Below are 54,632 nucleotides of genomic sequence, written 5' to 3'. Positions count from 1 at the left end.
TCCCCGTGAATCGACAAGGCCGACTCACTTTAACCGATTGCTACAGCCCCGCTGTTACCGTACGGCAGATAACCTCAGAAAAACAAGCCCTTGCAAACGCTTATAAGCAACTCGACTGGCGTTGGTTATAAAGCACCGAAGTGGGCCACACAGCACAACTGCGCACCGAAGTGGCACTTGCGCCCAGTGAAGTTGCCCCTGCTATTGCCTGAGAATAGTGCAGCCAAGACACATGTAAACTTTCCTACGAAATATTCAGAAGTTTCACGTCTAGAAACTTCCTATCGATATGAGCGAAAAAGCACGCTTCCGATAGATAGCGGTCAATGATCATGAAATTTCCCCTCAGCACCCTCGCCCGCGTGCTGCCAGCCGCACTGGCAGCCTGGGCGCCCCCTGCAATTGCCGCAAGCGATGACTTCTGGCTGTTGCAAGGCAGCGTGCTGACCCGCCACTTCGCCAGCAACGGCCAGTACAACAACCATCAGGACCTGGTCGGCCTGGAGCGCAACCTGGCGTCCGGCTGGCTGGCGGGCGGCGCTACCTTCCGCAACTCCTTCAGCCAGCGGTCGTTCTACGCCTACGCAGGCAAGCGCTTCGACGTGCCGGACTCCGCGCTGTACTACAAGCTCAGCGCAGGGGTGATCCATGGCTACAAGGGAAATTACCGGGACAAGCTGCCCTTGAACCGCTTCGGCGTCGCGCCGGCGGTGATCCCCGGCATCGGCGCCCACTGGGGGCCGGTGACCGGGGAAGTGGTGTTGCTGGGGTTGGCCGCGACCATGGTCAACGTCGGCGTGCGTTTTTGACCTTGCGCTCAGGGACGGGGCGCGTAGGCGAACACGTCGGCACGCATCTGGTGCGCATCCATGCCTGCCGCCACCAGGGCGTCCAGGGTGGCGTAGATCATGGCCGGCGAGCCGCTGGCGTAGACGTGCACGCCAGCCAGGTCGGTAATGTCTTCACAGACCGCCTCGTGCAGCATGCCGCAACGGCCTTCCCAGCCGCAGAGGTCGCTGACCACCTGGTGCAGGAACAGGTTGGGCAGCGCCTTCCACTCTTCCCAATGCTCAAGCTGATAGAAGTCTTCAGGCCGGCGCACGCCCCAGTACAGGTGCACCGGGTGCTTGAAGCCCTTGGCGCGGCAATGCTCGATCAGGCTGTGCATCTGCGCCATGCCGGTGCCAGCGGCGATCAGCACCAGCGGGCCGTCCGGCAACTCGGCCAGGTGGGTGTCGCCGAACGGCAGTTCCACGCGGGCCATGCGGTTGCGCTGCAGCTGCTCGACCAGGCTCTGGGCGCTGGCTTCGCGCACCAGCACGTGCAGTTCCAGGTCGCGGCCGCTGTGGGGCGCCGAGGCCAGGGAAAACGCCGATTTGTCGCCGTTCTCGCGCTCGATCATCAGGTACTGTCCGGCATGGTAGCGCGGCGGCTTGCCGGCCGGCGCGCGCAGGCGCACGCGCCAGACGTCGCCACCCACAGGGGTACAGTCGCTGAGCTGGCAGGCGAGGCTGCGCACCGGCAGCTCGCCCAGGGCCAGCACGCCGTCCCACAGCACTACGCAATCTTCCAGGGGCTCGGCGATGCAGGTGTAGATTTCACCGTGGTCGCGCTCTTCCCCGTCCTGGCGCACACGGCCTTCCACCAGCAACGCCGAGCACACGTGGCAATTGCCATTGCGGCAGCTTTGCGGGCACTCGTGGCCCAGGCGCTGGGCGGCTTCCAGGATTCGTTCGCCGGGTAGCGTGTCCAGCACCGCGCCCGATGGCTGCAAGGTTACGCGCATCAATCTATTCCTAGCTGGTTCCACAGTTCATCGATGCGTTTGGTAACGGCGTCGTCCTTGACGATCACGCGCCCCCACTCACGGGTGGTTTCGCCGGGCCACTTGTGGGTGGCGTCCAGGCCCATCTTCGAGCCCAGGCCCGATACCGGCGAGGCGAAGTCCAGGTAGTCGATCGGGGTGTTGTCGATCATCACCGTGTCGCGCTTGGGGTCCATGCGCGTGGTGATAGCCCAGATCACGTCGTTCCAGTCCCGCGCGTTGATGTCGTCGTCGGTGACGATAACAAACTTGGTGTACATGAACTGTCGTAGGAACGACCACACGCCCAGCATCACCCGCTTGGCGTGGCCGGGGTACTGCTTCTTCATGGTCACCACCGCCATGCGGTAGGAACAGCCTTCGGGCGGCAGGTAGAAGTCGGTGATCTCCGGGAACTGCTTCTGCAGGATCGGCACGAACACCTCGTTCAGCGCCACGCCCAGGATCGCCGGCTCATCCGGCGGCCGGCCGGTGTAGGTGCTGTGGTAGATCGGCTTGATACGGTGGGTGATGCGCTCCACGGTAAACACCGGGAAGCTGTCGACCTCGTTGTAGTAGCCGGTATGGTCGCCATAGGGACCTTCGTCGGCCATCTCGCCAGGGTGAATGACCCCTTCCAGGACGATCTCAGCGCTGGCCGGCACCTGCAGGTCGTTGCCACGGCACTTCACCAACTCGGTGCGGTTGTCGCGCAGCAGGCCGGCGAAGGCGTATTCCGACAGGCTGTCGGGCACCGGGGTCACGGCGCCAAGGATGGTCGCCGGGTCGGCGCCCAGGGCCACCGAGACCGGGAACGGCTGGCCCGGGTGCTTCTCGCACCATTCGCGGTAGTCCAGTGCGCCGCCACGGTGGCTCAGCCAGCGCATGATGACCTTGTTGCGGCCAATGACCTGCTGGCGGTAGATGCCCAGGTTCTGGCGATCCTTGTTCGGCCCACGGGTAACGGTCAGGCCCCAGGTGATCAGCGGCGCGACGTCGCCCGGCCAGCAGGTCTGCACCGGCAGCATGCCCAGGTCGACGTCATCGCCCTCGATGACCACTTCCTGGCACGCGGCGTCCTTGACCACCTTGGGGGCCATGGCAATGATCTTCTTGAAGATCGGCAGCTTGGACCAAGCGTCCTTCAGCCCCTTGGGCGGCTCGGGCTCCTTGAGGAACGCCAGCAGCTTGCCGATTTCACGCAGCTCGCTGACGTCTTCGGCGCCCATGCCCAGGGCCACGCGGCCGGGGGTGCCAAACAGGTTGCCCAGCACCGGAATGTCGTAGCCGGTGGGCTTTTCGAACAGCAGCGCCGGGCCCTTGCTGCGCAGGGTGCGATCGCAGACTTCAGTCATTTCCAGCACCGGCGAAATCGGCACCTGGATGCGTTTCAACTCTCCGCGCTGCTCAAGCTGCTGCACGAAATCCCGAAGATCCTTGAATTTCATTGACCATGCCACTCGTAAAATAGGCGTACATCGTACCTGCTCCGGCGACGGCTGGCAGCCGCCGAACCGTCAATCTGCAGAATTGGCCTGGATTTGCGCGTTGGCATGGGCCGCCGCTGCCCCCGTGAACAGCGGCGCCAGCAGCGGTTGCAGGTAGGTGGCCGCCGCATCGCCGTAATGATTGGTATCCATATAGAGCGATTGGCCATTGCTTTCGACCCGGCAGATGCCGCCCCGGGCGCAGAACAGCGCCGTGGGATCGATCACCCGCACACCAGCGTCCCGGGCCGCAAGGCCCCCAAACAGCTGGTGAATGAATGCCTGGCGCGCCAAATGCTCGGCCACGGGCCGGCCGTCATCGGCCGCCGACCGGCCGAGCATGGCCAGCCGTGTCAGGCGCCAGGGCACCGGTTGCTTCTGCAGCGGCACCTCGGCCACCAGCCACACCCGGTGGCCATGCTGGCGCAGCAGCGTCACCAGCGTGCCCAACCGCTGCGCCAACTGCTGTTCGGCGTACGCGCGGTCAGCCTTGCCAGAATGAGGGTCGTGCAGCATGTAGGTGGTGTCGCCGTCCTCTTCCCCGTAAAGGTACAGGCTCCAGCGCGCCGCCAGCACCACATCGCTCACCCCCGGGGTGTCGGTCAAGGCCAGCATGCGCTGGTTGAACGCCTGGCAGCCGGGCTTGGTTTCAAGGCCCGGTACTGGAATGCACCCCGACTTGGCGGCCAGCGACACCGGCGTGGCGTGCTGCTCGGCGGCTATTTTCAGCGCGGGGCCCATGCCGGCCGCATGGCTGTCCCCCCATATCAGCGTCGCCGGCACGCCCTGCCCTTGCGGGCCCAGCCGGCAGACTGGCTTGGAGTCCTCGAAACCGGACAGGCAGTCACGTTCACCGCCCTCCCATTCCTTCGCCTGGGCATACCTGAGCGCCTGTTCAGGCAGGCGCGAGGGAATTCCGTCGGTCCAGCGCAGGGCCTGGCCCGCCAGGCTCATCGTCACCAGCACCACCAGCGCGCCCGCCAGCACCTGCCGCGGCGTGGCGGTGGGCCTGGCCTGGCGCAGCGGCTGCTCAACCCAGCGCCAGCTGGCATAGGCCAGCACCAGGCTGAGCGCCAGCAACCCGGCCACCTGCCAGCCACCCAGGCCATCCACCGCCGCGTAGCTGGCGAACACGTGGACCGGCCAGTGCCACAGGTACCAGGAATAGGAGAGCAGCCCGATACCCACCAGCAGCCGCGTGCCCAGCAGGCGGGCAACCCAGGTAGCGTGGGCGCCATTGGCCCAGATCAGCAACACGGTGCCCAGCACCGGCAACAGTGCCGCCGGGCCAGGGAACGGCGTGGCAGCATCGAACAGCAGGGTGGCCGCCAGCAGCATGGCCAGCCCAACCAGGCTGGCCGCCTGGTAAAGCCATGGCGCGCGGCGGCTCTGCGCCACCGGCGCCACGGCCAGCAGGGCGCCCGCCAGCAGCTCCCAGGCACGCAGGGGCAGCAGGAAGAACGCCGCCGAAGGGTCGTGCTTCACCGCCCAGGTGCTCATGCCCAGGGACAGCAGCGCAAGCCCCAGCAACCACAAGCGCCAGCGCGGGGCCCAGCGCATCAGCAGCCCCAGCAGCAACGGAAAGACGATGTAGAACTGCTCTTCCACCGACAGCGACCAGGTGTGCAGCAGCGGCTTGAGGTCCGAAGCCGTGTCGAAGTAGCCATCCTCGCGGCGGAACAGGATGTTGGAAGCGAACATGGCCTGGTAGCGCACGGTGCGGCCCAGGTCGCTGTAGTCATGCGGCGCCAGCAGGAACCAGCCGGCGACCAGGCTCGCCAGCATGACCACGCACAGCGCCGGCAGGATGCGCCGTGCCCGCCGGGTCCAGAAGTCGAGGAAGCTGAACTGCCCCGCCTGGCGTTGCCGCCAGATGATCGAGGTGATCAGGAAACCGGAAATGACGAAAAACACGTCCACGCCGACGAACCCACCGGAAAACCCGGTGATGCCGAAGTGAAAGAGCACGACCACCAGGACAGCCAGCGCGCGCAGGCCGTCGATGTCGCGACGGTATGACAGTACAGCCATGACAGTCCCTTGTTTTCTTGTGTTCCCCGGTATCGGGGGCATCGCATCATAGAAGGGCTGGCTGTGTATCAGTTCCGAAAAAATGTAAAAAAAAATGGCGCCCCGGTGGGCGCCATTTTTTCAAGCAGGCTGAAAAGCGTGCTTACTTGCGTTTCATCGACAGGAAGAACTCGTCGTTGGTCTTGGTCTGCTTCAGCTTGTCGACCAGGAACTCGATGGCGGCGACTTCGTCCATCGGGTGCAGCAGCTTGCGCAGGATCCACATGCGCTGCAGTTCGTCGTCGGCAGTCAGCAACTCTTCGCGGCGGGTGCCGGAACGGTTGATGTTGATGGCCGGGAAGACGCGCTTCTCAGCAATCTTGCGGTCCAGGGGCAGTTCCATGTTGCCGGTACCCTTGAACTCTTCGTAGATCACTTCGTCCATCTTCGAGCCGGTCTCGACCAGCGCGGTGGCGATGATGGTCAGCGAACCGCCTTCCTCGATGTTACGCGCGGCGCCGAAGAAACGCTTCGGCTTCTCCAGGGCGTGGGCGTCGACACCACCGGTCAGTACCTTGCCGGAGCTCGGGATGACGGTGTTGTAGGCACGGGCCAGACGGGTGATGGAGTCCAGCAGGATGACCACGTCCTTCTTGTGCTCGACCAGGCGCTTGGCCTTCTCGATCACCATTTCGGCAACCTGCACGTGGCGGGTTGGCGGCTCGTCGAAGGTGGAGGCAACCACTTCGCCGCGCACGGTGCGCTGCATTTCGGTCACTTCTTCCGGACGTTCGTCGATCAGCAGCACGATCAGGTGAACTTCAGGGTTGTTACGCGTGATGTTCGACGCGATGTTCTGCAGCATGATGGTCTTGCCCGCCTTCGGCGGAGCAACGATCAGGCCACGCTGGCCCTTGCCGATCGGCGCGCACAGGTCGATGACACGACCGGTGAGGTCTTCGGTGGAACCGTTGCCGGCTTCCATCTTCATGCGCACGGTCGGGAACAGCGGCGTCAGGTTTTCGAACAGAATCTTGTTCTTGGCGTTTTCCGGGCGGTCGAAGTTGATGGTGTCAACTTTCAACAGGGCGAAGTAACGCTCGCCTTCCTTTGGAGGGCGGATCTTGCCGACGATGGTGTCGCCGGTGCGCAGGTTGAAGCGACGGATCTGGCTTGGGGAGACGTAGATGTCATCCGGGCCCGCGAGGTACGAAGCGTCAGCCGAACGCAGGAAGCCGAAGCCGTCCTGGAGAATCTCCAGCACGCCATCACCGGAGATTTCCTCGCCGCTTTTGGCATGTTTCTTCAACAGGGAGAAAATCACATCCTGCTTGCGCGAACGGGCCATATTTTCTATGCCCATCTGTTCGGCCATTTCGAGCAGATCGGTAATCGGCTTTTGCTTGAGTTCAGTCAGGTTCATAAGGGAATGACGTAATCATGTATGGAGGGAGAAATTAAGCTTTGGGCTTAATGAGGCCGCGCCGCAGAGAAGGCGACAGGATCGCGTACTAATTCGAGTAGGAGTGCGTCGGCGACGGCTTGCAGGGGGCGCTAGAGATACTAGTGCGAGGCCGAATGTAACACCTGAATTTCTGGGCGTCTAGTCGTTCGCCCAAGAAAAAGCCCCGCAAGGTGCGGGGCTATTACCACTGGATATTTCAGCGCTATTACAGGCTGGCATCCAGGAAAGCGGCCAATTGCGACTTGGACAGGGCGCCGACCTTGGTCGCTGCCACTTCACCGTCCTTGAACAGCATCAGCGTAGGAATGCCACGCACGCCGTGCTTGGCTGGGGTTTCCTGGTTGTCGTCGATGTTCAGCTTGGCGATGGTCACTTTACCTTCGTAGGTACCGGCGATCTCGTCCAGCACGGGTGCGATCATCTTGCATGGGCCACACCACTCAGCCCAATAGTCAACGAGGACAGGGCCCTTGGCCTTGAGTACTTGCTCCTCAAAGGTTGCATCAGTGACGTGCACGATTTTGTCGCTGCTCATAACGGGCTCCGCGGTCGAATTCTGGAAAAACGTCGCCCATCATAACGGCACAGGCGCCCTACAGGAAGCCGATGATGATTGTCTCTAACTATAGTGATTCCAGATTTAACCAATCGCTATCAGGGCGCGACGAAGGCAATGCCCGTGCGCAGGGCCGCCGCGCGGATGTGTTCCTGCATGGCGCGGGAGGCCGGTGCGGCGGCGTGACGCGCCAGGGCACGAAGGATCTTGCGGTGCTCTTGCCAGGTCTCCATGGCCCGCTCGGCGCGGATGAACGGTAGCTTCTGGCTTTCCAGGAAGATATCGGCGCTGGCGACCAGGATGCTGGCCATGGCCTGGTTGCCGCTGGCCACCAGGATGCGCCGGTGGAAGTCGAAGTCCAGGCGCGCGGCGGCCTCGAAGTCGCCACCACGCAGCTCGGCGCGCATGGCCTCGACGTTATCCTGCAGGCCGTCCAGTTCGTCGGCGCTCAGGCGCACGGCCGCCAGGCCCGCGGCGAAGCTTTCCAGGGCGTAGCGCAGCTGGAAAATGTCCTCGGGCGTGGCCTGGGCCGCGAACGGCCAGGCCAGCCCGGCGGGTGCAGCCTGCCCCGCCCCCGGCGCTTGCACGAACACGCCCTTGCCCGGCTGGATACTGACCACCCCCAAGGCGCTGAGGGTCGACAACGCCTCGCGCAGCGACGCGCGGCTCACCCCCAATTGCTCCGCCAGGTCGCGCTGCGAGGGCAGCGCGGCGCCGGCTTCGAAGCCGTGCTGGCTGATCAGTTGGCGAATGCCCTGGATGGCGAGATCAGGTACCGCTCGGTTCATTGAATTCATCATGGGCGCAGGGCGTTTCGGGCGTATGGAATAACTGTTGTAACGCCATTTTTTCCGCCTGGCAAATCACGCCCTTTAACGGTTCACCCCCGTATTTATTGCTCGAAACCGGTGCAGCTGTTCAGACCAGTATGACCAACCAAAAGCCCGTGGCCAGGGGCTTCGGCGTTCCTGGCATGGGCTGTGCACTGGGCTTGGCACTCACTTTCGGAGACCGTGCCATGATCCAGCGCTGTACCGCCCTGCTCACCGCTCTGTTCGCCAGCCTGATGCTTTGCCAGGCCCCCGCCCACGCCGACGGCCTGGAGGACGTGGTCAAGCGCGGCACCCTGAAAGTCGCTGTGCCCCAGGACTTCCCGCCCTTCGGCTCGATTGGCCCGGACATGAAGCCGCGCGGCCTGGACATCGACACCGCGCAGCTGATTGCCGACCGCCTCAAGGTCAAGCTGGAACTGACCCCGGTCAACAGCACCAACCGCATCCCCTACCTCACCACCGGCAAGGTCGACCTGGTGATCTCCAGCCTGGGCAAGAACCCCGACCGCGAGAAGGTCATCGACTTCTCCAGCGCCTACGCGCCCTTCTACCTCGCGGTGTTCGGCCCGCCCGACGCGCCCATCGCCAGCCTCGACGACCTCAAGGGCAAGACCATCAGCGTCACCCGCGGCGCCATCGAAGACATCGAGCTGACCAAGGTCGCCCCCGAGGGTGTGACCATCAAGCGCTTCGAGGACAACAACTCGACCATCGCCGCCTACCTGGCCAACCAGGTGGACCTGATCGCCAGCGGCAACGTGGTGATGGTGGCCATCAGCGAGCGCAACCCCAAGCGCATCCCGGCGCTGAAGGTGAAGCTCAAGGATTCGCCGGTGTACGTGGGCCTGAACAAGGACGAGCCGCAGCTGCTGGCCAAGGTCAACGAGATCATTGCCGCGGCGAAACAGGACGGCGCCCTGGAAAAGAATTCGCAGACCTGGCTGAAGCAGCCACTGCCCGCCGACCTCTGAGGTAGCAGACCTTATATGGCTTACCACTTCGACTTTGCACCCGTGCTGGCCAACACCGACCTGCTGCTCAAGGGCGCGCTGTTCACCCTGGAACTGACGGCCATCGGCGCCCTGCTGGGCGTCAGCCTGGGGATCGTGGGCGGGGTGGTGCGGGCCTGGAAGATCCAGCCGTTCGCCCGCCTGTTCGGCGTGTACGTGGAACTGATCCGCAACACGCCGTTCCTGGTGCAATTGTTCTTCATCTTCTTCGGCCTGCCGTCCCTGGGCGTGCAGATCAGCGAATGGCAGGCGGCGGTGCTGGCCATGGTGGTGAACCTGGGCGCCTACAGCACGGAAATCATCCGCGCCGGCATCCAGGCCATTCCCCGCGGCCAACTGGAGGCCGCCGCCGCGCTGGCCATGAGCCGCGCCGAGGCGTTTCGCCACGTGGTGCTGGTGCCGGCGCTGGGCAAGGTGTGGCCGGCCCTGAGCAGCCAGATCATCATCGTCATGCTGGGTTCGGCGGTGTGCTCGCAGATCGCCACCCAGGAGCTGAGCTTCTACGCCAACTTCATTCAGTCGCGCAATTTCCGCGCCTTCGAGACCTACCTGCTGACCACCCTGGTGTACCTGGCCATGGCCATGCTGATCCGCGCCCTGCTCAATTGGCTGGGCCGCCGTTACCTTGCAAGGAGTCGCTGATGGATTTCACCTTATGGGACATCGTGCGCAACCTGCTCACCGGCCTGCAGTGGACCCTGGCCCTGAGCCTGGTGGCGTTCATCGGTGGCGGGCTGATCGGGCTGCTGGTGATGACGATGCGCATCAGCGACAAGGCCCTGCCTCGCGGGCTTGCGCGCGGCTATATCGAACTGTTCCAGGGCACGCCGCTGCTGATGCAACTGTTCCTGGTGTTCTTCGGCGTGGCGCTGCTGGGCATCGATATTTCGCCCTGGGTGGCCGCCGCCCTGGCCCTGACACTGTTCACCAGCGCCTACCTGGCCGAGATCTGGCGTGGCTGCGTGGAATCCATCGGCAACGGCCAGTGGGAGGCCTCCGCCAGCCTGGCCATGACGCCTTATGAACAGCTGCGCCATGTGATCCTGCCGCAGGCCCTGCGCATTGCCGTGGCGCCCACCGTGGGCTTCTCGGTGCAGGTGGTGAAAGGCACCGCCGTCACCTCGATCATCGGCTTCACCGAATTGACCAAGACCGGCGGCATGCTCGCCAACGCCACCTTCGAACCCTTCACCGTCTACGGCCTGGTTGCGCTGGGCTATTTCGCCCTGTGCTACCCGCTGTCGCTCAGCGCCCGCTACCTGGAAAGGAGACTGCATGCCACTGCTTAGAATTTCCGCCCTGCACAAATACTACGGCGACCACCACGTGCTCAAGGGCATCGACCTGACCGTGGAAGAAGGCCAGGTAGTGGCCATCATCGGCCGCAGCGGCTCGGGCAAGAGCACCCTGCTGCGCACCCTCAACGGCCTGGAGTCGATCAACGACGGCGTCATCGAGGTGGACGGCGAATACCTGGACGCCGCCCGCGCCGATTTGCGCAGCCTGCGCCAGAAGGTCGGCATGGTGTTCCAGCAGTTCAACCTGTTCCCGCACCTGAGCGTGGGCGAGAACGTGATGCTGGCGCCGCAGGTGGTGCAGAAGGTGCCCAAGGCCAAGGCCGCGGCGCTGGCCCGGCAGATGCTCGAACGGGTGGGCCTGGGCGACAAGTTCGACGCCTTCCCCGACCGCCTGTCGGGCGGCCAGCAGCAGCGCGTGGCCATCGCCCGCGCCCTGGCCATGTCGCCCAAGGTGCTGCTGTGCGACGAGATCACTTCGGCGCTGGACCCCGAACTGGTCAACGAGGTGCTCAGCGTGGTGCGCCAACTGGCCCAGGACGGCATGACGCTGATCATGGTCACCCACGAAATGCGCTTCGCCCGCGAAGTGGGCGACAAGCTGGTGTTCATGCACCAGGGCAAGGTGCACGAGGTGGGCCACCCCAAGCAGCTGTTCGCCGAACCGCAGACCCCGGAACTGGCCAACTTCATCGGCATGCAGCACGCCTGACCCGACACCCCCCCCGCGGCCGCTGCTACATCCTGTGGGAGCTGGCTTGCCAGCGAGCTGTTGGGGCCATAAAAGCTCGCTGGCAAGCCAGCTCCCACAATACAGTTGCAGCTACGTATCGGCGGGCATCCTCTGCAAACGCGTTGGCGGCAGGGTTGGTTCGTGGCACGATGGCAGGGTTATCGACCGGGATTCTCAGACCATGCCGCAAGCCACCCCCAAGAACCTTTCCCTGATCGCCGCCATCGATCTGGGCTCGAACAGCTTTCACATGGTAGTGGCCAAGGCCCACCATAATGAAATCCGCATTCTCGAGCGCCTGGGGGAGAAGGTTCAGCTGGCAGCCGGCATCGACGAACAGCGCAACCTCGACGAAGAGTCCATGCAGCGCGGCCTCGACTGCCTCAAGCGCTTTTCCCAGCTGATCAACGGCCTGCCCCTGGGCGCCGTGCGGATCGTGGGCACCAACGCCCTGCGCGAGGCGCGCAACCGCGGCGAATTCATCCGCCGCGCCGAGGAAATCCTTGGCCACCCGGTGGAAGTCATCTCCGGCCGTGAAGAAGCCCGCCTGATCTACCTGGGCGTCTCGCATACCCTGGCCGATACCCCCGGCAAGCGCCTGGTAGCCGACATCGGCGGCGGCAGCACCGAGTTCATCATTGGCCAGCGCTTCGAGCCGCTGCTGCGCGAAAGCCTGCAGATGGGCTGCGTGAGCTTCACCCAGCGCTACTTCAAGGACGGCAAGATCACCCCGGCGCGCTACGCCCAGGCCTACACCGCCGCGCGGCTGGAAATCATGAGCATCGAGAATGCCCTGCACCGCCTGACCTGGGACGAGGCCATCGGCTCCTCGGGCACCATTCGCGCCATCGGCGTGGCCCTGAAGGCGGGCGGCCATGGCACCGGCGAGGTCAATGCCGAGGGCCTGAGCTGGCTCAAGCGCAAGCTGTTCAAGCTGGGCGACGTCGACAAGATCGACTTCGACGGCATCAAGCCCGACCGCCGTTCGATCTTCCCGGCGGGCCTGGCGATCCTGGAGGCTATCTTCGACGCCCTGGAACTGCAACGCATGGACCACTGCGAAGGCGCCCTGCGCGAAGGCGTGCTGTACGACCTGCTGGGCCGTCACCACCATGAAGACGTGCGCGAGCGCACCCTGGGCTCGCTGATGGAACGCTACCACGTCGACCTGGACCAGGCCGAACGAGTGGAACGCAAGGCGCTGCACGCCTTCGACCAGGTGGCCGAGGACTGGGGCCTGGAAGATGGCGTATGGCGTGAACTGCTGGGTTGGGCGGCGAAAGTGCACGAAGTGGGCCTGGACATCGCCCACTATCACTACCACAAGCACGGCGCCTACCTGATCGAGCACTCGGACCTGGCCGGCTTCTCCCGCGAAGACCAGCAAATGCTGGCCCTGCTGGTGCGTGGCCACCGGCGCAATATTCCCAAGGACAAGTTCGCCGAGTTCGGCGACGACGGCATCAAGCTGATTCGCCTGTGCGTGCTGCTGCGCTTCGCGATCCTGTTCCACCACATCCGTGGTACCCAGGAAATGCCGACCGTGAAGCTATATGCCGGCCAGGACAGCCTGGAAGTGGAATTCCCGGCTGGCTGGCTGGAAGAGAACCAGCTGACCCAGGCCGACTTCGCGCTGGAAGCGGAGTGGCTGACCCGGGTCGGCGTGATTCTTACCGTACGGTAAGAATCGGGATGCTCAGGCGCTCGAGCAGAGTGTCCTGGGCGCTGCGCGGGTTCTGGTTGCCGGTTGGCGAGCTACGCACGTAGCGGCCGTCCGGCTGCAGGATCCACGAGTGGGTGTTGTCGGTCAGGTAGCTTTCCAGCTCCTTCTTCACCCGCAGGATCAGTTTCTTGCCCTCTACCGGGAAGCACGTCTCCACGCGTTTATCCAGGTTGCGCTCCATCCAGTCGGCGCTGGAGAGGAACATCTGCTCTTCGCCCCCGTTGAGGAAGTAGAACACCCGGGTGTGCTCCAGGAAGCGGCCGATGATCGAGCGTACCTGAATGTTGTGCGACACCCCGGCAATGCCTGGGCGCAGGCAGCACATGCCACGCACCACCAGGTCGATGCGCACGCCCGACTGGCTGGCCTTGTACAGCGCGCGGATGACCTTGGGGTCGGTCAGCGAGTTGAACTTGGCGATGATGTGCGCCGGCTTGCCTTCCAGGGCGAACTGGGTCTCGCGGGCAATCATGTCGAGCATGCCCTTCTTCAGCGTGAACGGCGCGTGCAAAAGCTTCTTCATGCGCAGGGTCTTGCCCATGCCGATCAGCTGGCTGAACAGCTTGCCCACGTCTTCGCACAAGGCGTCGTCGGAGGTCAGCAGGCTGTAGTCGGTGTACAGGCGCGCGTTGCCGGCGTGGTAGTTGCCGGTGCCCAGGTGGGCGTAGCGCACGATCTCGCCGGCTTCGCGGCGCAGGATCAGCATCATCTTGGCGTGGGTCTTGAAGCCCACCACGCCGTAGATCACCACCGCGCCGGCGGCCTGCAGGCGGCTGGCCATTTGCAGGTTGGACTCTTCGTCGAAACGGGCGCGCAGTTCGATGACTGCGGTCACTTCCTTGCCGTTACGCGCGGCGTCCACCAGCGCATCGACGATTTCCGAGTTGGCGCCGCTGCGGTACAGGGTCTGGCGCACGGCCAGCACGTGCGGGTCCTTGGCGGCCTGGCGCAGCAGGTCGACCACGGGGGTGAACGACTCGAACGGGTGCAACAGCAGGATGTCCTGCTTGCTGATCACGCTGAAGATGTTCTCGCTGTTCTGCAGCAGCTTGGGAATGGCCGGGGTAAACGGCTTGTATTGCAGCTCCGGGTGGCTGTCCAGGCCGGTGATGCTGAACAGGCGCGTGAGGTTGACCGGGCCGTTGACCTGGTACAGCTCCGACTCCGACAGGCTGAACTGCTTGAGCAGGTAGTCGGACAGGTGTTTGGGGCAGGTATCGGCCACTTCCAGGCGCACGGCATCGCCGTAGCGGCGCGAGAACAGCTCGCCGCGCAGGGCGCGGGCCAGGTCTTCGACGTCTTCGGAGTCCAGCGCAAGGTCGGCGTTACGGGTCAGGCGGAACTGGTAGCAGCCCTTCACCTTCATGCCCTGGAACAGGTCATCGGCGTGGGCGTGGATCATCGACGACAGGAACACGAAGTTGTCGCCGGTGCCCGACACTTCTTCCGGCACGCGGATGACGCGTGGCAGCAGGCGCGGCGCCGGGATGATGGCCAGGCCCGAGTCGCGGCCGAAGGCGTCGATGCCTTCCAGCTCGACGATGAAGTTCAGGCTCTTGTTCACCAGCAACGGGAACGGGTGCGTGGGGTCGAGGCCGATGGGGGTGATGATCGGCGCGATTTCGTCGCGGAAGTAGCGGCGCACCCAGGTCTTGAGCTTGGTGGTCCAGTTGCGGCGGCGGATGAAGCGCACCTGGTGCTTTTCCAGCTCCGGCAGCAGGATGTCGTTGAGGATCGCGTACTGGCGGTCCACGTGGCCGTGCACCAGCTCGCTGATGCGTGCCAGCGCCTGGTGCGGCTGCAGGCCGTCGGCGCCAGCCTGTTCACGGGCGAAGGTGATCTGTTTCTTCAGGCCCGCCACGCGAATCTCGAAGAACTCGTCGAGGTTGCTGGAGAAGATCAGCAGGAACTTGAGGCGTTCCAGCAGCGGGTAGGACTCATCCAGTGCCTGTTCCAGCACGCGGATATTGAACTGCAACTGGGAAAGCTCGCGGTGGATGTACAGGCTGCTGTCATCCAGGCCCGGCACGGCCACCGGCGCCGGGGCGCTGGCAGGCGTGGCGTCGGCCACGGGCTCTTCGACCGGTTCCATGGCCGGTGGCGTTTCGATGATCTGCTCAAGCACGGGCTGTGCTTCTTTCACGGCAGTTTCGTGAAGTGCTTCGTTATTCATCTAGCGTTCCTGAAGGGCTCAATTGCCCTCTCATTCAGTTGAGCGGCACGGTTTGCAATCAGGTGAGGCAGCATCTGGCACGATCGTATCGTCGGCAGCGTGGCTATAGACACTGACGAGGCGGGACGCCAACTCATCACACTGACGGTGGCGGGAGGGCAGGCGCAGGGCGCGGGCACGGCTCACGGCAAACTCCTGGGCCCACGCGTGCGGGCCGGCGCGACAGTTATAAGCGGCCATTATGACGGTTGCATGACAATCTTGCGTCAACGCCATACAGATAGCCTCCGACATTGTCATTCTGCCCGCTGTTCACGTCGAGACACATTTCGACACTTTCCCGAATGGCCGCGACGGGTTAGGCTGCGCGTTCATTTCGCCAGCATCCAGACAATGCTCCAACAATTTCTGCAGGATTTCGGCTACCTGGCCCTCTTTCTTGGTACGTTTTTCGAAGGCGAGACGATTCTGGTCCTCGCCGGGTTTCTTGCGTTCCGCGGATACATGGATATCAACCTGGTCGTGGTGGTTGCCTTCTTCGGCAGCTACGCCGGCGACCAGCTCTGGTACTTCCTGGGGCGCAAGCATGGGCGCAAGTTGCTCGCGCGCAAGCCGCGCTGGCAGCTCATGGGCGACCGGGCGCTGGAACACATTCGCAAGCACCCCGACATCTGGGTGCTGAGCTTCCGCTTCGTGTACGGCCTGCGCACGGTCATGCCGGTGGCCATCGGCCTGTCCGGCTACCCGCCACGGCGCTACCTGCTGCTCAATGGCATCGGCGCCGCCGTGTGGGCCACGGTGCTGGCCCTGGCAGCCTACCACTTCGGCGCCATCCTCGAAGGGTTGCTGGGCAACATCAAGAAATACGAACTGTGGGTGCTGGGCGGCCTGCTGGTGCTGGGTGGCCTGCTGTGGCTACGCCGGCGCATCAAGGCGGCACGCGTGGCCCGCAAGCTGGCCGCCCAGGAAGCCGAGTAATCAACGCGCCGCGGCGCCCAGCCTGAGGCCCGCCCCGCGCTGCCAGGCCAGCCCGCCCAGGCTGGCCACGCTGTACACCAGCAAGGCCGGCCAGGCCCAGGCACTGGCCGGCAACAGCCCCCAGGGCGCCGCCAGCGCCACCATCGGCACGTTCAGCCCCAACCGCAGCAGTTCCAGGCGCATGGCCTGCGGGCGCGCCTCCAGCGCCGTCCCCAGCACGAACAACCCCCACCCCATCCACGCGCAGCCCAGCAGCAGCCCCGCCAGCGGCATGCTCGCACCAAAGGCCAGCAGGTAGCTGCCCAGCGCCACATGCACGGCGAACTGCGCCACCACGTACGCCTGCTGGCGCGCCCCCAGTGGCACGTGGAACAGGCTGAACTGGCCCAGGTCGGGCTTGCCCATGGGGTAACGTGCCGCCACATCCGCCGGGCGCCAGCCGGTGGGCATGAACCATAGCCGCAGCTTGTCGCGCCAGCGCCGGGTGCGCCGTGCATCCGCCCACAACTGCGCGTAAAACTGCAGGTTGGCCCACACGGGATTCCAGCTGCGCAGCGGCGTGGTCACGCCGAAAATCACCGGCTCGCGCTCGTCTTCCTCCTGGAAGCTGCCGAACAGACGGTCCCAGACAATGAACACCCCGCCGTAATTGCGATCCATGTAGAGAGGGTTCTGCGCGTGATGCACCCGGTGATTGGACGGCGTGACCAGCACCCACTCCAGCCAACCCAGCTTCGGCACATGGCGGGTGTGCACCCAGAACTGGTACAGCAGGTTCAGCGCCGCCACCGTGGCGAACACCAGCGGCGGCACGCCCAGCAGCGCCAGCGGCAGGTAGAACAGCCAGGCGAAGATAAACCCGGTGCTGGTCTGGCGCAGGGCGGTGCTCAGGTTGTACTCCTCGCTCTGGTGGTGCACCGAATGCGCGGCCCACAGTACGTTGCGCTCATGGCCCAGGCGGTGCAGCCAGTAGTAGCAGAAGTCGTACCCAAAAAACGCCAGCAGCCACACCCAGGCCCGCTCGGCCGGCAGGGCCAGCAACGCCAGGTGCTGCCAGGCGAAGGCGTAGGTCAATAGGCCCAGGCCCTTGGTGACCAGCCCCGTGGTGGTGGACAACACGCCGGTGCTGAGGCTGTTGATGGCATCGGCCAGGCTGTAGCTGCGACGCCCGCGCCAACGGTCGGCCAGCAGTTCCAGGGCAATCAGCAGGAAGAAAAACGGTACGGCGTAGAGGATCAGATCCATGGCGACAACCCGTGGGAAGATCAGCCAAGATTAGGCTTGTGGTAGGTAAAACCCTACGGCGGCCAGTGACAATTCAAGGGACATTAACGCCATGAATTCGGGAGAGAACCCAACATGACCAAGAAAGTTGCCGTGATCCTTTCCGGCTGCGGCGTCTACGACGGCGCGGAAATCCACGAGAGCGTCATCACCCTGCTGCGCCTGAACCAGCGCGGTGCGCAGGTGCAGTGCTTCGCGCCCAACGTGCAGCAGATGCACGTCATCAACCACCTCACCGGCGAGGAAATGCCCGAGACCCGCAACGTGCTGGTGGAGTCGGCGCGCATCGCCCGCGGCGAGGTCAAGGACCTGGCAGAAGCCGACGCCGATGCGTTCGACGCCCTGATCGTGCCGGGTGGCTTCGGCGCCGCCAAGAATCTCTCCACCTTCGCCACCCAGGGCGCCGGCTGCACGGTCAACGCGCAGCTGCTGGAACTGGCCGAAGCCTTCGCCGAAGCCGGCAAGCCGGTGGGGTTGATCTGCATCTCCCCGGCCCTGGCCGCGAAGATCTACGGGCCGGGCGTGACCTGCACCATCGGCACCGACGAGCAGACCGCCAAGGCCATCGACAAGATGGGCGGCACCCATGAGCGCTGCGCAGTCGGCGACATCGTCGAAGACACCGCACGCAAGCTGGTAAGCACGCCGGCCTACATGAGCGCGAAGACCATCGGCGAAGCGGCGGAAGGCATCAACAAACTGGTAGACCGCGTGCTGGAGCTCACCACCGCCTGATCGTAGCCGCTGCCGCCAGGCTGCGCTGGCCCCTGGGTGCACTGAAGAGTTCCAGGGTGGACAAGGGCCAGCGCAGCCTGCGGCAGCGGCTACAGTGGGTTGGCGTTGGCGCGATGTAGGGTTCAAGCACGCGCCAGGCGGGTGAGGATGCGGTCCAGGCTGTTGGCGAACGCCTGTTTGTCCTTGTCGCCGTACCCCGCCTGGCCGCCACCCACCTGCCCCTGCTCGCGCAGGTCGGTGAACAGGTTGCGCACGGCCAGGCGCTCGCCCATGTTGCGCTCGTCGAACTCCTTGCCGCGCGGGTCCAGGCAGGCCACGCCCTTCTTCACCAGGCGGTCGGCCAGCGGCACGTCGCTGCAGATCACCAGTTCGCCGGGCACGGCGTGCTCCACCAGGTAATCGTCCGCCGCATCCGGCCCCGCCGGCACCACCACGAGTTTCACGCAGGCGAACGCCGGCTTGATCAAAGGCACTCCGGCCACCATCAGCACCTCGAACTGGCGCTTGAGGGCAAACTTGATGACCTGGTCCTTGGCCGCCTTGGGACAGGCGTCGGCATCGATCCATACCCGCATGGGCTGGCTGCTCATCTTACACCGGCGCGCGGCGCAGGGTCGCCAGCAGGGTGGCCGCAGCGATGAACAGGCCGGCGAAGGTGCGGTTCACCCGCTGTTGCTGCCGTGGCGTGCGCAGCAGGCGCAGCACCTTGGCGGCAAGGCCGGTGTAGCCGGCCATGACCAGCAGGTCGACGGTGATCATGGTGGCTGCGATGGTCACGTACTGGGCCACCAGCGGAGCATGGGGATTGATGAACTGCGGCAGCACCGCCAGCATGAACACCAGCGCCTTGGGGTTGCTGACGTTCACCAGGAAGCCGCGGAACACCAGGCTCATGGGCTTGCCGATGGGGCGCACGGCCGAGTCGGCGGACATGTCCATAGGCAGCGCGCGCCACTGCTTGATCGCCAGGTAGACGAGGTAAAACACGCCGAACCACTTGATCAGGGTGAACGCGGTAGCGGAGGCGGCCAGCACGGCGCCAAGGCCGGCGGCGATGATGGCGATCTGCAGGATCAGGCCCAGCTGTAGTCCCAGGGCATTCCAATAGCCGCGTACGAAACCGTACTGCAGGCCGCAGGACATGGACGCGATGGCGCCAGCGCCCGGGGAAAGACTGATGATCCAGCAGGCGGCAAAGAATGCCAGCCAGGTTTGCAGCGCCATGACGCACCTCGTAACAAAATCAGTAGACCGGTAAACCTACTGCTTGTGGGGGGAAAACGCCACGAGAATATCGGTTCTGGGGCCGGACGCGGCCTATGGCCGCTGCTACGAATACCCGTAGCAGCGGCCATAGGCCGCGTCCAGGCCCCCTACGACAACGCCTCGAGCTCGGCCTGCATGGTTTCCAGGGTTTCCAGCGCCATCATCCAGGCCTCTTCCAGCTCGGCCTCGCGGGCCTTGAGCTTGGCCTGCTGGGCCAGCTGGTCTCGCAGCTCGTCCTTGCGGGCGGCCTCGTAGATGCCGCTGTCGCCCAGCGCCGCCTCGACTTTCGCCAGCTGCTCGTGGACCTTGCCCAGCTCAGCCTCCAGCTTGTCGGCCTCGCGCTTGTGCGGGGCCAACTGCTGACGCAGGGCTGCTGCGGCCTGGCGCTGGGCCTTCTTGTCGGTCTTGTCCGGGTTGACCGGGGTGCTGCTCACCGGCGCGTTGCGCAGGCGATAGTCGGCCAGCCAGCGGGTGTAGTCGTCCAGGTCGCCGTCGAAGGCCTCGACCTTGCCGTCCGCCACCAGCAGGAAGTCGTCGGTGGTGCTCTTGAGCAGGTGACGGTCGTGGGAGACCACCAGCACCGCGCCACTGAATTCCTGCAGGGCCATGGTCAGCGCCAGGCGCATTTCCAGGTCCAGGTGGTTGGTGGGTTCGTCGAGCAACAGCAGGTTCGGCCGCTCCCAGGCAATCAGCGCCAGGGCCAGGCGGGCCTTTTCGCCACCGGAGAAGTTCAGCACCGGCTCGTCGATGCGCGCGCCACGGAAGTCGAAACCGCCGAGGAAGTCGCGCAGGGTCTGCTCGCGCTCGGTCGGCGCCAGGCGCTGCAGGTGCAGCAGCGGGCTGGCCTTGCTGTCCAGCGAGTCGAGCTGGTGCTGGGCGAAGTAACCCACGGTGAGGTTTTCGCCGCGCACCAGGCGCCCGCCGATGGGCGACAGCTCGCCGGCGAGGTTCTTGATCAGGGTCGACTTGCCGGCGCCGTTGGGGCCCAGCAGGCCGATGCGCGCGCCTGGCGTCAGCTGCAGCTTGACCTTCTCCAGGATGACCTTGTCGCCATAGCCCAGGCGGCCTTCGGACAGGTCCAGCAGCGGGCTGGAGATTTTCTGCGATTCGCGGAAGACGAAGTCGAACGGCGAATCGACGTGGGCCGCGGACAGCTCTTCCATCCGCTCCAGCGCCTTGATCCGGCTCTGGGCCTGGCGGGCCTTGGTGGCCTGGGCCTTGAAGCGGGCGATGTACTTTTCCATGTGCGCGCGCTGGGCCTGCTGCTTCTCGTAGGCTTGCTGCTGCTGGGCCAGGCGTTCGGCGCGGGCGCGCTCGAAGGCCGTGTAGCCGCCACGGTAGAGGGTCAGCTTGCACTGTTCCACGTGGGCCACATGGTCGACCACGGCGTCGAGGAAGTCGCGGTCGTGGGAAATCAGCATCAGGGTGCCGGGGTAGCTCTTGAGCCACTCTTCCAGCCACAGGATGGCGTCGAGGTCCAGGTGGTTGGTGGGCTCGTCGAGCAACAGCAGGTCGGACGGGCACATCAGCGCCTGCGCCAGGTTCAGGCGCATGCGCCAGCCACCGGAGAAGCTGCCGACCGGGCGGTCCATCTGCTCGTTGGTGAAGCCCAGGCCAGCCAGCAGCTTGCGCGCGCGCGCATCGGCGGTGTAGCCGTCGGCGCTGTCCAGCTCGGCGTGCAGGCGGGCCTGCGCTGCGCCGTCATGGGCAGCCTCGGCCGCGGCCAGCTGCTGCTGGACCTCGCGCAGGCGCAAATCCCCGTCGAGCACGTAATCAACGGCTACTCTGTCGAGTGTATCGACCTCCTGGCGCATGTGAGCGATGCGCCAATCCGCCGGCAACTGGCAGTCACCGGAATCGGGCACGAGCTCGCCACGCAGCAGGGCGAACAGGGTGGATTTGCCGGCGCCGTTGGCACCGATCAGGCCGGCTTTCTGACCGGCGTGCAGGGTCAGCTCGGCGTCTTCTAGCAGACGCTGCGGGCCACGCTGTAAAGTAAGGCTTTGAAGTCGAATCATAATGGCGGCGGAGTCTACCAGCTTCGACGACAACTGGCGCGAGAAGGACTATGCACTCTGACCTGTGGAGCTTTTCCCTGGATCTTTACACTCGCCTGGGCATCGAGCAAGCCTGCCTTGAATTGCAGGCCGAAGGTGCCAATGTGTGCCTGCTGCTAGGCGCTGCGTGGCTGGGGCAACTGGGGGTGGCCTGCAACGGCGACCGCCTGGCACGCCTGCGCGACCTGGGCCAGCCCTGGCATGACGAAGTCATACGGCCCTTGCGCCAGCTGCGCCAGAACTGGCGCGAAGCCGCGGCCAGCGACCCGGAGCTTGAAGCGCTGCGCGAACAGGTCAAGGCCCTTGAGCTGGAAGCCGAACGGCAGTTGCTGGAACGTATCGAGCTACTTGCCCAGGATTGGCAGGCAGAAGGCGCCGACGACCTGGCGGCCTGGCTGGACGGCGTGGCGCCGCCCATTGCACGGGAGAAACAACGCGGCGCGCTGCAAAGGCTGCACGCCGCGAGTGTCGCCGGTTAAGAAGCGCTTGGCGCGCTGCTGCTGGCCGGGCTCGATGGCGCAGGCGAAGCGGCAGCCGGGGTTGGCGCGCTGGCCGGTGCTGGCGTAGCGGCCGCTGCCGGCTTGGCTGCAGGCATTGCCGGCTTCTTCGCCGCAGGGCGCGCAGCGGCCTTGGCAGCCGGTTTCGCCGCAGGCTTGGCCGCAGGCTTCGCAGCAGCAGGCTTGGCTGCGGCTGGTTTCGCGGCCGCAGGCTTGGCTGCACTGGCTGGCTTGGCGGCGGCTTTTGCAGCTGCCGGCTTGGCAGCAGCCCGGGCTGGCGCCTTGGCGGCGGCCGGTTTGGCGGCAGCGGTTTTCGCCGCTGGCTTGGCTGCGGCTGGTTTCGCGGCAGCTGGCTTGGCAGCCGGCTTGGCGGCAGCGGCCTTGGTGGCAGCCGGTTTGGCAGCGGCTGGCTTGCTGGCAGCAGCCTTGGCGGCAGTGGCTGGCTTGGCAGCGGTGCGAGCCGGGGCTTTCTTGGCAGCAGCAGCGGCCGCAGGCTTGGCCGAACGTTGGGTCAGCGCCTTGCCGGCTGCTTCATGTACACGGCCGACGCCTTGGGCCAACTTCAAACTTTCTTGCGCATCGCGCTTGAGTTGCACGATGTAATTACGTGTTTCGGCCTGACGATCTTTCAGGGCTTCCAGCAGTTCTTCAAGTTCAGCACCCGCCGCTTTTGCCTTGGCCTGGGCCTTGGCTTTGCCAGCGGTGGCGGCTTCTTGAAGTTTGCTGCGTGACTTGTGCAGTTTTTCCTGAGCCTTGCCACGTTGTTTTTCCAACTTGGCCAGCAGTTTCTCGGCATCAGCCAGGGCCTGGGAACAGGCGCTTTCCAAATGCTCGAGCAGGCTGCTCGATAGCTGTTGGAGCAAATGCAACGGGGTATTGACTGGCTTCTTGTTAGCCGACATGGGTTACCTCCTGGCTGACGTGATTGCGGCTCATACTAGACCTGTGCAAGTGTCACCGCTAGACATTGTTGACAGTGCCAAACGAGCCGCGTTGCATGCCTGGGCAAAGTTGTTGTTAAGGGCAGTTCGAGACAAGTGTAGAAGTTATGGAAAAGTCTGCTGTCATCGACCTGAAATCTCTTCGCTTGGCAACTTGCGAGACTGGCATAATCACCCGCCTCCGAACAGGGAAATTCTCCATGTCGCGTTACCTGCTGCTGTTGCCGTGGCTATTGATTGGCCTGGCCCATGCCGACACCCCCACCAGCCCGCACGACCTGGCCTACAGCCTTGGCGCCAGCCTGGGCGAGCGCCTGCGTGAAGAAGCACCCGGGGTGGACATCCAGGCGCTGCTGCAGGGCCTGCAGCAGTCCTACGAGGGCAAGCCCCTGGCGCTGCCGCCCGAGCGCATCGAGCAGATACTGCGCGAACACGACGAACAGGCCAGCGCCGAACCTGCCCCGTCGCCGGTGGAAAAAGCCTTGATGGCCGAACAGCGCTTCATGGCCGCCGAACGTGCGAAGGCGGGCGTGCATGAGCTGGCAGATGGAGTGTTGATGAGCGAATTGACGCCTGGCAGCGGGCCGCTGCCGCCGGCCGATGGCCGCGTGCAGGTAACTTATACAGGCACCCTGCCCGATGGCACCGTGTTCGACCAGAACCAGCAACCGCAGTGGTTCCGGCTAGACGCGGTGATCGCCGGTTGGCGCACCGCCTTGTCGAAGATGCCGAAAGGGGCGAAATGGCGAGTGGTGATCCCTTCCCAGCAGGCCTATGGCGCCGACGGCGCCGGCGACCTGATTCCACCCTACAGCCCGCTGGTGTTCGAGATCAGCCTGCTCGACGTGGGCGCCTGACGCCCCGCCCAGCAGCGCCGGCGGGAAATCACGCCTGGACGGCGGTGGCTTCGTCCTTGTGCGCGTTGTGCAGCACTTCGATCAGGCAGTCTTCCAGCTCGAAGCGCTCGTGCAGCCTTGAGCCCAGCTCCTTGAGCTTGCCGGTCAAGGTCGTTGCGCAGGAGCAGTCGCCCTTGTCGCAGTGGTCGTTGAAATCCAGCGCGAACTGGGTAATGGCCTCGATGCGCGGGAAAATCGTATCGGCCAGTTCGAGGCCGCGCTCATCGTCGAACGCCTTGGCCTCGGCGATCAGTTGCTCGTAGATCTCGAAGTGCCCGGCGGACACATAGTCCACCAGCACGCCACAGAACTCCTTGAGCTTCTTGCGGTTGCCGGCCAGCGCTTCGGGCGTCTCGCCAAGCTTGTCGAAAGCCTCGACCAGCTTTTGCCGCTCCTGCAGCCAGCGATCGATCAGCTTGTGCACCCCACCCCAGCGTTCCTGAGCATTCTGACAACTTTCCAACATGGTCTTTTCTTCCCTTTTGGGTCATGCCGCCATCGGCCCATTCCAAGACAGCTGGGATGCGGAACCGTTCGGAAAAAAGCAGCAATCAAAGCAGTCTGTTTTTCTATGGTGCGTGCTGGGAGATTATGCCCGTGCGTCTGCCGCTTCAAGTGTCCCTTCGATAAAGTTCATACAAGTGTTTAACCGGCGCACCCGCACGCCACCCCCGAAATCCGGGCACCGGCCCGAGTCAGGACGGCGCACGGGCGCCCAGGCGCAGCGCTTGCAGCCACCCACCCAAGGTCAACAGCAGCAAGCCGCTCAAGGCCAGCAGGCTCCATTCCGGGACGCTCATGTCCAACAGCGTCCAATTGACGCGGGCGCACTCCGGCGTCCCCAGGAGCAGGGTCTTAAGCGCCTCGGGAAACGGCAGCGTCGCCATCAGGTAGTCCAGCCCCGGCTGGCAGGCGACCTTCGGCTGCTCGCCATTGGCCTGCAGCCACAGCTGCCGCAAGGCCGCCGCGACAGCCGCGCTGATCAGCAGCGTATGCGCGACCAGATAACGACGAATACCCCGCAGGCCCGGGCCATGGACACAGGCTGCCAGGCAGGAAAGGGCCAGCAGGGCAATGAAGAAACGCTGCACCAGGCACAACGAACAGGGCACCAGCCCGATCTTCCATTGCAGGTAATAGGCAGCGGCAAGGATGCCCATGGACATCAGGAAACCCAGCAGAAACAAGGAGCGCGATCGAGCCAGTACCATGGCAAATCCAGTTACGCGACAGTTGGAAAACTACGGTAGAGGAAAGCCCGGAATGCTTTCAAGCTGTGTCCTGAAGGACATTTCTCTATTCGTGTAGGGAAAATCCGACTGAAGCGCAGGGACAGGGCAAAGTCGGTCGAGGGAAGCGGCCGGCAACGTGCAAGCCACGTTACCAGGCCGTTTATCACGCCCGTTCAGGCGCGGGCAGGTTCAGGCAAGGGCAACGCCAGCAGACGCTCGTCCAGCAGCCCCAGGCCTTCCTGGAACAGCTGGTTGCTGCGCTCGGTGTCTCCCAGGCGCGCCAGCAAGCGCGCCAGTTCAGCGCAGGCTTCGGGGTTGCGCTGCAGCCGCAGGCTGCTTTCCAGGTAATCGCGCGCCTTGCCCCACAGGCTGTTTTGCAGGCTCAGGCGGCCCAAGGTCAGCAGGAGGCTGGAGTCGTCGGCGTGCTGCTTGAGCCAGCCCTCGGCGGCCTGCAACTGCTTGGCCGGGTCGCTGCCTACCACCAGGCCATACAGCCGGGCCAGGTGGCTGTCGTAACCACGCTTGAGCGTGGCGCGCAGGATGGCCTCGGCGTCGGCCTGGGCGCCTAGCTGACGCAGCTGGTCGGCGTAGGCCAGCACCAGCGCAGGCTCCTGGCGCTGGCCGGCGCTGAGCTGTTCCCAGGCACGCTTGAGCGCCTCGACCGCGGCTTCACCGTCTTCGCGGGTAGAGGTGAGCGTGAGGTTTTCGCCCCAGGCCCGGTGCTCCAGCTCGGTCAGTTCAGCAGCGGTGACCGCCTTGCTCTTGCGCAGCTCGGGCAGCAGGTGGATCACCGAGGTCCAGTCGCCACGCTGCTGGTGCAGGCGCTGCAACTGGCGCAGCACCTGGACGTTGCCGGGGTGGCGCTCGCGCATGGCTTCGAGGGTGTCGCGAGCGCCCTGCATGTCATTGCGGTCCACTTGCAGTTGGGCGTGGGTCAGGGCCACCGCAAGCTCGGCCTGGGGCTGACGCTCCAGGGCGCGCTCAAGCAGGTTGTCGCAGTCTTCGTGGCGGCCCAGCTCGTTGGCCGCGCGCGCAGCGCCCAGGTAATACAGCAAGGGCTGGCGCTCAGCCTCGGCGGCGCGGTGCAGGTTGCGCTGGGCGCTGGCCCAACGCCCCTCGGCCAGGTCCAGTTGGCCCTGCTCGATGGCCACCTGGGTGCGACGCTGGCGGTTGCGGCCAGACCAGGGATTGACTACCCCTGCAGAGGTCAGCACCAGGCTGAGCAACACCCACAGCACGAACACCGCCAGCACCAGCACCACCAGCGCCGCCAGGGTGGACCACAGTCCCGACTCATAACGGAACACGTGGGGGTAGTCGATCAGCACGTAGCCTGGGTGCTTGGCGATGCCCAGCCCCAGGCCGACGGCCACGGCAATGGCGATGAAGACCAGGACATAGGCACGCTTCATGGGCGTGCCCCCGCTTGCGGCTGGGTCATCAGTGCCTCGGCAGGCATGTGCCGATGCTCCAGGTAGTTCTGCACCGCCTCGAGGCTGGCGTTGAGGTCCGGCGTGACCACCGACACCGGCTGCCCCTTGAGGGCATCCAGGCGGGCCAGCATCGAACGGCTCTCGGTGTTGTCCTGGTTGAAGCTGGCCAGCAGGATGCTGCGGGCCTCATCCAGCGCCTGCCCATAGACCTTCGGCTCGCCATTGAGCGCGGCCCACTGGGCCTGTTCCAGCGCCAGGCTCAACGCCAGGCGCACCTGGTTCAGGCTCTGCCCGGCCAGCAGCGGACGAATGTTCTCGTCGGGGCGGAAGTCAACGCGGAAATAGCTGGAAATCTTGTGCCACCAGCGCTCCCAGCGGTCATCGTCGCCGGCCAGGGTGGCACGCTCGGCGTCACCCTGGGCCTGGAACTCCGGCGCCAGGGCCGAGAGGCCCACGGTCTGGTCGCGCAGGGCGCCCAATTGCAGGAACAGGCCGGTGCGGTCCGGCTGGTCGACGCTGGCCAGCGACGCCAGGGACTTGGCCAGCTGTTCACGGGCGGCGAAGGCCGAGGGGTCATCCTGTTCGCGCAAGATCTCGTCCGCGCCCTGGACCAGCGCCTTGGCGCTGGCGATGTCCTGCAACGCCGACAGGCGCAGGCTGGCCAGGCGCAACAGGTGCTCGGCCTCGGCCAGGCGCCAATCCTTGCGGCTGGCACCCAGCACCGTTTCCAGGCGCTGGCTGAGGCGCTGCTGGTCGCCCTGCAACTGCGCCACCAGGCGGCGGCGGTCTTCCAATTCATCGGCGCTAGGCAGTTGCCCCAGGCGCGTGGTGAGCGCCTGCTCACCCTGGCTCAACGCCTGGGCCTGGCTGTCGAGCGCCTGCAGTTGCCCGGACTGGGCCTGGTGGCCCGCCTGCAACTGGCGCAACTGCCAGACGCTCCAGCCACCGACCGCGACGCCGGCAGCGCCCAGCAGCAAGGCCACGACCGCGATACCGGCGGCGCCACGGCCAGACTTCTTCACCACAGGGGGGACAGCCGCCTGGGGCGTCGACTGCAGATCATCTTGGGGCAAGACTGTTTCGCTCACGTATCCATCCTTTGCATAGGGCAGGTTTCACCCGGGTAGGCGGTGTTCTTGCAGGGCCGCCAGCAAGGCCGCGGCGCTGGCGCCACGGCAATCCACTACATGGCGAGCGCCGGCGGCCTGGGCCAGGGCGGCGACTCGCGGGCTGGGCACGAACAGCGGTAACCCGGCCAATTGTGGCCAGTGCTCACCGGCCAGTTGCTGCAAATGCTCGAAACCCTGCCCACTGCTGACCACCAGCGCGTTCAGGCGTTCCGCCGTTACCCGCTGGTACAGCGCCTGCGCCGGGTAATCGGGCAGGCTGCGACGGTAGAGTTGCAGATAATCGACAGTAGCACCCTGCTCGCGCAAGTGCTCGGCCAACAATTCGCGGCCGCCCTCGCCGCGCAGGATCAGCACCCGCGGGTAAGGCTGCTGCAGCGCCTGGGCCAACTCCGGCAGGGCCAGCAACGCTTCGCTGTCGTCGCCCTGGGGCGGCACGTGCACGCGCAGGCCGTAGTCCTCGAGGATGGCCGCGGTGGCCGCGCCCACGCTGAACCAGCTTTGCAGCGGCGGCTGCGGCCAGTACTGGTCAATCAGGTCCAGGCCCAGCCGTGCGGCCGGCTTGCTGACGGCGATCACCGCGCAGTACTGCGCCAGGTTCAACACCTGGGTGACCATTTGCGGCGTGACCGGCAGGGGCTCGATATCGAGCAGGGGCATGCTGGCGCTGTAGATGCCGGCGGCGTCCAGCGCTTGCGCCACCGCGGCCGATTCCTCGGCAGGGCGCGTCAGCAGCAGGCGCCAGCCCGTCACGGGTGGCCGTCCTCGCCATAGACGGCCTTGAGGATCTGGTCGGCGCCCTGGTGCAGCAGCGCTTCGGCGACCTCGATGCCCAGGCGCTCGGCGTCGTCCCGCGGGGCGCGAGCCTGGGCGCTGAGCAGGCGGCCGCCATCGGGCTCGCCCACCAGGCCACGCAGCCATAGCTGCTCGCCTTCCAGCACGGCGTAGCAGGCGATAGGCACCTGGCAGCCACCGTTGAGGTGCTTGTTCAGGGCACGCTCGGCAGTGACCCGGGCGGCAGTATCGCTGTGATGCAGCGGCGCCAGCAGCGCGTGGATTTCGCTGTCGGCGGTGCGGCATTCGATGCCCACGGCGCCCTGGCCGCCGGCTGGCAGGCTGTCTTCGATGCTGATGCTGTCGGTGATGCGCTCCTCGAAGCCCAGGCGGATCAGGCCGGCGGCGGCCAGGATGATGGCGTCGTACTCACCGGCGTCGAGCTTGGCCAGGCGGGTATTGACGTTGCCGCGCAGGAAGCGGATCTGCAGGTCGGGGCGGCGCGCCAGCAGCTGGGTCTGGCGACGCAGGCTGGAGGTGCCGACCACGCTGCCGGCAGGCAGGGCTTCGAGGCTTGGGAAGGTGTTGGAAACGAAGGCGTCGCGCGGGTCTTCGCGCTCGCAGATGCAGTACAGGCCCAGGCCTTCGGGGAAGTCCATGGGCACGTCCTTCATGGAGTGCACGGCAATGTCGGCTTCGTTGTCGAGCAGGGCGTTTTCCAGCTCCTTGACGAACAGGCCCTTGCCGCCGATTTTCGACAGGGGCGAATCAAGCAACTTGTCGCCGCGGCTGACCATCGGCACCAGGGTCACCACCAGGCCGGGGTGAGCCTGTTCCAGGCGGGCCTTGACGTATTCGGCCTGCCACAGGGCCAGGGCGCTTTTACGGGTGGCGATGCGGATCTCGCGAGTAGGCATGAATCAATCCGTGCTGGGTAGATGGGCCGATCATACCAGCATCGCGGGAGCAGCATGGCGGCCGGAGCGGGTTCGCCCGCTCCGGACGGCCTACAACTGTTGCATCATTTTGCGCACACCGGCCACGTGGCGGCGGCTGACGATCAGCGCATCGCCATTGAGGCCCTTGAGGAACAACTGGAAATGCCCCAAGGGCGTGCGTTGCAGGCGTTCGATGCGGTCGCGGGCGACCAGCGCGTTGCGGTGGATACGCACGAAGCGGTCGCCGAACTCGTCCTCCAGTGCCTTGAGGGGCTCGTCGAGCAGCACCTCGCCGCCTTCATGGCGCAGGGTCACGTACTTGTGGTCGGCAATGAAATAGATGACCTGGTCCAGCGGAATCAGCTCGATACCCTTGCGCGTGCGTGCGCTGATATGGGTGCGCGGGCCGCTGCCGCTTTCGGCGGCGGGACGGGTCAGCGCGGAGAGCTGCGCACGGTTGGGGCGTTCGGCTTTTTTCAGCGCTTCGAGCAGGTGCTCGGGGCGCACCGGTTTCACCAGGTAGCCCAGGGCGCTGGTCTGGAAGGCGTCCAGGGCAAATTCATCATGGGCGGTACAGAACACAACCGCCGGCGGCGCCTCGCGCTCGCACAGCTTGGCTGCAACCTGCAGTCCATCAAGGCCGGGCATGCGGATGTCGAGCAACACCACGTCGGGCTTGAGGCTGTCGATAAGGGCCAGGGCCTCCTCGCCATTGGTGGCGCTGGGCTCTAGCACACTGTAACCCTCGAGATCGCTGACCAATCGGGTCAGGCGCTCGCGGGCCAGGGGTTCGTCATCAACGATCAGGACATTCATATAGCACTGGATTCCTGCGTGAGTCTCGCACAAGGATAGCGTAGACAGGTGAAGTGACGACCGTCACGGCGATCCACGCTCAGACTCGCGCGCGGGCCAAAAAGTGCCGCAAGTCGAGCACCAATATTTGTCAGTGCCTGGTGAGTACCGCCCGAAGCCCGCGGCGGGGCGGCTTCGTCGTAGGGATTGCTTACACACAATATGAACTCTCCCCCTTTATAGTCGGCTTCCACCCGGATCACACCCCCTTCTATGCGTGGGGCCACTCCGTGGATCAGGGCGTTCTCCAACAACGGTTGTAAGGTTAGCTGCGGGATCGGCAGGTCATCGGGAATTGTGTCGACCCTCCAGTCCAACTGTAGACGCTCGCCAAGACGATATTGCTCAATCCGTAAATATCGTTTCGACAGGGCCAGCTCCTCGCGCCAGCTCACCAGGTTGCCGGCCTTGCCGAGGCTGGCGCGGAACAGGTCGGAGAGGTCGAGCACCGCCTGCTCGGCGCGCACCGCGTCCACCGGCACCAGGCTGGCGATACTGTTAAGCGTGTTGAACAGGAAGTGCGGCTTGATGCGCGCCTGCAAGGCTTCCAGCCGTGCCTGGAGCTCGGCCCGTTGCTGGATGCGCCATTGGCTCTGCAGGTAAAAATAGCGCAACAACAGCGCCGACATGATCAGCGCAATCAGCCCGTGCCGCAGGTAACGGTTGAATATGCCGAAGGAAAGATCCGAAGCAGGCGTAGCCGGCACCAAATGCAGGTAATCGGTCAACCCGGTGGCCAGCAGGGTCAACGCCACCACCATGGCACAGCAGGCGCCGCCGGCAGCGCCGGGGTGCAGGCGCGCCAGCCAGGGGCGCAGGCCACACAGCAGCGCCGCCGACAACAGCACCAGCCACTGCACGAACAGCGACGTCAGGGCCAGCCGCGACCAGTCGAAGCCCGGCGCACCGGGATCGGCCAGCACCAGTACCAGCACCAGCAGTTCGGCCAGCATCACCAGCACCAGCAATGCCTGCGCCTCGCACAGCACCGGGAGGAAGAACTCCTGTTGCGCACGCTGGCGGCGTGCGGCCTTGCGTCCATCTGTAGGCATTATGTGCATTCCACTGGGCACTCAATCCCCGAGCGGATTGAAGCCCTGTTATTATTGCAGCCAATTTCCCGTTCACGCCTTCAACGAGCGAATTCATGAGTACTGACAAGACCAACCAGTCCTGGGGCGGCCGCTTCAGTGAGCCCGTCGACGCCTTTGTCGCCCGCTTCACCGCATCCGTCAACTTCGACCAGCGCCTCTACCGTCACGACATCATGGGCTCGATCGCCCACGCGACCATGCTGGCCAAGGTCGGCGTGCTCACCGAGGCCGAGCGCGACACCATTGTCGATGGCCTGAAGACCATCCAGGGCGAAATCGAGGCCGGCACTTTCGAGTGGCGTGTGGACCTGGAAGACGTGCACATGAACATCGAGGCACGCCTGACCGACCGCATCGGCATCACCGGCAAAAAGCTGCACACCGGCCGCAGCCGCAACGACCAGGTGGCCACCGACATCCGCCTGTGGCTGCGCGACGAGATCGACCTGATCCTGGGCGAGATCACCCGCCTGCAAAAAGGCCTGCTGGAGCAGGCCGAGCGCGAAGCCGAGACCATCATGCCCGGCTTCACCCACCTGCAGACTGCACAGCCGGTTACCTTCGGCCACCACCTGCTGGCCTGGTTCGAAATGCTCAGCCGCGACTACGAGCGCCTGGTGGACTGCCGCAAGCGCGCCAACCGCATGCCCCTGGGCAGCGCCGCGCTGGCCGGCACCACCTACCCGATCGACCGCGAACTGACCTGCCAGCTGCTGGGCTTCGAAGCCGTGGGCGGCAACTCGCTGGACGGCGTGTCGGACCGTGACTTCGCCATCGAATTCTGCGCCGCCGCCAGCATCGCCATGATGCACCTGTCGCGCTTCTCCGAAGAGCTGGTGCTGTGGACCAGCGCCCAGTTCCAGTTCATCGACCTGCCCGACCGCTTCTGCACCGGCAGCTCGATCATGCCGCAAAAGAAAAACCCCGACGTGCCCGAGCTGGTGCGTGGCAAGAGCGGCCGCGTGTTCGGCGCGCTGATGGGCCTGCTGACCCTGATGAAAGGCCAGCCACTGGCCTACAACAAGGACAACCAGGAAGACAAGGAACCGCTGTTCGACGCCGCCGACACCCTGCGCGACTCGCTGCGTGCCTTTGCCGACATGATCCCGGCCATCAAGCCCAAGCACGCCATCATGCGCGAAGCGGCCCTGCGCGGTTTCTCCACCGCCACCGACCTGGCCGACTACCTGGTACGCCGCGGCCTGCCGTTCCGTGACTGCCACGAAATCGTCGGCCACGCCGTGAAATACGGCGTGGACAGCGGCAAGGACCTGGCCGAGATGAGCCTGGAAGAACTGCGCCGCTTCAGCGACCAGATCGACCAGGACGTGTTCGAGGTGCTGACCCTGGAAGGCTCGGTCAACGCCCGCGACCACATCGGCGGCACCGCACCGGCCCAAGTACGCGCCGCCGTGATCCGCGGCCAGGCCCTGCTGGCCCAGCGCTGATCGCCTGTAGCCGCTGCCGCTAGCCTGCGGCAGCGGTTACCGGGTTGAGTTGCGCCAGGAACCGCAGTTGGTCATTGGCCCTGCGGCTGGCGACCTCCACCACGTTGGGGTTGAGCGCCAACAGCGCCAGCAGCGCTTGCGCACCCGGCAGGCCCTCCAAGAAATCGATGTCGAAAAGCTTCAACCCTACCTCCCTGGCCAGGTCCACGCTGTACAGGAAGTAGATATCGGCAACCGTGGGCTCGCCCCCCGCGACGTACGGGGTAAATGATGCTCCTTCAGCCAACGCGGCAAACCCCTTGACCAGGTCTCGCCTGGCCTTCTCCTTCAAGGCCGGTGGCGTTGCGCGCCCGCCGAAGAACACCTCCGGGTAACAGAGCCGCGCGGGCAGTTCGATGTACAGCTCTATTTCCTTGGCCAACGCCTTCACCCGCGCCCTGTCGAACGGGTCGCGAGGCAATAATTGCCGTTGCGGGTACACCTCCTCCAGATAACCGAGGATCACGTCCGTTTCAGTCAAATATCCGTCCGGGGTGCCCAGCACCGGGATTTTTCCACGACGGCTCACCGCCATGACCCCGGGGCTCTGGCAGCCGTGTAGCAACACCTCTTCGAACGGCAGGCGTTTCTCCAGCAATGCCAATTGCACCATGTTGAAATAGTTACTGGATGCAAACCCATACAACTTGAGCATCACCTGACCTCCATGGCCTTGAACGAGAGCGGCCAAACTAGGCAGCCGCCGATGGGCGATGGGCCATTCTGTATTTCAAGACGCGTCAGCTGATGCAAAGCCGACCAATACCGTTAAACTGGCGGCCTACCGTGAGGAACCTGCAATGACCGACGCCACCCAACGCGACGACGAAGACGAACAATTCGCCGAAGACACCCTGATCCAGGCCATCGAGAACCAGATCGAGAGCGACAACCCGCCTGCAGCCAAGGCCACGTTCAACAAGCTGACGCTGGTCGGCTACGAGCGCGACGATATCCTCGAAATGATGGCCCACGTGCTTGCCGTCGAAATCGACAAGATCCTGGAAGAAGACCGCGCGTTCGACACCGAATGGTACGAAAAGGCCCTGCGCGCCCTGCCCGAGCTGCCACCCGAGGCGCAGCCCGAGCAGGACTGAGTTTCCCGGCAGAATCGCTGCGGCCTTACTACACTGGAAATGCCCCGCTGCCCTCCATGCAAACCGGGGCCTCCACGGCCTGCCCCCGCTGGGGCTGGCCGTCTATTCCTAGAAAAGTCCGGAGTACCTATGTCGTATACCCCTGAGCTGGTCGCCGAACTGGAAATCCTCGCGCTGTTCAATCTGGACAACACCCAGGAAGGCCTCAAGATCCACCATACCGCCACCCCACAGGCCATCGCGGCGGCCAAGCGGCTGCACGACAAGGAACTGATCACCCAGGTCGACGGCGGCTACCTGACCAGCGGCGGGCTACAGGCTGCGCAGCACGCCCAGGCGCTGCTGACCGTGCTGGGTGTCGGCGAACCCGCCTGACGCCACTGCTCGCGCCGGCGCCAGATGGGGTGCCGGCGCTACCGTTATTTTTGCCGATCTGGCTCAAACTCTTCTCAAGGCTGCCGATAACCGGCTGAAGGCGGGTGTTCCGCCCTGCCCACGTCACGTCGCCCAGCAGTCGATTCGAGCCACAGATGCCGCGCACCCATGAAATCCGCCCCGATCTGGACGAGGGAATCGATCGCAAGGTTCTCGCGACCCTGCGCGCACGCTTCCTGACGCTGAACCAGGGCCGGCTGGGCCGCGCCATGGAAGGGCTGTCGACCCGCCAGCAACAGGTGCTGACGCTGTTGCCGCTGTTCTTCCACGTCAACCACCCGTTGCTGCCCGGTTATGTCTCGGGCAATACCCCGGCCGGCCTGTCGAACTACGAGCCCGAGCCCGAGGTGCTGGCCGAAGCCCAGCGCCTGACGCGCTCGTTCTCCTACAAGGCGCGCCATGGCAACCCGCCACGCCCGCTGCACGGGCTGTTCCTGATGGGTAGCCTGGGCACCCTGGCCCAGGCCGAACAGAGCGACATGGACTTCTGGGTGTGCCACGACACCGAACTGGGCGCTGAAGCAATCGCCGAACTGCGCAAGAAATGCCAGCTGCTGGAAGCCTGGGCCGCGACCCAGGGCGCCGAGGCGCACTTTTTCCTGATCGACCCGCCGCGCTTCGTGCGTGGCGAGCGCGACACCGAACTCAGCTCCGAAGACTGCGGCACCAGCCAGCACTACCTGCTGCTGGATGAGTTCTACCGCACCGCCATCTGGCTGGCCGGCCGCACGCCGCTATGGTGGCTGGTGCCGGTGTACGAAGAGACGCGCTACGCCCAGTACACCGAGACCCTGCTGGGCAAGCGTTTCATCCGCGCCGAGGACGTGCTGGACCTGGGCCACCTGGCGCACATTCCCGCCGGCGAGTTCATCGGCGCCGGCCTGTGGCAACTGTTCAAGGGCATCGACTCGCCCTACAAGTCAGTGCTCAAGCTGCTGCTGACCGAGGCCTACGCCAGCGAACATCCACAGGTGCGCTGCCTCAGCCTGCGCCTCAAGCAGGCGGTGTACGCGAACCAGGTCGACATCGACGAACTGGACCCCTACATGGTGGTGTACCGGCGCATCGAGGAATACCTGCTGGCACGCGGCGACATCGACCGCCTGGAACTGGTGCGCCGCAGCCTGTACCTGAAGGTCAACAAGAAGCTGACCGCCGGCTCCCGGCAACGCCCGCCCAGCTGGCAGCGGCAGGTGATGCAGCGCCTGGCGGCGGAATGGGGCTGGGACAACCGCCACCTGGCGTTGCTGGACAGCCGCAGCCAGTGGAAGGTGCGCCAGGTGACCAGCGAACGCCGGGCGCTGGTCAATGAACTCAACTACAGCTACCGCTTCCTCACCCAGTTCGCCCGCGACCAGCAGGCGGTGAACCGCATCAACAGCCGTGACCTGAGCATTCTCGGGCGGCGCCTGTACGCCGCGTTCGAGCGCAAGGCCGGCAAGGTCGAGTTCATCAACCCCGGCATCGCCCCGGACCTGGCCGAGGACACCCTGACCCTGGTGCAGTCGCCTAACCGCAAGGAACCGGGGCAAGTACTGTGGGGCCTGTACAACGGCAACCTGGGCGCCTATGAGTGGGAACACTTCGCGCCCTTCAAGCGCAGCCGCCACCTGCTGGAAATGCTGGTGTGGTGCCACCGCAACGGCGTGATCGACAGCAGCACGCGCCTGGCCTTGCACCCTGGCGAAAGCGACCTGACCGAATTCGAGCTGTTCAACCTGATTGCCAGCCTGCAACAGAGCATCCCCCTGCCCCTGGGCACGGTGGCCGATGAGCAGCTGCTACGGCCCACAGTGCCGGTTGAAGTGCTGTTGCTGGTGAACGTGGGCATCGACCCGCTCAAGCACCACCGCGACCTGAACATCCTGATGACCACCGAACGCACCGACTCGCTGAGCTACGCGGGGGTGCGGGAGAACCTGGTGCTGACCCTGGACCAGGTCGTGCTCAACAGCTGGAACGAGGTGCTGGTCAACCGTTTCGACGGCCCGACGGCCTTGATGGATTGCCTGCGCGACTACCTCAACCACCTGCCCGCCGGCAACGCGCCACGGGTGCGGGTGCGCTGCTTCTGCCACAACCGCGCCCAGGCCATCGCCCAGCGCGTGGAAGCCCTGCTGGCCACCGCCCAGCAACTGCTGCGCAGCGGCCAGCACTACCGCTACCTGATCCAGGTGCAGCAGCAGTATCACGTGCTGGAACTGGTACCGGGCAACGTGCGCCACATGGCGCTGCCTACGGTGGCGGCACTGGTGCAATACCTGGGCGAGGACCTGCCGGGCTACAGCCCGCTGCACCTGGACGGCAACGCCCTGGAAGAGCACGACCTGGCCGTGGTACTGCCGCTGGGGCAACCCGAATGCGTGCAGCTGTTCTACCGCCTGCAGGACAGCTGGGCCGACGTCTACGTGCTGGATGAGTTGAACGCGCTATGGCACCAGCGCCTGCCGCTGCACGACGAAGCCAGCCTGTTGGTGCCGATGCAGCGCTTCCTGCAGTCGGTGCTGCGCCGCCGCAACGCGCTGCAGGCAGTGGATGGCCATGACCAGCAGGTGCTGTATTACCAGTTGCTGCCCACTGGCAGCGGTCGCGCCCGCAGCGCCGAGGCTCGGCCGGGGCCGCCGACGGCCACCAGCAAGCGTTACTACGATGTGCAGGCGATTATCGAACGCTCGCCACCCGGCCAGGTGCACGTGACCCTGTACTGCAATCAACGCGAGTTCTCCGAGCTGGAGCATGGCGAGCAGTTGTTCAGCGTGGTGGCCCGGCAGATCCTGAAGCAGCGCACCGAGCCCATGGCCTACCGCTGCTACCTCACCGACCTGGACCTGTCGGGCCTGCTGGGCGACACGCCGGGCGCCACCCACCTGTACCTGCGCTACAAGGCCGACCTTGAGCGCTCACTGAACAACGCCTTGAGCCAGATGTAGGCCTCAGGCCGTGCCGGCGCGGCGCTCGGCGGCCTGGTCGCAGATCTGCCGGCGACGGGCGTCGTCGGCCGAACGCCATTCGCGGATGTCTTCCACGTGGCGGAAACAGCCCTTGCAGACCTTCTGCTCATCGAGCCGGCACAGGCTGATGCAGGGTGACGGCACCGCCGGGCTGACGTTGCTGAACAGGGGCTTGGGCGCACGGGGCGCTGGCGCTTGGGTGGTCACGCTCAGATCTCTTCGAAGTCCAGCTTCACGCCGGCCTGTTCCCAGGTGGCGCGGGTGAGGATCTCGCCCAGCAGCTCCTCGGACTTCTCGCACACCCACTTGCCCATCTCTTCGTCGTAGTCGAAGTGGTAGCCACCCGAACGCGCGGCCAGCCACAGCTGGCGCAGGGGTTCCTGGCGGCTGATGATCAGCTGGCTGCCGTTGTCGAACTTGATGGTCATCAGGCCGGACGAAATCTCGACGTCGTCGGCGTGGTCTTCGAACAGTTCTTCCAATGCCTGTTGCGTGGCATCGACCAGGTCATGAAAGCGCGCTTCGGTCAAACTCATTGCGGGAACCTCGTAAGTGTCCAATCACACTGCAAGCGCGGGAAGATACGAGCAGCGCGCGCCGATTGCAAAGTTATTACGACCAGTTACCCCCCCTGGGCGCAGCGACCGGGCATCAATAGGCAAGGCGCCGGGTGGCCGGTATACTCGGGCGCAATTAATGCTTTTACAAAGGATTTCGCCATGAAGCGCCTGATTTCCGCCCTTGCCGCGCTGGTCGCGGCTGCCTGCCTGCTGTCCGCCTGCGGCCAGAAAGGCCCGCTGTTCCTGCCGGACGGCCAAAAATCCACCGTGCAACAGGACGGCTCGTCGAAATCGCACAAACACATGATGTAAGGGAAGACCATGGACGCTTTCAACTACCGCGGCGGTGAGCTGTTCGCGGAAGGCGTGTCGTTGGCTTCCATTGCCGAGCGTTTCGGCACGCCAACCTATGTCTATTCCCGTGCACACATCGAACAGCAGTACCGGGCCTATGCCGACGCCCTCGCCGGCATGTCGCACCTGGTCTGCTTCGCGGTCAAGGCCAACTCCAACCTCGGCGTGCTGAACCTGCTGGCCCGCCTGGGCGCAGGCTTCGACATTGTCTCGGGTGGTGAGCTGGAACGCGTCCTGGCCGCTGGCGGCCGTGCCGACCGCGTGGTGTTTTCCGGCGTCGGCAAGACCCGCGAAGACATGCGCCGCGCCCTGGAAGTGGGCGTGCACTGCTTCAACGTCGAGTCCACCGACGAACTGGAGCGCCTGCAACAGGTAGCCGCCGAGCTGGGCGTGCGCGCCCCGGTGTCGCTGCGGGTGAACCCCGACGTCGACGCCGGCACCCACCCGTACATCTCCACCGGCCTTGCGGAAAACAAGTTCGGCATCGACATCGTCGCCGCCGAAGACGTCTACGTCCGCGCAGCCCAGCTGCCGAACCTGGAAGTGATCGGTGTCGATTGCCACATCGGCTCGCAGCTCACCAGCCTGGAACCCTTCCTCGACGCCCTCGACCGCCTGCTGGGCCTGGTCGACCGCCTGGGCGACTGCGGCATCTTCCTGCAACACATCGACCTGGGCGGTGGCCTGGGCGTGCGTTACCAGGACGAGCAACCACCGTTGGCCGGCGACTACATCAAGGCCGTGCGCGAACGCCTGCAAGGCCGTGACCTGGCGCTGGTGTTCGAGCCGGGCCGCTACATCGTCGCCAATGCCGGCGTGCTGCTGACCAGGGTCGAGTACCTCAAGCACACCGACCACAAGGACTTCGCCATCGTCGACGCGGCCATGAACGACCTGATCCGCCCGGCCCTGTACCAGGCCTGGATGGACGTCAGCGCCGTGCAGCCGCGCGAAGGCGAAGGCCGCAGCTATGACATCGTCGGGCCGATCTGCGAGACCGGCGACTTCCTGGCCAAGGCGCGCCAGCTGGCCCTTGCAGAAGGTGACCTGCTGGCCGTGCGTTCGGCCGGGGCGTATGGTTTCGTCATGAGCTCGAACTACAACACCCGCGGCCGTGCCGCTGAAGTGCTGGTCGATGCCGACCAGGCGTTTGAAGTGCGCCGCCGTGAAACGGTCGCCGAACTGTTCGCGGGCGAAAGCCTGTTGCCGGAGTAAACCCATGCTGCTGCGCTTTACCAAGATGCATGGGCTGGGCAATGACTTCATGGTCCTGGACCTGGTCAGCCAACACGCGCATATCCTGCCCAAGCATGCCAAACAATGGGGCGACCGCCACACCGGCGTCGGCTTCGACCAACTGCTGCTGGTGGAGGCGCCGAGCAACCCGGACGTCGACTTCCGCTACCGCATCTTCAACTCCGACGGTTCGGAAGTGGAACAGTGCGGCAACGGCGCGCGCTGCTTCGCCCGCTTCGTGCTGGACAAGCGCCTGACCGCCAAGAAGCGCATTCGCGTGGAAACCAAGAGCGGCATCATCGAGCTGGATATCCGCAACGACGGCCAGATCAGCGTCGACATGGGCCCGCCACGCCTGGTGCCCGCCGACATCCCGTTCGTGGCCGACGCCCAGGCGAAGAACTACGACGTCGAAGTCGACGGCCAGCTGGTGAACCTGGCTGCAGTCTCCATGGGCAACCCCCATGCGGTGCTGAAGGTCGACGACATCAACGCCGCGCCAGTGCACCAGCTGGGCCCGAAAATCGAACACCATCCGCGCTTCCCGGCGCGGGTCAACGTCGGCTTCCTGCACGTCATCGACCGTCAGCGCGCGCAACTGCGCGTATGGGAACGCGGCGCCGGGGAAACCCAGGCCTGCGGTACCGGCGCCTGCGCCGCCGCGGTCGCCGCCATCAGCCAGGGCTGGATGGATTCACCGCTGTTGATCGACCTGCCCGGCGGGCGCCTGTCCATCGAATGGGCGGGCCCCGGCCAGCCCGTGCTGATGACCGGCCCGGCGGTGCGCGTCTACGAAGGACAAGTGCGTCTATGAGCGAGCCACGACCATGACCAAGAAGCCCCAGGCACCTGCACCACAGCCCCTTGATAACGTTGAGGACAGCACGGCGCCGGCCCCCGGGGCTGATGCGGTCGCAGCGTTCCTGCAAGCCAACCCGGAGTTCTTCGCGGAACGCGAGGAACTGCTGATCAGCCTGCGCCTGCCGCACCAGCGCGGCGACACCGTGTCGCTGGTGGAACGGCAGATGAAGCTGCTGCGCGAGCGCAACATCGAGATGCGCCACCGCCTTTCGCAACTCATGGACGTGGCCCGCGACAACGACCGCCTGTTCGACAAGACCCGCCGGCTGATCCTCGACATCCTCGATGCCGCCAGCCTGGAAGAAGTGGTCATCGCCGTGGAAGACAGCCTGCGCCAGGAATTCCAGGTGCCCTTCGTCAGCCTCATCCTGTTCAGCGAGATCGCCACCCCGGTGGGCCGCTGGGTCAGCAGCAGCGAGGCGCACCAGGCCATCGGCGCGCTGCTGTCGGGCGGCAAGACCGTCAGCGGCAGCCTGCGCGACCATGAGCTGGATTTCCTGTTCGGCGAGGAACAGCGCAAGCAGGTCGGCTCCACCGCCGTCGTCGCGCTGACCCACCAGGGCCTGCACGGCGTGCTGGCCATCGGCAGCCGCGACCCGCAGCACTACAAGAGCTCGGTGGGTACGCTGTTCCTGAGCTACATCGCCGAGGTGCTGGGTCGCGTGTTGCCGCGCTTCACCGGCAGCCTGCGCTCGGTACGCTGACCATGCAGGCGCACCTGGACGCTTACTGCGCGCACCTGCGCAGTGAGCGGCAAGTGTCCGACCACACCCTGCAAGCCTACCGGCGCGACCTGGACAAGGTGCTGGCGTTCTGTGAGAAAGAACAGCTGGCCAGCTGGAACGCCCTCGACATCCAGCAGCTGCGCCGCCTGGTCGCCCGCCTGCACCAGCAGGGGCAATCCTCGCGCAGCCTGGCACGCCTGCTATCAGCGGTGCGCGGCCTGTACCGCTACCTCAACCGCGAAGGCATCTGCAGCCACGACCCGGCCAACGGCCTGTCGCCACCCAAGGGCGAGCGGCGCCTGCCGCGCACCCTCGACACCGACCGCGCCCTGCAGTTGCTGGAAGGCGCCGTGGAGGACGATTTTCTCGCCCACCGCGACCAGGCCATGCTGGAGCTGTTCTATTCCTCGGGCCTGCGCCTGTCGGAGCTGACCAGTCTGAACCTCGAGCAGCTGGACCTGGCCGACGGCCTGGTGCAGGTGCACGGCAAGGGCAGCAAGACCCGCGTGCTGCCAGTGGGCCGCAAGGCGCGCGAGGCACTGCAGCAGTGGCTGCCCCTGCGCGGCCTGAGCAACCCCGCCGACGACGCCGTGTTCGTCAGCCAGCAGGGCCGGCGCCTGGGCCCACGGGCCATCCAGCTGCGGGTCAAGGCGGCCGGCGAGCGCGAGCTGGGCCAGAACCTGCACCCGCACATGCTGCGGCACTCTTTCGCCAGCCACTTGCTGGAGTCGTCCCAGGACCTGCGCGCGGTGCAGGAAATGCTCGGCCACGCCGACATCGCCACCACGCAGATCTACACCCACCTGGACTTCCAGCACCTGGCCACGGTCTACGACAGCGCCCACCCACGGGCCAAACGCAGCAAGGACAGTGACACATGAGCATCGAGCTGATCACCTTCGACCTCGACGACACCCTGTGGGACACCGCGCCCGTCATCGTCAGCGCCGAAGCGGTGCTGCGCGATTGGCTGGCCAGGCACGCACCGAAATTGGGCGGCGTGGAAGTCGAGCATCTGTTCGCCATTCGCCAGCGCCTGGTGGATGCCGAACCTGGCCTGAAGCACCGCATCAGTGCGCTGCGCCGCCTGGTGCTGCTGCACGCCCTGCGCGAAGCCGGCTACCCGGAGGCCGAAGCCGTGCCGCTTGCAGAAAAGAGCTTCGAGGTATTCCTGCACGCCCGTCACCAGATCGAGGTGTTCCCCGAAGTGCTACCGGCACTGGAACAACTGGGCCAGCACTACACCCTGGGCGTGGTCACCAACGGCAACGCCGACGTGCGCCGACTGGGCCTGGCCGACCGCTTCGGCTTTGCCCTGTGCGCCGAGGACCTGGGCATCGGCAAGCCAGACCCGGCGCTGTTCAACGAGGCGCTCAAGCGCGCCGGTGGCGTAGCGGCCAGTGCCGCGGTGCATGTGGGTGACCACCCCGGCGACGACATTTTCGGCGCCCAGCAGGCCGGCTTCCGGGCCATCTGGTTCAACCCGCAGGGCAAGGCGTGGGAGGCGGACCACAAGCCGGACGCCGAAGTGCGCAGCCTGCTGGAAATCCCGCAAATCCTCGCACGCTGGAAATAACCAACGCCCAGGCATGAAAAAGCCCGCAGCGACGGCGGGCTTTTTTCATGCAAGCAGGGACTCAGATAGGGCGGCTGCCGTATTTGTTGTCCGGCTTCTTGGGCGGGTCGGCGACCACGTTGGCCTCGACTTCCTGCACCTTGCCACCACGAGCCAGGAATTCTTCCATGGCGCGGGCAAGGGCATCACGCTCCTTGTTCTTGGCTTCAATGCTAGGCAGTTCGTCTACCGACACTGCAGCCTTGGATTTGCCTTTGGCCGAGGGCGCGGGGGTATCGTCGCCACTGTCGTCGGCAACGTCTTCAGCTGCCGCTTCCAGGCCTTCCTCGGTATCGTCCTCGTCACCTACTTCGAGTTCGTCGTTTTCCAGATCATCGTCGCTCATGTTCTACCTCATGACTTGCGAAAAGCAGATTATTTATAGCGCAGCCTGACCGTCTGTCGATGGCTGCCAGGAAAAATTCATATTCGTCGGTTTGCCGACGGTCATTTGGCCTCGCCCTGCAACGTGGCGAGCACCCTGCGAGCACCGCCATGATCACGGTGCTCACCCAAATACACACCCTGCCAGGTACCCAGCGCCAGCCGCCCGTCCCGCACCGGCAACGTCAGTTGACAGCCTAGCAAACTGGCCTTGAAGTGTGCCGGCAGGTCATCCGCGCCTTCGTCGTTGTGTTCATAGCCGCCGTCGCCCTGGGGCACCAGGCGGTTGAAGAAACGCTCGAAATCACGCCGAACCGCAGGGTCGGCGTTCTCGTTGATGGTCAACGACGCCGACGTATGTTGCAGCAGCAGGTGCAGCAGGCCGATACGGCATGCACGCAACTCTGGCCAGTCGTGCAGCAGCTCATCCGTTACCAGGTGAAAGCCGCGCGGCCTTGGCTTCAAGGTGATCAACCGTTGCTGCCACATACCATTCTCCACACGTTCGGGGCGCATTCTAGCGCGCTCTGGGAAAAAGCAAAGGGGCTAAATTCATCATTGCCTGTAAGCCTTTCGCCTACATGGCACGGTTGCTGGAACTTGGCTGACAGAAACCGTTTGCGCCCTGGACAAATGACAAATCGCAGGCAAAAAAATGCCCGGCAAGCCGGGCATTTTTTCGCAGGCGGTTACAGGTTGTAGCCGCGCTCGTTGTGTTGCGCCAGGTCCAGGCCAACCGACTCTTCTTCGTCGTTGACGCGCAGGCCCATGACCACGTCCAGCACCTTGAGGATGACGTAGGTCACCACGGCGGTGTAGACGATGGTGAACGCCACGCCCTTGCACTGAATCCAGACTTGGGCAGCGATGTCGGTCACGGTGCCGAAGCCGCCCAGCGAAGGGGCTGCGAACACGCCGGTCAGGATAGCGCCGAGGATACCGCCGATACCGTGCACGCCGAAGGCGTCCAGGGAGTCGTCGTAGCCCAGCTTGCGTTTCAGGGTGGTGGCGCAGAAGAAGCACACCACGCCAGCCGCCAGGCCGATGACCAGGGCGCCCATCGGGCCCACGGTACCGGCAGCCGGGGTGATGGCTACCAGGCCGGCGACCACGCCCGAAGCGATACCCAGGGCGCTAGGTTTGCCGTGGGTGATCCACTCGGCGAACATCCAGCCCAGTGCAGCGGCGGCGGTGGCGATCTGGGTGACCAGCATGGCCATGCCGGCGGTGCCGTTGGCAGCGGCGGCGGAACCGGCGTTGAAGCCGAACCAGCCTACCCACAGCATCGCTGCGCCCATCAGGGTGTAGCCCAGGTTGTGCGGGGCCATCGGGGTGGTCGGGAAGCCTTTGCGCTTGCCCAGCACCAGGCACGCCACCAGGCCTGCGATACCGGCGTTGATGTGCACCACGGTACCACCGGCGAAGTCCAGCACGCCCCAGTCACCCAACAGCGAGCCCGGACCGGACCAGACCATGTGCGCGATCGGTGCGTACACCAGGGTGAACCAGATGCCCATGAACACCAGCATGGCCGAGAATTTCATGCGCTCGGCGAAGGCACCCACGATCAGCGCCGGGGTGATGATGGCGAAGGTCATCTGGAAGGTGACGAACACCGCTTCCGGAATCAGCGCCGCAGGGCCAGTGATGCTGGCCGGGGTGATACCCGCCAGGAACGCCTTGGCCATGCTGCCGAAGAAGGAGTTGTAGTTGACGACGCCAGCTTCCATACCGGTGGTATCGAACGCCAGGCTGTAGCCATAGATGGTCCACAGAATGCTGACCAGGCCGGTAATGGCGAAGCACTGCATCATCACGGAAAGAATGTTTTTCGAACGAACCATGCCGCCGTAGAACAACGCCAGGCCAGGAATGGTCATGAACAGCACCAGGGCGGTAGACGTCAGCATCCACGCGGTATCGCCCGAATTGAGCACCGGTGCCGGGACCGGATCAGCCGCCAGGGCCATGCCGGGTATTACGAGGGACAACAGGGCTCCTAGCCCTGCGAATTGACGCAGAGTCATATTGTTTTCTCCTGGGGCGTTGGGTTTGGGGCGGCTTAGATCGCGTCGGTATCGGTTTCGCCGGTACGGATGCGAATGGCCTGTTCCAGATTGACCACGAAAATCTTGCCGTCGCCGATCTTGCCGGTGTTGGCAGCCTTGGTGATCGCCTCGATCACCCGGTCCAGATCCTTGTCGTCAATGGCGACATCGATCTTCACCTTGGGCAAAAAGTCGACCACGTATTCCGCGCCGCGATACAGCTCGGTGTGACCCTTCTGGCGCCCGAAGCCTTTCACCTCGGTTACGGTAATGCCCTGCACGCCGATTTCAGACAGCGACTCGCGGACGTCGTCCAATTTGAACGGCTTGATGATGGCAGTGACTAGCTTCATGAAACTCTCTCCCGAATTAGTGGACTTGCCCCAGGAAAACAAACCCAGCTCAAGTCTAAGCGCAGTGCCTGGCTTTGTAACGCGTCGTCGGTCCCACATCCCCAGACCAACCACCAGTACCGCTCCTGACGAAACACATCCCGCTCCGCCTGCGCACTGCATTCGTCACATCGACTGCATCAGTGCATGGGTCAATGCTGTGTAAGCAGAAAGCTTGCCATGTCCGTGCAACCCAACAAATTCGGCGTGTTTCCCCTTGCTTGTCGCCCTCGCCCCACATCTGATCAACGGTTGCGCCCTATCCTGGTGCGCACTCGAACGTGGCGATGCGCAAAAACCGTGCGGCCGCCACGCCACTGACTATAGACGCCTGCGTGTTACACTCCAGGCCATCAGATTCAGGAATTTCACCATGCTTGCGCCCAAAGCCTTCCTCGACGCCCTTGGCGACCACGCCTCGCGCCTGTTCAGCAGCGACACCAGCCAGCCACGCGCCGAGCTGGAAAGCCAGTTCAAGGTGCTGCTGCAAAGCGGCTTCAGCAAGCTGGACCTGGTAAGCCGGGAAGAATTCGATAGCCAGATGGTGGTGTTGGCCCGCACCCGCGCGCGCCTTGAAGCGCTGGAAGCGAAGATGGCCGAACTCGAAGCCCGCCTGGCGCCACCTGCGGAATAACCACTCAGCTCGCGCCCGGTGACGCGGCCTGCGGCCGCTGCTACGGGGCGGTGGGTTTGTAGCATTGCGTCATACAAACCCGCACCTCTACACTCCAGCCATACGCGAATGGACTGGGGGCAGCCGCCGATGAACCGCAATGAATTGCGCAAGGCCGACATCAACCTGATGGTGGTGTTCGAGACCTTGATGCTCGAGCGCAACGTCACCCGCGTCGCCGAAAAGCTGTTCCTCGGCCAGCCCACCATCAGCTCGGCGCTCAACCGCCTGCGCAGCATGTTCAACGACCCGCTGTTCGTGCGTGTCGGCCACCGCATGGAGCCCACCGCCCGCGCCGAGGAACTGGCCCGGCACCTGTCGCCGGCCCTGGACGCGCTGTCCATCGCCATCAGCCTGAGCCACGACTTCGACCCCGCCGTCAGCAACTCCACCTTCCGCATCGGGCTGTCGGACGACGTCGAGTTCGGCCTGCTGCCGCCGCTGCTGCGCGCCCTGCGCCAGGAGGCGCCGAAGGTGGTGTTCGTGGTGCAGCACGTGGACTACTGGCGCGTGCCCGACCTGCTCGCCTCCGGCGAAATAACCGTGGGCATCAGCCAGACCCGCGGCCTGCCGGCCAACGCCAAGCGCAAGCTGCTGCGGCGCATCCAGCCGCGCATCCTGCGCGCCGACAAATCCGACCACCCCCTGACCCTCGACGAATACTGCGAACGCCCCCACGTGCTGGTCTCGCACATGGCCAACACCAGCGGCGTGGTGGACGAGTGGCTGGAAGAAATCGGCCGCAAGCGCAACGTCGTCCTCTCCGTCCCCCAATACAGCGCCCTGCCCGCCCTGCTGGCCGGCACCGACCTGCTCGCCGGCGCCCCCGACTACGCGGCGAACGCGATGGTGGGCTACGGCAACCTGTACACCGAACCGCTGCCGTTCGACACGCCTACGCTGGACCTGTCGATGGTGTGGTTGAGCGTGATGGATACGGACCCGGGGGAGCGGTGGTTGAGGTCGCGGCTGGAGGCGTTCATGAGTGATTTGCCGCGCTGACTTCGCAGCCTTTCAGGAAAAAGGCTTCACCAGGCAGTATCGAATCAGGGCTTTCTCAACGCTTTGCCTCTGGCGCAATACAAGGAGCACGGCAACCTCACGAGGCGCTTCCAGGATCTCGTAAAAGATCCGAAATGGTCCAATTATCACGCGTCGGTAACTGACAACCCCCAATTCACTTGCCTCTGGTGAGACTGGAGATCCAGAAGGAAATTTGCACAAGCGCTCCTGCAGTTGGTCGATCAACTCGGCAAGACAGCGGTAGGCTGAAGCATCATCGTGAGCCGGTGTCGAGGCCAGGAACGACACTTGATCTTCAATACTTTGAACAGCAGTTGGGGTGAATAGAAGCTTGAACGGCCTTCCGGATTCCGCCACACGATATCCTTATGATTCAGACGTAAATCTTTTGGCAAGGCGCGCCTTGAGCTCATCGCCAGAGCAATGTTTGCCTTCCTTGTACTCTTGTGAACCCATGGCCAGCAGCTTGACCAACGCGATTACCTCGTCACGACGCGCGCGCTCGTCATAGGACTCGATCACATAGGCCGGCTTGCCGTTTTGGGTGACCACCATAGGTTCATCCAATTCCAGGTCGGCTGCATGCTTTTTCAGGTAACTGATGGTTTCAACCCTCATGAAAAACCTCACTGGCGGATGGTGCAGGGTGCGCAGACGAAGACTGCGCTAGGGAAGAGTGTGAGAACTCATAGTGGCCCAAATTTAGGCCACGGTCGATACCAACCGACAACTGGAAACCTGCCCTTGGTGTGGCAACGCTGGTGTGAGTTCGATGCCTCCATCCCTTATTTGCTTCTCTTCTTCCGCGCACGAGCGCAGTGCAGAAACACCCCGACGCAATACCCCCTGGCACTCCCCTCACCAGCCACTACCCTGAAAGCACCGCAAGGAAGCGGTCCTTCCCTCCCCCTGCACGGAGCAATCATGTCCCTAGCCATCGTCCACAGCCGCGCCCAGGTCGGGGTCGGCGCGCCGGCCGTCACGGTGGAAACCCACCTGGCCAACGGCCTGCCTTCGCTGACGCTGGTGGGCCTGCCGGAAGCCTCGGTCAAGGAGAGCAAGGACCGGGTGCGCAGCGCCATCGTCAACTCGAACCTGAATTTCCCCGCGCGGCGCATCACCCAGAACCTGGCGCCGGCGGACCTGCCCAAGGACGGGGGCCGCTACGACCTGGCCATCGCCCTGGGCATTCTCGCCGCCAGCGGGCAGTTCCCCACGGCGGCGCTGCAGGATGTGGAATGCCTGGGCGAGCTGGCGCTTTCGGGGGCGATACGGCCGGTGCAGGGCGTGCTGCCTGCCGCGCTCGCTGCCCGCGAGGCCGGGCGGGCGCTGGTGGTGCCCTGCGAGAATGCCGAGGAGGCCAGCCTGGCGTCAGGGCTGGTGGTCATTGCCGCCAGCAACCTGCTGGAGCTGGTCTGCCATTTCAACGACCAGCAGCGCATCAGCCCCTTCAGCTCCAACGGCCTGATCCTGCTGGACCGCCCCTACCCCGACCTCAGCGAAGTGCAGGGCCAGCCGGCGGCCAAGCGTGCCCTGCTGGTAGCCGCAGCCGGGGCGCACAACCTGCTGTTCAGCGGCCCGCCCGGCACCGGCAAGACCCTGCTCGCCAGCCGCTTGCCCGGGCTGCTGCCGCCGCTGGATGAGCGCGAGGCGCTGGAGGTTGCGGCGATACAGTCGGTGGCCAGCCTGGCGCCGTTGAAGCACTGGCCGCAGCGGCCGTTTCGCCATCCCCATCACTCCGCTTCCGGGGCGGCGCTGGTCGGTGGTGGCAGCCGGCCGCAGCCAGGGGAGATCACCCTCGCCCACCACGGCGTGCTGTTCCTCGACGAACTGCCCGAGTTCGACCGCAAGGTGCTGGAGGTGCTGCGCGAGCCGCTGGAGTCTGGCGAAATCGTCATCGCCCGGGCCCGCGACAAGATCCGCTTCCCCGCGCGCTTCCAGCTGGTGGCCGCCATGAACCCCTGCCCCTGTGGATATCTCGGCGACCCCAGCAGCCGCTGCAGCTGCAGCACCGACCAGATCGCCCGCTACCGCAACAAACTCTCCGGCCCCTTGCTGGACCGCATCGACCTGCACGTCACCGTCGCCCGCGAGACCACCGCCCTCAACCCAACCCCACAGCCCGGCGACGACACCGCCCACGCCGCCGCACGCGTGGCCGCCGCCCGCGACCGGCAACTGCGGCGCCAGGGCTGCGCCAATGCCTTCCTCGACCTGCCGGGGCTGAAGGCACACTGCAAGTTATCCACAGCCGATGAGCAATGGCTGGAAACCGCCTGCGAGCGGCTGACGCTGTCACTGCGGGCGGCACATCGGCTGCTGAAGGTGGCGCGTACCTTGGCGGACCTGGAAGAGATGGAGCTGGTTGGCCGGGGGCATGTGGCGGAGGCGTTGCAATATCGGCCATCGGGTCAGTAACAATTGGTCTCGTTTCGAATATTTCGTTTTTCGAATATTTCGAATATCCTCATCTGTCTTTTAAGGAGGGCCTACTCATGAATGACTCTATGCAAGGCATGACTGCAATCCCGATGGCAACAGAGGCCCAAGCTGCGCTGGAGGGCAAGAGGTCACTGGTGGCTTATCTCTCCAACCAGTTCGAGACTCAGGAAATTGTCATCACGGATGAGCAGAACCAGACTCATCAGGTTCAGCTACCCACTTCGGCGCTGCGCCTTCTGGTGGAGATATTGAGCGAACTGGCGAATGGAAATGCGGTGAAAGTCGTCCCCATTCACGCCGAACTGACTACCCAGGAGGCCGCAGATGTTCTCAGTGTTTCTCGTCCACACTTGGTGAAATTGCTGGAAGCCGGAGAGCTGCCTTATACGAAAACAGGCAGGCATCGTCGAGTGCGCTTCAGTGATTTGATGGCCTATAAAGCCCAACGAGAAAAAGCCAGCGAACGGGCAATGGACGAGTTGGTTGCGCAGGGACAGGCACTGGGAATGGGCTACGAGTGAGACATTCCCCTTTCAGTGCCATGTATGACGCTTGCGTACTCTACCCGGCCCCACTGCGCGATTTGCTGGTATTGCTCGGGCTTTGTGGGCTGTACCGGGCGCGCTGGAGCACTGATGTGCAGGAGGAATGGAAAAGAAACCTGCTGAAGAACCGCCCTGACCTAAGGCCGGAGCTACTGACGCGAACCTGTGAACTGATGGACCTGGCGATTCCAGATGCTGCGGTCACAGGTTATGACGAGCTCGTCCCGAGTCTTGATCTGCCGGACTGTGATGATCGTCATGTGTTGGCGGCGGCCATTCGTGGCAATGCTCAAGTTATCGTGACATTCAACCTCAAGGATTTCCCTGACTCAGTCCTCGGGGGCTTTGACATTGAAGCATTGCACCCAGATGATTTCATATGCGACCTATGGGATCTTGATCGCGCGGCCGTGCTTTCCTGCGTGCAAAAACAACGGCGGCGGCTAAAAAAGCCGCCAATGGAAGCAATGCAATACCTGGATATGATGAGCCGTCAGGGATTACCCCAGATCGTAGAAGCCCTGCGGCCCTACATCTCGATCATTTAATAACGCCACCGCACCACCCACGCCAGGCAGCCCGCACCTGCACCACCGCCGCCCGCGCCAACTCCCGGCGCCGTTCGGTCAATTGCGTATCCGCCTCCAGCACTGCCAGCAATCGCTCACTCGGCTCATCCAGCACCGCCGCCCGCGCCGGCGCCGGCGGCCCCTGCTTGAGCAGGCGCGCCACTTGCCGCAGGTAGCGGTCACGCGCTGCCGCGACGCTGCCCGTGGCGTCCACCAGGCAGCCGCGCAAGTGCAGCAGTTCGCCGCCCAGGTCCAGGCCGTAGAGGCCGTCGTGCCAGTGCAGGTTGGGTTCGTCCGGGTGTTGGGTGCGGTAGCGCGCCAGGCGCATCAGGCGGTCGGCCATGCGCCCGCCGAACCAGCCCTCGGCGTGGCTCAGCGGGCGTTGGGTGAGCTGGGACAGGTCGGCAAGCGACGCCTGTACCAGGCGCCGGTAGTGGCGCAGGCCAGGGCCGAGGGTGACCAGGCGGAACACCACCACCGAGATGCCGACGCCGAACAGGGTGGCCAGGGCCTTGTTGAGGAACTGTTCCAGGTCGTAGCTCATGACGTTGTTGGGGGCGACGTTGTTGACGAAGAAGATGCAGAACGACGAGGCGATGGGCGCGATGCTCGGCTGGCTCAGGCACAGCGAGGCCATGAACAGCGGCACGCCCAGGCCCAGGCACAGCATGGGGAAGCCTTCCCAACCCGGCAGCAGCCCGTAGGCCACCAACGCTGCCACGGGCACGGATAGGGCGATGCCCTTGAGGAAGTTCAGCGCCGCGCCTGCCGGGGCTTCGCGGCCGGCAAACAGGCTCAGCACCACGCCGCAGATGGACACCGCGCCCAGGCCTGCCGGCCACGCGGTGAACACCCACAGCGCGGCCACGGCGAGAAAGGCCAGGGCGCTGCGCAGGCCGGAGATGGCGCCTTGCTCGACATCGCGGTGCCAGGCCAGCGGGCCGGGGGCGTTGCTGACCGGGTCACCTTGCTCGACGGCGCGCAAGGTCTGCACTGCCACACTAGCCAGGCGCACCACCACGGTCAGGCGCATCAGGCAGGTGTGCACCTGGGGTTCGAGGCTGGGGTCGAGCAGGCTTTCGTCCAGCACCACGCCCTGCTGGTTGAGGGCTGTTTCGCTGCCGTCGGCCAGGGCCTGGGCCACGCCCTGGATCATCGGGTCGAGGCGTTCGCCGGCCGCTTCATCCAGCATCTGCCGCAAGCGCGCCACACCCCGCGCCACCCGCAACAGGCTGAGCAAATCCCGGCTCATTACCCGCAACGCCTGGGCCCGCAGCCGCCCCAGCGGACCCTCGAAGGCGGCGTGGTCGCGCTGGGCGTCCACCGAGACGATGCGCCCCAGGGCATCCAGCAGGCCTTGGCGCTGGTCCACGCCCAGCAGCTCCGAGGCTGCCGCGGCCATGCCGGCCTGCCAGGCGCCGCGGGCCTGCGCAGCCAGTTGCCGTTCGACACGGCGCGGCCACAGCACGGTGCTGACCAGCGAGGCGCAGAGGATGCCCAGGGTGATCTCGAAGAAGCGCGCCTGAGCCTGGTCGAACACGTTCAGGGGCGCGGCGGTGGAGGGCAAGGCGATGATCGCCGTGGTGTAGCCGGCCAGCACGAAACCGTAGGAGGCGTTGTTGCGGTACAGCGACGCGCCGGCGGTGCAGAAGCCCAGCCACAGCGCCATGCACAGCAGGAACATCAGCGAGGCCTGGCCGAACGCGGCGATCATGCCCAGGGAAACCACGGCACCAACGAAGGTGCCCAGCAGGCGGTAGATGCCCTTGGACAGCACCATGCCACTCAGTGGCTGGTTGACGATGAACACTGTGGTCAGCGCCCACTGTGGCTGCTGCATCTGCAGGATGAACGCCAGGTACAGCGCCAGGCCGCCGCCCAGCATGTTCTTGAGGGCGAACTGCAGCGCCGGGGTCGAGGGGTTGAAGACCGCCTTGGAAAAGTCGCTCAGTGCGCGGGGGAATATCGCCATTGCCTGCAAATCTGCATAGCTAGCTAACGATTAGCATCGTAGCCATATCCCGGCGCAAGAACCAGCCCATTCATTCAAGATCCACAGTGGCGGCGCGGCAGATACTCGAACACACTAGAACAGCCGAATCGCCCTGGGGCCGCCATGTTCTCATTGATCAGTAATCATCCGTTGGCCATCGGTACCGTGCTGCTATTGATCGACCTGGCCGTGTGGCACTCGATCCCGCAGAAGCACCGCATGGCTCGCCTGGCCACCCGCGCCAGCGCCTTCATCCTGTTCAGCTGGGTGCTCAATTCCACCGGCATGAGCCCGCTGACGCCAGCGCCCTGGCCCGACGACGCCACGCTGAACATGGTGGCGACGCTGCTGGAAATAGTCTGGTGGCTGTTCGCCGCGCGGCTGTTGACGGTGATCCTCGGCGCCGTGCTGTTCCAGCGCAATGGCCACACCGGGCGCCTGCTGCAGGACGTGATGGGCGCGGTGATCTTTTTAATCGCCATCGTCGCCGCCGCGGCCTACGTGATGCAGTTGCCGGTGAAAGGCCTGCTGGCCACCTCCGGCGCCATGGCCATCATCGTCGGCCTGGCGCTGCAAAGCACCTTGAGCGACGTGTTTTCCGGCATCGTGCTGAACACCACCAAGCCGTACCAGGTGGATGACTGGATCGCCATCGACGGCACCGAGGGCAAGGTGGTCGACATCGACTGGCGCGCCACCCACCTGATGACCAGCAACGGCGCCATGGCGGTGATCCCCAACTCGGTGGCGGCCAAGGCGAAAATCCTCAACTTCAGCCGGCCGAGCAACATTCATGGCGTGTCCATCAGCATCGCCGTGCCCGCCCAGGTGCGCCCGCGCAAGGTGCTGGACGCGCTGGAAAAGGCCCTGCAAGGCACCACGGCGCTGCTGATTTCACCCAAGCCCAAGGCGGCGGTGAAGGCCTCGACCCTGGAATACATGGAATACGAGGCCAGCGGCTTCATACGTTCCATGGACCAGAAGACCGAAGCGCAGAACCTGTTGTTCGACCTGGCGCACCGGCACCTGCAGGCCTCGGGCGTGAGCTGGGCTCTGGAACCTGCAGAACGGCCATGGTCGCGGCAACGCAGCCTGCTCGAAGAGGTGCGGGTGTTCCGCTCGCTGAGCAACGAGGACAAGGACCACCTGGCCGAGAGCATGAGCCCAGTGGAATACCCCGAGGACCATTTGATTCTGGCCTACGGCGCCACGTCCGAGTTCCTGCTGGTGATCGGCACGGGCGTGGTGTCGGCGCGCATCAAGGACGGCGAACGAATGATCGAGGCGGGACGCATGGGGCCCGGGGAGATATTGGGCGAGGATAACCTGGTGTCCGAGGGTACCTCGATGGCGGAGTTCCGCTCGCTGACCACCTGCATCCTGTACCGCATCGACAAGCAGGCGCTGAAGGCCTGCATGGGCGAGCGCAGCGAGGTGCTGGCGGCGTTCACCAAGCTGCAGCACTACCGGCAGCGCAAGAGCCAGTCGTTGTTGCTGCAGAAGCCGACGGAAATCCGCAAGGGTGGCTTCCTGAACTGGTTGCACCTGAAGGAACGCTGAGCACCTGTAGCCGCTGCCGAAGGCTGCGCTGGCCGTTATGAACGCCGGAGATCTTCAGCGTGGTCAAGGGCCAGCGCAGCCTTCGGCAGCGGCTACAGGTGGTACGTCCGCGCGCTACAACACCACCCGCAAACACTGCCCCGCGTGGTACAGCGAGAACCCTGTCTCGTAGAACCCGGTGCGCAGCGCCGGGCGCGTCACCGGCTTGTCCAGCGAGAACGGCAGCGGCAGCCCCGCCGGGTCGTCGCTCAGCAGGTAGTCTGCCAGCGCCTTGCCCACCACCGTGCCAGTGGTGTTGCCGCGGCCGTTGTAGCCGGTCACCGAAACCACGCCGGGCGCCGGTTCGAACAGGCGCATCAGGTGGTCAGGGGTGAAATCGATGATGCCGGTCCAGTGCATCTCCCAATCCACCTTGCCCAAGGCCGGGAAGTAATGGCCCTGGATGCGGTCGGCCCAGCGCCGCACGAACCAGGCGGGCTTGTTGTC

General features: G+C 64.8%; 57 protein-coding genes (1 of these 57 cut by a window edge). 26 read left to right on the top strand and 31 right to left on the bottom strand.

The features are described from left to right. Positions 1 to 332 precede the first annotated feature (332 nt). The gene (locus RAM80_RS18475) at positions 333 to 809 is read left to right on the top strand and encodes a sn-glycerol-3-phosphate transporter (protein WP_416421903.1); all 477 of its coding nucleotides are present in this window, start codon (positions 333 to 335) and stop codon (positions 807 to 809) included. A gap of 8 nt (positions 810 to 817) precedes the next feature. Here RAM80_RS18475 and RAM80_RS18470 read toward each other — a convergent pair whose 3' ends face one another. The 6 genes from RAM80_RS18470 to RAM80_RS18445 all read right to left on the bottom strand — a co-directional run bounded on the left by RAM80_RS18470 (position 818) and on the right by RAM80_RS18445 (position 8,119). Next, on the bottom strand, positions 818 to 1,786 hold the full coding sequence (locus RAM80_RS18470) for a CDP-6-deoxy-delta-3,4-glucoseen reductase (RefSeq protein WP_416421902.1): 969 nt from the start codon (positions 1,784 to 1,786) through the stop codon (positions 818 to 820). Next, positions 1,786 to 3,252 carry a 4-hydroxy-3-polyprenylbenzoate decarboxylase gene (ubiD, locus tag RAM80_RS18465; protein WP_416421901.1) on the bottom strand — a complete coding sequence of 489 codons (1,467 nt, stop codon included), beginning with the start codon at positions 3,250 to 3,252 and terminating at the stop codon, positions 1,786 to 1,788. The genes RAM80_RS18470 and ubiD overlap by 1 nt, the downstream gene beginning before the upstream one ends. A gap of 69 nt (positions 3,253 to 3,321) precedes the next feature. Beyond that, on the bottom strand, positions 3,322 to 5,322 hold the full coding sequence (locus tag RAM80_RS18460; RefSeq protein WP_416421900.1) for an acyltransferase family protein: 2,001 nt from the start codon (positions 5,320 to 5,322) through the stop codon (positions 3,322 to 3,324). Between the two features lie 142 nt (positions 5,323 to 5,464). Next, positions 5,465 to 6,724 carry a transcription termination factor Rho gene (gene rho, locus RAM80_RS18455; RefSeq protein WP_027979976.1) on the bottom strand — a complete coding sequence of 420 codons (1,260 nt, stop codon included), beginning with the start codon at positions 6,722 to 6,724 and terminating at the stop codon, positions 5,465 to 5,467. Between the two features lie 247 nt (positions 6,725 to 6,971). Beyond that, a complete protein-coding gene (gene trxA, locus RAM80_RS18450) occupies positions 6,972 to 7,301 on the bottom strand; it encodes a thioredoxin TrxA (protein WP_027979977.1) in 330 nt (109 codons plus the stop codon). A gap of 119 nt (positions 7,302 to 7,420) precedes the next feature. Further along, positions 7,421 to 8,119, bottom strand: coding sequence for a FadR/GntR family transcriptional regulator (locus RAM80_RS18445; RefSeq protein ID WP_416427519.1), 699 nt, complete (start codon positions 8,117 to 8,119; stop codon positions 7,421 to 7,423). A 221-nt stretch (positions 8,120 to 8,340) separates the two neighbouring features. On the opposite strand from RAM80_RS18445, the gene RAM80_RS18440 reads away from it, so the two are divergent. From RAM80_RS18440 to ppx, 5 genes are all read left to right on the top strand, one after another. Further along, on the top strand, positions 8,341 to 9,126 hold the full coding sequence (locus RAM80_RS18440; RefSeq protein WP_416421899.1) for a transporter substrate-binding domain-containing protein: 786 nt from the start codon (positions 8,341 to 8,343) through the stop codon (positions 9,124 to 9,126). 15 nt (positions 9,127 to 9,141) lie between these two features. Then, a complete protein-coding gene (locus tag RAM80_RS18435) occupies positions 9,142 to 9,807 on the top strand; it encodes an amino acid ABC transporter permease (protein ID WP_416421898.1) in 666 nt (221 codons plus the stop codon). After that, positions 9,804 to 10,454 carry an amino acid ABC transporter permease gene (locus RAM80_RS18430; RefSeq protein ID WP_416427518.1) on the top strand — a complete coding sequence of 217 codons (651 nt, stop codon included), beginning with the start codon at positions 9,804 to 9,806 and terminating at the stop codon, positions 10,452 to 10,454. The genes RAM80_RS18435 and RAM80_RS18430 overlap by 4 nt, the downstream gene beginning before the upstream one ends. After that, positions 10,441 to 11,172, top strand: coding sequence for an amino acid ABC transporter ATP-binding protein (locus RAM80_RS18425; RefSeq protein WP_416421897.1), 732 nt, complete (start codon positions 10,441 to 10,443; stop codon positions 11,170 to 11,172). The genes RAM80_RS18430 and RAM80_RS18425 overlap by 14 nt, the downstream gene beginning before the upstream one ends. 202 nt (positions 11,173 to 11,374) lie before the next feature. After that, positions 11,375 to 12,877: an exopolyphosphatase gene (ppx, locus tag RAM80_RS18420; protein WP_416421896.1), complete on the top strand. Its 1,503-nt coding sequence runs from the start codon at positions 11,375 to 11,377 to the stop codon at positions 12,875 to 12,877. Here the strand turns inward: ppx and ppk1 are convergent. After that, complete coding sequence (gene ppk1 / locus RAM80_RS18415; protein WP_416421895.1) at positions 12,864 to 15,089, bottom strand: polyphosphate kinase 1; 2,226 nt, start codon at positions 15,087 to 15,089, stop codon at positions 12,864 to 12,866. The two genes, ppx and ppk1, sit on opposite strands and share 14 nt — an antisense overlap. A gap of 393 nt (positions 15,090 to 15,482) precedes the next feature. Here ppk1 and RAM80_RS18410 point away from each other — a divergent pair, with 393 nt between their 5' ends. Beyond that, positions 15,483 to 16,067: a DedA family protein gene (locus RAM80_RS18410; protein WP_416421894.1), complete on the top strand. Its 585-nt coding sequence runs from the start codon at positions 15,483 to 15,485 to the stop codon at positions 16,065 to 16,067. On the opposite strand, the gene RAM80_RS18405 is transcribed toward RAM80_RS18410, so the two are convergent. Next, complete coding sequence (locus tag RAM80_RS18405) at positions 16,068 to 17,312, bottom strand: sterol desaturase family protein (RefSeq protein WP_416421893.1); 1,245 nt, start codon at positions 17,310 to 17,312, stop codon at positions 16,068 to 16,070. A 114-nt stretch (positions 17,313 to 17,426) separates the two neighbouring features. On the opposite strand from RAM80_RS18405, the gene elbB reads away from it, so the two are divergent. Further along, a complete protein-coding gene (elbB, locus tag RAM80_RS18400) occupies positions 17,427 to 18,086 on the top strand; it encodes an isoprenoid biosynthesis glyoxalase ElbB (RefSeq protein WP_416421892.1) in 660 nt (219 codons plus the stop codon). Positions 18,087 to 18,208: 122 nt separating this feature from the next. Here elbB and RAM80_RS18395 read toward each other — a convergent pair whose 3' ends face one another. The 3 genes from RAM80_RS18395 to RAM80_RS18385 form a co-directional block, all read right to left on the bottom strand. Then, a complete protein-coding gene (locus RAM80_RS18395) occupies positions 18,209 to 18,661 on the bottom strand; it encodes a YaiI/YqxD family protein (protein ID WP_416427517.1) in 453 nt (150 codons plus the stop codon). A gap of 16 nt (positions 18,662 to 18,677) precedes the next feature. Next, the gene (locus tag RAM80_RS18390) at positions 18,678 to 19,310 is read right to left on the bottom strand and encodes a LysE family transporter (protein WP_416421891.1); all 633 of its coding nucleotides are present in this window, start codon (positions 19,308 to 19,310) and stop codon (positions 18,678 to 18,680) included. Positions 19,311 to 19,459: 149 nt separating this feature from the next. Continuing rightward, positions 19,460 to 21,370, bottom strand: coding sequence for an ATP-binding cassette domain-containing protein (locus RAM80_RS18385; protein ID WP_416421890.1), 1,911 nt, complete (start codon positions 21,368 to 21,370; stop codon positions 19,460 to 19,462). Between the two features lie 50 nt (positions 21,371 to 21,420). Here RAM80_RS18385 and RAM80_RS18380 point away from each other — a divergent pair, with 50 nt between their 5' ends. Continuing rightward, positions 21,421 to 21,888 carry a TIGR02444 family protein gene (locus RAM80_RS18380; protein ID WP_416421889.1) on the top strand — a complete coding sequence of 156 codons (468 nt, stop codon included), beginning with the start codon at positions 21,421 to 21,423 and terminating at the stop codon, positions 21,886 to 21,888. Here RAM80_RS18380 and RAM80_RS18375 read toward each other — a convergent pair. Continuing rightward, positions 21,885 to 22,808, bottom strand: coding sequence for an AlgP family protein (locus RAM80_RS18375; RefSeq protein ID WP_416421888.1), 924 nt, complete (start codon positions 22,806 to 22,808; stop codon positions 21,885 to 21,887). The two genes, RAM80_RS18380 and RAM80_RS18375, sit on opposite strands and share 4 nt — an antisense overlap. A gap of 239 nt (positions 22,809 to 23,047) precedes the next feature. On the opposite strand from RAM80_RS18375, the gene RAM80_RS18370 reads away from it, so the two are divergent. After that, positions 23,048 to 23,704, top strand: a complete 657-nt coding sequence (locus RAM80_RS18370; RefSeq protein WP_416421887.1) for an FKBP-type peptidyl-prolyl cis-trans isomerase — start codon at positions 23,048 to 23,050, stop codon at positions 23,702 to 23,704. Between the two features lie 28 nt (positions 23,705 to 23,732). Here the strand turns inward: RAM80_RS18370 and rsd are convergent, their stop codons facing one another. From rsd to RAM80_RS18330, 8 genes are all read right to left on the bottom strand, one after another. Beyond that, on the bottom strand, positions 23,733 to 24,209 hold the full coding sequence (rsd, locus tag RAM80_RS18365) for a sigma D regulator (protein WP_416421886.1): 477 nt from the start codon (positions 24,207 to 24,209) through the stop codon (positions 23,733 to 23,735). A 229-nt stretch (positions 24,210 to 24,438) separates the two neighbouring features. After that, positions 24,439 to 24,954 carry a disulfide bond formation protein B gene (locus RAM80_RS18360; protein ID WP_416421885.1) on the bottom strand — a complete coding sequence of 172 codons (516 nt, stop codon included), beginning with the start codon at positions 24,952 to 24,954 and terminating at the stop codon, positions 24,439 to 24,441. A 194-nt stretch (positions 24,955 to 25,148) separates the two neighbouring features. Beyond that, positions 25,149 to 26,387: a heme biosynthesis HemY N-terminal domain-containing protein gene (locus RAM80_RS18355; RefSeq protein WP_416421884.1), complete on the bottom strand. Its 1,239-nt coding sequence runs from the start codon at positions 26,385 to 26,387 to the stop codon at positions 25,149 to 25,151. Further along, positions 26,384 to 27,496: a uroporphyrinogen-III C-methyltransferase gene (locus RAM80_RS18350; protein WP_416421883.1), complete on the bottom strand. Its 1,113-nt coding sequence runs from the start codon at positions 27,494 to 27,496 to the stop codon at positions 26,384 to 26,386. The genes RAM80_RS18355 and RAM80_RS18350 overlap by 4 nt, the downstream gene beginning before the upstream one ends. A gap of 27 nt (positions 27,497 to 27,523) precedes the next feature. After that, the gene (locus RAM80_RS18345) at positions 27,524 to 28,288 is read right to left on the bottom strand and encodes a uroporphyrinogen-III synthase (RefSeq protein ID WP_416421882.1); all 765 of its coding nucleotides are present in this window, start codon (positions 28,286 to 28,288) and stop codon (positions 27,524 to 27,526) included. After that, positions 28,285 to 29,226, bottom strand: a complete 942-nt coding sequence (hemC, locus tag RAM80_RS18340) for a hydroxymethylbilane synthase (protein WP_416421881.1) — start codon at positions 29,224 to 29,226, stop codon at positions 28,285 to 28,287. The genes RAM80_RS18345 and hemC overlap by 4 nt, the downstream gene beginning before the upstream one ends. Positions 29,227 to 29,316: 90 nt before the next feature. Beyond that, positions 29,317 to 30,063: a LytR/AlgR family response regulator transcription factor gene (locus RAM80_RS18335; RefSeq protein ID WP_416421880.1), complete on the bottom strand. Its 747-nt coding sequence runs from the start codon at positions 30,061 to 30,063 to the stop codon at positions 29,317 to 29,319. Next, positions 30,060 to 31,154, bottom strand: a complete 1,095-nt coding sequence (locus RAM80_RS18330; protein ID WP_416421879.1) for a sensor histidine kinase — start codon at positions 31,152 to 31,154, stop codon at positions 30,060 to 30,062. The genes RAM80_RS18335 and RAM80_RS18330 overlap by 4 nt, the downstream gene beginning before the upstream one ends. 95 nt (positions 31,155 to 31,249) lie before the next feature. Here RAM80_RS18330 and argH point away from each other — a divergent pair, with 95 nt between their 5' ends. After that, positions 31,250 to 32,644: an argininosuccinate lyase gene (gene argH / locus RAM80_RS18325; RefSeq protein WP_416421878.1), complete on the top strand. Its 1,395-nt coding sequence runs from the start codon at positions 31,250 to 31,252 to the stop codon at positions 32,642 to 32,644. A gap of 19 nt (positions 32,645 to 32,663) precedes the next feature. On the opposite strand, the gene RAM80_RS18320 is transcribed toward argH, so the two are convergent. Next, positions 32,664 to 33,338, bottom strand: a complete 675-nt coding sequence (locus RAM80_RS18320; RefSeq protein WP_416427516.1) for a glutathione S-transferase family protein — start codon at positions 33,336 to 33,338, stop codon at positions 32,664 to 32,666. Positions 33,339 to 33,483: 145 nt separating this feature from the next. On the opposite strand from RAM80_RS18320, the gene RAM80_RS18315 reads away from it, so the two are divergent. From RAM80_RS18315 to RAM80_RS18305, 3 genes are all read left to right on the top strand, one after another. Beyond that, positions 33,484 to 33,780 carry a hypothetical protein gene (locus RAM80_RS18315; RefSeq protein WP_416421877.1) on the top strand — a complete coding sequence of 99 codons (297 nt, stop codon included), beginning with the start codon at positions 33,484 to 33,486 and terminating at the stop codon, positions 33,778 to 33,780. Between the two features lie 129 nt (positions 33,781 to 33,909). After that, positions 33,910 to 34,155 (top strand): TIGR02647 family protein, encoded by a 246-nt coding sequence (locus RAM80_RS18310; RefSeq protein WP_416421876.1) that lies wholly within the window; start codon positions 33,910 to 33,912, stop codon positions 34,153 to 34,155. A 155-nt stretch (positions 34,156 to 34,310) separates the two neighbouring features. Beyond that, on the top strand, positions 34,311 to 37,145 hold the full coding sequence (locus tag RAM80_RS18305) for a class I adenylate cyclase (protein WP_416421875.1): 2,835 nt from the start codon (positions 34,311 to 34,313) through the stop codon (positions 37,143 to 37,145). Between the two features lie 3 nt (positions 37,146 to 37,148). Here the strand turns inward: RAM80_RS18305 and RAM80_RS18300 are convergent, their stop codons facing one another. Beyond that, positions 37,149 to 37,373: a DUF1289 domain-containing protein gene (locus tag RAM80_RS18300; RefSeq protein WP_416421874.1), complete on the bottom strand. Its 225-nt coding sequence runs from the start codon at positions 37,371 to 37,373 to the stop codon at positions 37,149 to 37,151. Positions 37,374 to 37,375: 2 nt separating this feature from the next. After that, positions 37,376 to 37,702 (bottom strand): iron donor protein CyaY, encoded by a 327-nt coding sequence (gene cyaY, locus RAM80_RS18295; RefSeq protein ID WP_416421873.1) that lies wholly within the window; start codon positions 37,700 to 37,702, stop codon positions 37,376 to 37,378. Positions 37,703 to 37,885: 183 nt separating this feature from the next. On the opposite strand from cyaY, the gene lptM reads away from it, so the two are divergent. From lptM to RAM80_RS18265, 6 genes are read left to right on the top strand one after another with little or no spacing between them, the layout of a single operon-like run. Beyond that, positions 37,886 to 38,038 carry an LPS translocon maturation chaperone LptM gene (gene lptM, locus RAM80_RS18290; protein ID WP_416421872.1) on the top strand — a complete coding sequence of 51 codons (153 nt, stop codon included), beginning with the start codon at positions 37,886 to 37,888 and terminating at the stop codon, positions 38,036 to 38,038. Between the two features lie 9 nt (positions 38,039 to 38,047). Next, a complete protein-coding gene (lysA, locus tag RAM80_RS18285; protein ID WP_416421871.1) occupies positions 38,048 to 39,295 on the top strand; it encodes a diaminopimelate decarboxylase in 1,248 nt (415 codons plus the stop codon). 4 nt (positions 39,296 to 39,299) lie between these two features. Next, the gene (gene dapF / locus RAM80_RS18280; protein ID WP_416421870.1) at positions 39,300 to 40,130 is read left to right on the top strand and encodes a diaminopimelate epimerase; all 831 of its coding nucleotides are present in this window, start codon (positions 39,300 to 39,302) and stop codon (positions 40,128 to 40,130) included. A gap of 13 nt (positions 40,131 to 40,143) precedes the next feature. Continuing rightward, a complete protein-coding gene (locus RAM80_RS18275) occupies positions 40,144 to 40,881 on the top strand; it encodes a DUF484 family protein (RefSeq protein ID WP_416421869.1) in 738 nt (245 codons plus the stop codon). A 2-nt stretch (positions 40,882 to 40,883) separates the two neighbouring features. After that, positions 40,884 to 41,783: a tyrosine recombinase XerC gene (gene xerC / locus RAM80_RS18270; protein WP_416421868.1), complete on the top strand. Its 900-nt coding sequence runs from the start codon at positions 40,884 to 40,886 to the stop codon at positions 41,781 to 41,783. Continuing rightward, the gene (locus RAM80_RS18265; RefSeq protein ID WP_416421867.1) at positions 41,780 to 42,478 is read left to right on the top strand and encodes an HAD family hydrolase; all 699 of its coding nucleotides are present in this window, start codon (positions 41,780 to 41,782) and stop codon (positions 42,476 to 42,478) included. Before xerC ends, RAM80_RS18265 begins: the two co-directional genes overlap by 4 nt. Positions 42,479 to 42,539: 61 nt before the next feature. On the opposite strand, the gene sutA is transcribed toward RAM80_RS18265, so the two are convergent. The 4 genes from sutA to glnK form a co-directional block, all read right to left on the bottom strand. Next, the gene (sutA, locus tag RAM80_RS18260; protein WP_416421866.1) at positions 42,540 to 42,863 is read right to left on the bottom strand and encodes a transcriptional regulator SutA; all 324 of its coding nucleotides are present in this window, start codon (positions 42,861 to 42,863) and stop codon (positions 42,540 to 42,542) included. A gap of 101 nt (positions 42,864 to 42,964) precedes the next feature. Beyond that, complete coding sequence (locus tag RAM80_RS18255) at positions 42,965 to 43,390, bottom strand: secondary thiamine-phosphate synthase enzyme YjbQ (protein WP_416421865.1); 426 nt, start codon at positions 43,388 to 43,390, stop codon at positions 42,965 to 42,967. A gap of 200 nt (positions 43,391 to 43,590) precedes the next feature. Further along, positions 43,591 to 44,928: an ammonium transporter gene (locus tag RAM80_RS18250; RefSeq protein WP_416421864.1), complete on the bottom strand. Its 1,338-nt coding sequence runs from the start codon at positions 44,926 to 44,928 to the stop codon at positions 43,591 to 43,593. A gap of 35 nt (positions 44,929 to 44,963) precedes the next feature. Beyond that, positions 44,964 to 45,302, bottom strand: a complete 339-nt coding sequence (gene glnK / locus RAM80_RS18245) for a P-II family nitrogen regulator (RefSeq protein ID WP_002555808.1) — start codon at positions 45,300 to 45,302, stop codon at positions 44,964 to 44,966. A gap of 412 nt (positions 45,303 to 45,714) precedes the next feature. Between glnK and RAM80_RS18240 the strand changes: the two genes are divergently transcribed. Beyond that, positions 45,715 to 45,975, top strand: a complete 261-nt coding sequence (locus tag RAM80_RS18240; protein WP_416421863.1) for an accessory factor UbiK family protein — start codon at positions 45,715 to 45,717, stop codon at positions 45,973 to 45,975. Between the two features lie 129 nt (positions 45,976 to 46,104). Continuing rightward, complete coding sequence (locus RAM80_RS18235) at positions 46,105 to 47,016, top strand: LysR family transcriptional regulator (protein WP_416421862.1); 912 nt, start codon at positions 46,105 to 46,107, stop codon at positions 47,014 to 47,016. A 12-nt stretch (positions 47,017 to 47,028) separates the two neighbouring features. Here the strand turns inward: RAM80_RS18235 and RAM80_RS18230 are convergent, their stop codons facing one another. Then, positions 47,029 to 47,394, bottom strand: a complete 366-nt coding sequence (locus tag RAM80_RS18230; RefSeq protein ID WP_416421861.1) for a type II toxin-antitoxin system RelE/ParE family toxin — start codon at positions 47,392 to 47,394, stop codon at positions 47,029 to 47,031. 9 nt (positions 47,395 to 47,403) lie between these two features. Next, positions 47,404 to 47,655: a type II toxin-antitoxin system Phd/YefM family antitoxin gene (locus RAM80_RS18225; protein ID WP_416421860.1), complete on the bottom strand. Its 252-nt coding sequence runs from the start codon at positions 47,653 to 47,655 to the stop codon at positions 47,404 to 47,406. A 306-nt stretch (positions 47,656 to 47,961) separates the two neighbouring features. Between RAM80_RS18225 and RAM80_RS18220 the strand changes: the two genes are divergently transcribed. The 3 genes from RAM80_RS18220 to RAM80_RS18210 all read left to right on the top strand — a co-directional run bounded on the left by RAM80_RS18220 (position 47,962) and on the right by RAM80_RS18210 (position 50,572). Continuing rightward, positions 47,962 to 49,455 carry a YifB family Mg chelatase-like AAA ATPase gene (locus tag RAM80_RS18220; RefSeq protein WP_416421859.1) on the top strand — a complete coding sequence of 498 codons (1,494 nt, stop codon included), beginning with the start codon at positions 47,962 to 47,964 and terminating at the stop codon, positions 49,453 to 49,455. A 77-nt stretch (positions 49,456 to 49,532) separates the two neighbouring features. Further along, entirely contained in the window at positions 49,533 to 50,000 is a 468-nt protein-coding gene (locus tag RAM80_RS18215) for a helix-turn-helix domain-containing protein (RefSeq protein WP_416421858.1), read from the top strand. After that, positions 49,997 to 50,572 carry a PIN domain-containing protein gene (locus tag RAM80_RS18210; protein ID WP_416421856.1) on the top strand — a complete coding sequence of 192 codons (576 nt, stop codon included), beginning with the start codon at positions 49,997 to 49,999 and terminating at the stop codon, positions 50,570 to 50,572. Before RAM80_RS18215 ends, RAM80_RS18210 begins: the two co-directional genes overlap by 4 nt. On the opposite strand, the gene RAM80_RS18205 is transcribed toward RAM80_RS18210, so the two are convergent. Next, on the bottom strand, positions 50,565 to 52,565 hold the full coding sequence (locus tag RAM80_RS18205; protein WP_416421855.1) for an FUSC family protein: 2,001 nt from the start codon (positions 52,563 to 52,565) through the stop codon (positions 50,565 to 50,567). The two genes, RAM80_RS18210 and RAM80_RS18205, sit on opposite strands and share 8 nt — an antisense overlap. A gap of 144 nt (positions 52,566 to 52,709) precedes the next feature. Here RAM80_RS18205 and RAM80_RS18200 point away from each other — a divergent pair, with 144 nt between their 5' ends. Further along, positions 52,710 to 54,146: a mechanosensitive ion channel family protein gene (locus tag RAM80_RS18200; protein WP_416421854.1), complete on the top strand. Its 1,437-nt coding sequence runs from the start codon at positions 52,710 to 52,712 to the stop codon at positions 54,144 to 54,146. A gap of 114 nt (positions 54,147 to 54,260) precedes the next feature. On the opposite strand, the gene RAM80_RS18195 is transcribed toward RAM80_RS18200, so the two are convergent. Then, positions 54,261 to 54,632, bottom strand: the 3' portion of a protein-coding gene (locus RAM80_RS18195; protein ID WP_416421853.1) for an NAD(P)/FAD-dependent oxidoreductase. 915 nt of this gene lie beyond the right edge of the window; 372 of the gene's 1,287 nt are visible here — the last part of the coding sequence; its start codon lies beyond the right edge, outside the window; the stop codon is at positions 54,261 to 54,263.

The organism is Pseudomonas sp. App30, assembly GCF_047947025.1.
In the GTDB taxonomy this organism is placed as follows: domain Bacteria; phylum Pseudomonadota; class Gammaproteobacteria; order Pseudomonadales; family Pseudomonadaceae; genus Aquipseudomonas.
Note: the sequence above shows the minus strand (reverse complement) of the source record. Positions and strands in the feature narration are given on the sequence as shown.

Bases quoted from the DNA above. Each gene is read 5' to 3' on its own strand.
- RAM80_RS18475 (WP_416421903.1), top strand. From the start codon at position 333: ATGAAATTTCCCCTCAGCACCCTCGCCCGCGTGCTGCCAGCCGCACTG.
- RAM80_RS18470 (WP_416421902.1), bottom strand. From the start codon at position 1,786: ATGCGCGTAACCTTGCAGCCATCGGGCGCGGTGCTGGACACGCTACCC.
- ubiD (WP_416421901.1), bottom strand. From the start codon at position 3,252: ATGAAATTCAAGGATCTTCGGGATTTCGTGCAGCAGCTTGAGCAGCGC.
- RAM80_RS18460 (WP_416421900.1), bottom strand. From the start codon at position 5,322: ATGGCTGTACTGTCATACCGTCGCGACATCGACGGCCTGCGCGCGCTG.
- rho (WP_027979976.1), bottom strand. From the start codon at position 6,724: ATGAACCTGACTGAACTCAAGCAAAAGCCGATTACCGATCTGCTCGAA.
- trxA (WP_027979977.1), bottom strand. From the start codon at position 7,301: ATGAGCAGCGACAAAATCGTGCACGTCACTGATGCAACCTTTGAGGAG.
- RAM80_RS18445 (WP_416427519.1), bottom strand. From the start codon at position 8,119: ATGAATTCAATGAACCGAGCGGTACCTGATCTCGCCATCCAGGGCATT.
- RAM80_RS18440 (WP_416421899.1), top strand. From the start codon at position 8,341: ATGATCCAGCGCTGTACCGCCCTGCTCACCGCTCTGTTCGCCAGCCTG.
- RAM80_RS18435 (WP_416421898.1), top strand. From the start codon at position 9,142: ATGGCTTACCACTTCGACTTTGCACCCGTGCTGGCCAACACCGACCTG.
- RAM80_RS18425 (WP_416421897.1), top strand. From the start codon at position 10,441: ATGCCACTGCTTAGAATTTCCGCCCTGCACAAATACTACGGCGACCAC.
- ppx (WP_416421896.1), top strand. From the start codon at position 11,375: ATGCCGCAAGCCACCCCCAAGAACCTTTCCCTGATCGCCGCCATCGAT.
- ppk1 (WP_416421895.1), bottom strand. From the start codon at position 15,089: ATGAATAACGAAGCACTTCACGAAACTGCCGTGAAAGAAGCACAGCCC.
- RAM80_RS18410 (WP_416421894.1), top strand. From the start codon at position 15,483: ATGCTCCAACAATTTCTGCAGGATTTCGGCTACCTGGCCCTCTTTCTT.
- RAM80_RS18405 (WP_416421893.1), bottom strand. From the start codon at position 17,312: ATGGATCTGATCCTCTACGCCGTACCGTTTTTCTTCCTGCTGATTGCC.
- elbB (WP_416421892.1), top strand. From the start codon at position 17,427: ATGACCAAGAAAGTTGCCGTGATCCTTTCCGGCTGCGGCGTCTACGAC.
- RAM80_RS18395 (WP_416427517.1), bottom strand. From the start codon at position 18,661: ATGCGGGTATGGATCGATGCCGACGCCTGTCCCAAGGCGGCCAAGGAC.
- RAM80_RS18390 (WP_416421891.1), bottom strand. From the start codon at position 19,310: ATGGCGCTGCAAACCTGGCTGGCATTCTTTGCCGCCTGCTGGATCATC.
- RAM80_RS18385 (WP_416421890.1), bottom strand. From the start codon at position 21,370: ATGATTCGACTTCAAAGCCTTACTTTACAGCGTGGCCCGCAGCGTCTG.
- RAM80_RS18380 (WP_416421889.1), top strand. From the start codon at position 21,421: ATGCACTCTGACCTGTGGAGCTTTTCCCTGGATCTTTACACTCGCCTG.
- RAM80_RS18375 (WP_416421888.1), bottom strand. From the start codon at position 22,808: ATGTCGGCTAACAAGAAGCCAGTCAATACCCCGTTGCATTTGCTCCAA.
- RAM80_RS18370 (WP_416421887.1), top strand. From the start codon at position 23,048: ATGTCGCGTTACCTGCTGCTGTTGCCGTGGCTATTGATTGGCCTGGCC.
- rsd (WP_416421886.1), bottom strand. From the start codon at position 24,209: ATGTTGGAAAGTTGTCAGAATGCTCAGGAACGCTGGGGTGGGGTGCAC.
- RAM80_RS18360 (WP_416421885.1), bottom strand. From the start codon at position 24,954: ATGGTACTGGCTCGATCGCGCTCCTTGTTTCTGCTGGGTTTCCTGATG.
- RAM80_RS18355 (WP_416421884.1), bottom strand. From the start codon at position 26,387: ATGAAGCGTGCCTATGTCCTGGTCTTCATCGCCATTGCCGTGGCCGTC.
- hemC (WP_416421881.1), bottom strand. From the start codon at position 29,226: ATGCCTACTCGCGAGATCCGCATCGCCACCCGTAAAAGCGCCCTGGCC.
- RAM80_RS18335 (WP_416421880.1), bottom strand. From the start codon at position 30,063: ATGAATGTCCTGATCGTTGATGACGAACCCCTGGCCCGCGAGCGCCTG.
- RAM80_RS18330 (WP_416421879.1), bottom strand. From the start codon at position 31,154: ATGCCTACAGATGGACGCAAGGCCGCACGCCGCCAGCGTGCGCAACAG.
- argH (WP_416421878.1), top strand. From the start codon at position 31,250: ATGAGTACTGACAAGACCAACCAGTCCTGGGGCGGCCGCTTCAGTGAG.
- RAM80_RS18320 (WP_416427516.1), bottom strand. From the start codon at position 33,338: ATGCTCAAGTTGTATGGGTTTGCATCCAGTAACTATTTCAACATGGTG.
- RAM80_RS18315 (WP_416421877.1), top strand. From the start codon at position 33,484: ATGACCGACGCCACCCAACGCGACGACGAAGACGAACAATTCGCCGAA.
- RAM80_RS18310 (WP_416421876.1), top strand. From the start codon at position 33,910: ATGTCGTATACCCCTGAGCTGGTCGCCGAACTGGAAATCCTCGCGCTG.
- RAM80_RS18305 (WP_416421875.1), top strand. From the start codon at position 34,311: ATGCCGCGCACCCATGAAATCCGCCCCGATCTGGACGAGGGAATCGAT.
- cyaY (WP_416421873.1), bottom strand. From the start codon at position 37,702: ATGAGTTTGACCGAAGCGCGCTTTCATGACCTGGTCGATGCCACGCAA.
- lptM (WP_416421872.1), top strand. From the start codon at position 37,886: ATGAAGCGCCTGATTTCCGCCCTTGCCGCGCTGGTCGCGGCTGCCTGC.
- lysA (WP_416421871.1), top strand. From the start codon at position 38,048: ATGGACGCTTTCAACTACCGCGGCGGTGAGCTGTTCGCGGAAGGCGTG.
- dapF (WP_416421870.1), top strand. From the start codon at position 39,300: ATGCTGCTGCGCTTTACCAAGATGCATGGGCTGGGCAATGACTTCATG.
- RAM80_RS18275 (WP_416421869.1), top strand. From the start codon at position 40,144: ATGACCAAGAAGCCCCAGGCACCTGCACCACAGCCCCTTGATAACGTT.
- xerC (WP_416421868.1), top strand. From the start codon at position 40,884: ATGCAGGCGCACCTGGACGCTTACTGCGCGCACCTGCGCAGTGAGCGG.
- RAM80_RS18265 (WP_416421867.1), top strand. From the start codon at position 41,780: ATGAGCATCGAGCTGATCACCTTCGACCTCGACGACACCCTGTGGGAC.
- sutA (WP_416421866.1), bottom strand. From the start codon at position 42,863: ATGAGCGACGATGATCTGGAAAACGACGAACTCGAAGTAGGTGACGAG.
- RAM80_RS18255 (WP_416421865.1), bottom strand. From the start codon at position 43,390: ATGTGGCAGCAACGGTTGATCACCTTGAAGCCAAGGCCGCGCGGCTTT.
- RAM80_RS18250 (WP_416421864.1), bottom strand. From the start codon at position 44,928: ATGACTCTGCGTCAATTCGCAGGGCTAGGAGCCCTGTTGTCCCTCGTA.
- glnK (WP_002555808.1), bottom strand. From the start codon at position 45,302: ATGAAGCTAGTCACTGCCATCATCAAGCCGTTCAAATTGGACGACGTC.
- RAM80_RS18240 (WP_416421863.1), top strand. From the start codon at position 45,715: ATGCTTGCGCCCAAAGCCTTCCTCGACGCCCTTGGCGACCACGCCTCG.
- RAM80_RS18235 (WP_416421862.1), top strand. From the start codon at position 46,105: ATGAACCGCAATGAATTGCGCAAGGCCGACATCAACCTGATGGTGGTG.
- RAM80_RS18225 (WP_416421860.1), bottom strand. From the start codon at position 47,655: ATGAGGGTTGAAACCATCAGTTACCTGAAAAAGCATGCAGCCGACCTG.
- RAM80_RS18220 (WP_416421859.1), top strand. From the start codon at position 47,962: ATGTCCCTAGCCATCGTCCACAGCCGCGCCCAGGTCGGGGTCGGCGCG.
- RAM80_RS18215 (WP_416421858.1), top strand. From the start codon at position 49,533: ATGAATGACTCTATGCAAGGCATGACTGCAATCCCGATGGCAACAGAG.
- RAM80_RS18205 (WP_416421855.1), bottom strand. From the start codon at position 52,565: ATGGCGATATTCCCCCGCGCACTGAGCGACTTTTCCAAGGCGGTCTTC.
- RAM80_RS18200 (WP_416421854.1), top strand. From the start codon at position 52,710: ATGTTCTCATTGATCAGTAATCATCCGTTGGCCATCGGTACCGTGCTG.